Origin of the sequence: Nocardia sp. NPDC049737 (assembly GCF_040674755.1) — a bacterium.
Taxonomy (GTDB): domain Bacteria; phylum Actinomycetota; class Actinomycetes; order Mycobacteriales; family Mycobacteriaceae; genus Nocardia.
This window is the reverse complement of the sequence record NZ_JBFANH010000005.1, coordinates 115,344-169,999: the sequence shown is the minus strand read 5'-3', so window position 1 is coordinate 169,999 and position 54,656 is coordinate 115,344. Positions and strand designations below refer to the sequence as shown.

Annotated in this window: 61 protein-coding genes (2 of these 61 cut by a window edge); 32 read left to right on the top strand and 29 right to left on the bottom strand. The window is 65.8% G+C overall.

The window, feature by feature from the left end:
* Window positions 1-707: the 5' portion of an SDR family oxidoreductase gene (locus AB0J47_RS09340; protein ID WP_364342492.1), read on the bottom strand. It extends 85 nt beyond the left edge of the window; the window shows 707 of its 792 coding nt (coding positions 1-707); the start codon lies at window positions 705-707; its stop codon lies beyond the left edge, outside the window.
* Between the two features lie 147 nt (window positions 708-854).
* Between AB0J47_RS09340 and AB0J47_RS09335 the strand changes: the two genes are divergently transcribed.
* The gene (locus tag AB0J47_RS09335; RefSeq protein WP_364342488.1) at window positions 855-2,054 is read left to right on the top strand and encodes an acyl-CoA dehydrogenase family protein; all 1,200 of its coding nucleotides are present in this window, start codon (window positions 855-857) and stop codon (window positions 2,052-2,054) included.
* Between the two features lie 90 nt (window positions 2,055-2,144).
* On the opposite strand, the gene AB0J47_RS09330 is transcribed toward AB0J47_RS09335, so the two are convergent.
* Complete coding sequence (locus tag AB0J47_RS09330; RefSeq protein ID WP_364342485.1) at window positions 2,145-2,516, bottom strand: DoxX family protein; 372 nt, start codon at window positions 2,514-2,516, stop codon at window positions 2,145-2,147.
* A 108-nt stretch (window positions 2,517-2,624) separates the two neighbouring features.
* Here AB0J47_RS09330 and AB0J47_RS09325 point away from each other — a divergent pair, with 108 nt between their 5' ends.
* Together AB0J47_RS09325 and AB0J47_RS09320 are read left to right on the top strand one after the other, a co-directional pair.
* Window positions 2,625-3,296, top strand: a complete 672-nt coding sequence (locus AB0J47_RS09325; RefSeq protein ID WP_364342482.1) for a TetR/AcrR family transcriptional regulator — start codon at window positions 2,625-2,627, stop codon at window positions 3,294-3,296.
* Between the two features lie 27 nt (window positions 3,297-3,323).
* Entirely contained in the window at window positions 3,324-3,731 is a 408-nt protein-coding gene (locus AB0J47_RS09320) for a hypothetical protein (RefSeq protein WP_364342479.1), read from the top strand.
* A 25-nt stretch (window positions 3,732-3,756) separates the two neighbouring features.
* Here the strand turns inward: AB0J47_RS09320 and AB0J47_RS09315 are convergent, their stop codons facing one another.
* From AB0J47_RS09315 to AB0J47_RS09300, 4 genes are read right to left on the bottom strand one after another with little or no spacing between them, the layout of a single operon-like run.
* On the bottom strand, window positions 3,757-5,415 hold the full coding sequence (locus AB0J47_RS09315; protein WP_364342475.1) for an OB-fold domain-containing protein: 1,659 nt from the start codon (window positions 5,413-5,415) through the stop codon (window positions 3,757-3,759).
* A 20-nt stretch (window positions 5,416-5,435) separates the two neighbouring features.
* The gene (locus AB0J47_RS09310) at window positions 5,436-6,581 is read right to left on the bottom strand and encodes an acetyl-CoA C-acyltransferase (RefSeq protein WP_364342472.1); all 1,146 of its coding nucleotides are present in this window, start codon (window positions 6,579-6,581) and stop codon (window positions 5,436-5,438) included.
* An 11-nt stretch (window positions 6,582-6,592) separates the two neighbouring features.
* Complete coding sequence (locus tag AB0J47_RS09305; protein ID WP_364342468.1) at window positions 6,593-7,777, bottom strand: CaiB/BaiF CoA-transferase family protein; 1,185 nt, start codon at window positions 7,775-7,777, stop codon at window positions 6,593-6,595.
* A complete protein-coding gene (locus tag AB0J47_RS09300; RefSeq protein ID WP_364342465.1) occupies window positions 7,777-8,541 on the bottom strand; it encodes a crotonase/enoyl-CoA hydratase family protein in 765 nt (254 codons plus the stop codon). The genes AB0J47_RS09305 and AB0J47_RS09300 overlap by 1 nt, the downstream gene beginning before the upstream one ends.
* A gap of 165 nt (window positions 8,542-8,706) precedes the next feature.
* Between AB0J47_RS09300 and AB0J47_RS09295 the strand changes: the two genes are divergently transcribed.
* Genes AB0J47_RS09295 through AB0J47_RS09280 form a run of 4 tightly spaced genes read left to right on the top strand, consistent with a single transcriptional unit; the run spans window position 8,707 to window position 12,861 of the window.
* Window positions 8,707-9,855, top strand: coding sequence for an acyl-CoA dehydrogenase family protein (locus AB0J47_RS09295; RefSeq protein WP_364342462.1), 1,149 nt, complete (start codon window positions 8,707-8,709; stop codon window positions 9,853-9,855).
* 10 nt (window positions 9,856-9,865) lie between these two features.
* Complete coding sequence (locus tag AB0J47_RS09290) at window positions 9,866-10,633, top strand: SDR family NAD(P)-dependent oxidoreductase (RefSeq protein WP_364342459.1); 768 nt, start codon at window positions 9,866-9,868, stop codon at window positions 10,631-10,633.
* A gap of 33 nt (window positions 10,634-10,666) precedes the next feature.
* Window positions 10,667-11,884 (top strand): acyl-CoA dehydrogenase family protein, encoded by a 1,218-nt coding sequence (locus AB0J47_RS09285; RefSeq protein ID WP_364342456.1) that lies wholly within the window; start codon window positions 10,667-10,669, stop codon window positions 11,882-11,884.
* Complete coding sequence (locus AB0J47_RS09280) at window positions 11,881-12,861, top strand: NADPH:quinone oxidoreductase family protein (RefSeq protein ID WP_364342453.1); 981 nt, start codon at window positions 11,881-11,883, stop codon at window positions 12,859-12,861. Before AB0J47_RS09285 ends, AB0J47_RS09280 begins: the two co-directional genes overlap by 4 nt.
* A gap of 117 nt (window positions 12,862-12,978) precedes the next feature.
* Here the strand turns inward: AB0J47_RS09280 and AB0J47_RS09275 are convergent, their stop codons facing one another.
* From AB0J47_RS09275 to AB0J47_RS09265, 3 genes are read right to left on the bottom strand one after another with little or no spacing between them, the layout of a single operon-like run.
* Window positions 12,979-13,173, bottom strand: a complete 195-nt coding sequence (locus AB0J47_RS09275) for a ferredoxin (RefSeq protein ID WP_063038717.1) — start codon at window positions 13,171-13,173, stop codon at window positions 12,979-12,981.
* Window positions 13,174-13,206: 33 nt separating this feature from the next.
* The gene (locus tag AB0J47_RS09270; RefSeq protein ID WP_364342448.1) at window positions 13,207-14,394 is read right to left on the bottom strand and encodes an FAD-dependent oxidoreductase; all 1,188 of its coding nucleotides are present in this window, start codon (window positions 14,392-14,394) and stop codon (window positions 13,207-13,209) included.
* 34 nt (window positions 14,395-14,428) lie between these two features.
* Window positions 14,429-14,641, bottom strand: a complete 213-nt coding sequence (locus AB0J47_RS09265) for a hypothetical protein (RefSeq protein WP_364342445.1) — start codon at window positions 14,639-14,641, stop codon at window positions 14,429-14,431.
* Window positions 14,642-14,808: 167 nt separating this feature from the next.
* On the opposite strand from AB0J47_RS09265, the gene AB0J47_RS09260 reads away from it, so the two are divergent.
* A complete protein-coding gene (locus AB0J47_RS09260) occupies window positions 14,809-15,978 on the top strand; it encodes a histidine kinase (protein ID WP_364342442.1) in 1,170 nt (389 codons plus the stop codon).
* On the top strand, window positions 15,966-16,610 hold the full coding sequence (locus tag AB0J47_RS09255) for a response regulator transcription factor (RefSeq protein WP_364342439.1): 645 nt from the start codon (window positions 15,966-15,968) through the stop codon (window positions 16,608-16,610). The genes AB0J47_RS09260 and AB0J47_RS09255 overlap by 13 nt, the downstream gene beginning before the upstream one ends.
* A gap of 94 nt (window positions 16,611-16,704) precedes the next feature.
* On the opposite strand, the gene AB0J47_RS09250 is transcribed toward AB0J47_RS09255, so the two are convergent.
* The 5 genes from AB0J47_RS09250 to AB0J47_RS09230 all read right to left on the bottom strand — a co-directional run bounded on the left by AB0J47_RS09250 (window position 16,705) and on the right by AB0J47_RS09230 (window position 19,448).
* Complete coding sequence (locus tag AB0J47_RS09250) at window positions 16,705-16,893, bottom strand: ferredoxin (protein ID WP_357465927.1); 189 nt, start codon at window positions 16,891-16,893, stop codon at window positions 16,705-16,707.
* A complete protein-coding gene (locus AB0J47_RS09245) occupies window positions 16,890-17,021 on the bottom strand; it encodes a hypothetical protein (RefSeq protein WP_364342434.1) in 132 nt (43 codons plus the stop codon). The genes AB0J47_RS09250 and AB0J47_RS09245 overlap by 4 nt, the downstream gene beginning before the upstream one ends.
* 127 nt (window positions 17,022-17,148) lie before the next feature.
* The gene (locus AB0J47_RS09240) at window positions 17,149-17,961 is read right to left on the bottom strand and encodes a mycofactocin-coupled SDR family oxidoreductase (protein WP_364342431.1); all 813 of its coding nucleotides are present in this window, start codon (window positions 17,959-17,961) and stop codon (window positions 17,149-17,151) included.
* A 58-nt stretch (window positions 17,962-18,019) separates the two neighbouring features.
* On the bottom strand, window positions 18,020-18,229 hold the full coding sequence (locus AB0J47_RS09235) for a hypothetical protein (RefSeq protein WP_364342428.1): 210 nt from the start codon (window positions 18,227-18,229) through the stop codon (window positions 18,020-18,022).
* 70 nt (window positions 18,230-18,299) lie between these two features.
* On the bottom strand, window positions 18,300-19,448 hold the full coding sequence (locus AB0J47_RS09230; RefSeq protein ID WP_364342425.1) for an amidohydrolase family protein: 1,149 nt from the start codon (window positions 19,446-19,448) through the stop codon (window positions 18,300-18,302).
* Between the two features lie 353 nt (window positions 19,449-19,801).
* On the opposite strand from AB0J47_RS09230, the gene AB0J47_RS09225 reads away from it, so the two are divergent.
* Window positions 19,802-20,665, top strand: coding sequence for a mycofactocin-coupled SDR family oxidoreductase (locus AB0J47_RS09225; protein ID WP_364342422.1), 864 nt, complete (start codon window positions 19,802-19,804; stop codon window positions 20,663-20,665).
* 40 nt (window positions 20,666-20,705) lie between these two features.
* On the opposite strand, the gene AB0J47_RS09220 is transcribed toward AB0J47_RS09225, so the two are convergent.
* A complete protein-coding gene (locus tag AB0J47_RS09220) occupies window positions 20,706-21,866 on the bottom strand; it encodes an acyl-CoA dehydrogenase family protein (protein WP_364342419.1) in 1,161 nt (386 codons plus the stop codon).
* A 135-nt stretch (window positions 21,867-22,001) separates the two neighbouring features.
* Here AB0J47_RS09220 and AB0J47_RS09215 point away from each other — a divergent pair, with 135 nt between their 5' ends.
* From AB0J47_RS09215 to AB0J47_RS09165, 11 genes are all read left to right on the top strand, one after another.
* A complete protein-coding gene (locus tag AB0J47_RS09215) occupies window positions 22,002-23,999 on the top strand; it encodes a dehydrogenase E1 component subunit alpha/beta (protein WP_364342416.1) in 1,998 nt (665 codons plus the stop codon).
* A gap of 78 nt (window positions 24,000-24,077) precedes the next feature.
* The gene (locus AB0J47_RS09210; RefSeq protein ID WP_364342413.1) at window positions 24,078-24,737 is read left to right on the top strand and encodes a TetR/AcrR family transcriptional regulator; all 660 of its coding nucleotides are present in this window, start codon (window positions 24,078-24,080) and stop codon (window positions 24,735-24,737) included.
* A 160-nt stretch (window positions 24,738-24,897) separates the two neighbouring features.
* Window positions 24,898-25,650, top strand: coding sequence for an SDR family NAD(P)-dependent oxidoreductase (locus tag AB0J47_RS09205; RefSeq protein ID WP_364342410.1), 753 nt, complete (start codon window positions 24,898-24,900; stop codon window positions 25,648-25,650).
* 101 nt (window positions 25,651-25,751) lie between these two features.
* Window positions 25,752-27,275 (top strand): long-chain fatty acid--CoA ligase, encoded by a 1,524-nt coding sequence (locus AB0J47_RS09200; protein ID WP_364342407.1) that lies wholly within the window; start codon window positions 25,752-25,754, stop codon window positions 27,273-27,275.
* 248 nt (window positions 27,276-27,523) lie between these two features.
* Window positions 27,524-27,640 (top strand): AraC family transcriptional regulator, encoded by a 117-nt coding sequence (locus tag AB0J47_RS09195; protein ID WP_364343078.1) that lies wholly within the window; start codon window positions 27,524-27,526, stop codon window positions 27,638-27,640.
* A gap of 227 nt (window positions 27,641-27,867) precedes the next feature.
* Entirely contained in the window at window positions 27,868-28,698 is an 831-nt protein-coding gene (locus tag AB0J47_RS09190; protein ID WP_364342404.1) for an SDR family oxidoreductase, read from the top strand.
* Window positions 28,699-28,864: 166 nt separating this feature from the next.
* A complete protein-coding gene (locus AB0J47_RS09185; RefSeq protein ID WP_364342401.1) occupies window positions 28,865-30,061 on the top strand; it encodes an FAD-dependent oxidoreductase in 1,197 nt (398 codons plus the stop codon).
* Between the two features lie 47 nt (window positions 30,062-30,108).
* A complete protein-coding gene (locus AB0J47_RS09180) occupies window positions 30,109-30,303 on the top strand; it encodes a ferredoxin (protein WP_364342398.1) in 195 nt (64 codons plus the stop codon).
* Between the two features lie 25 nt (window positions 30,304-30,328).
* On the top strand, window positions 30,329-31,546 hold the full coding sequence (locus AB0J47_RS09175) for a cytochrome P450 (RefSeq protein ID WP_364342395.1): 1,218 nt from the start codon (window positions 30,329-30,331) through the stop codon (window positions 31,544-31,546).
* A complete protein-coding gene (locus AB0J47_RS09170) occupies window positions 31,500-31,976 on the top strand; it encodes an amidohydrolase family protein (RefSeq protein WP_364342392.1) in 477 nt (158 codons plus the stop codon). The genes AB0J47_RS09175 and AB0J47_RS09170 overlap by 47 nt, the downstream gene beginning before the upstream one ends.
* Window positions 31,922-32,200, top strand: coding sequence for a hypothetical protein (locus tag AB0J47_RS09165; protein WP_364342389.1), 279 nt, complete (start codon window positions 31,922-31,924; stop codon window positions 32,198-32,200). Before AB0J47_RS09170 ends, AB0J47_RS09165 begins: the two co-directional genes overlap by 55 nt.
* A gap of 194 nt (window positions 32,201-32,394) precedes the next feature.
* Here AB0J47_RS09165 and AB0J47_RS09160 read toward each other — a convergent pair whose 3' ends face one another.
* Window positions 32,395-33,132, bottom strand: a complete 738-nt coding sequence (locus AB0J47_RS09160) for an SDR family NAD(P)-dependent oxidoreductase (RefSeq protein WP_364342386.1) — start codon at window positions 33,130-33,132, stop codon at window positions 32,395-32,397.
* A 38-nt stretch (window positions 33,133-33,170) separates the two neighbouring features.
* Complete coding sequence (locus AB0J47_RS09155; RefSeq protein ID WP_364342383.1) at window positions 33,171-33,551, bottom strand: carboxymuconolactone decarboxylase family protein; 381 nt, start codon at window positions 33,549-33,551, stop codon at window positions 33,171-33,173.
* 196 nt (window positions 33,552-33,747) lie between these two features.
* On the opposite strand from AB0J47_RS09155, the gene AB0J47_RS09150 reads away from it, so the two are divergent.
* From AB0J47_RS09150 to AB0J47_RS09130, 5 genes are all read left to right on the top strand, one after another.
* Window positions 33,748-35,379: an NAD(P)/FAD-dependent oxidoreductase gene (locus AB0J47_RS09150; protein WP_364342380.1), complete on the top strand. Its 1,632-nt coding sequence runs from the start codon at window positions 33,748-33,750 to the stop codon at window positions 35,377-35,379.
* A 42-nt stretch (window positions 35,380-35,421) separates the two neighbouring features.
* A complete protein-coding gene (locus AB0J47_RS09145; RefSeq protein ID WP_364342377.1) occupies window positions 35,422-35,820 on the top strand; it encodes a nuclear transport factor 2 family protein in 399 nt (132 codons plus the stop codon).
* 42 nt (window positions 35,821-35,862) lie between these two features.
* Window positions 35,863-36,261: a nuclear transport factor 2 family protein gene (locus tag AB0J47_RS09140; RefSeq protein WP_364342374.1), complete on the top strand. Its 399-nt coding sequence runs from the start codon at window positions 35,863-35,865 to the stop codon at window positions 36,259-36,261.
* 18 nt (window positions 36,262-36,279) lie between these two features.
* Window positions 36,280-37,317, top strand: coding sequence for a cyclase family protein (locus tag AB0J47_RS09135; protein ID WP_364342371.1), 1,038 nt, complete (start codon window positions 36,280-36,282; stop codon window positions 37,315-37,317).
* Between the two features lie 96 nt (window positions 37,318-37,413).
* Window positions 37,414-38,106 carry a TetR/AcrR family transcriptional regulator gene (locus tag AB0J47_RS09130; protein ID WP_364342368.1) on the top strand — a complete coding sequence of 231 codons (693 nt, stop codon included), beginning with the start codon at window positions 37,414-37,416 and terminating at the stop codon, window positions 38,104-38,106.
* A gap of 57 nt (window positions 38,107-38,163) precedes the next feature.
* Here the strand turns inward: AB0J47_RS09130 and AB0J47_RS09125 are convergent, their stop codons facing one another.
* Both AB0J47_RS09125 and AB0J47_RS09120 read right to left on the bottom strand, forming a co-directional pair.
* Window positions 38,164-39,093 carry an SDR family NAD(P)-dependent oxidoreductase gene (locus tag AB0J47_RS09125; RefSeq protein WP_364342365.1) on the bottom strand — a complete coding sequence of 310 codons (930 nt, stop codon included), beginning with the start codon at window positions 39,091-39,093 and terminating at the stop codon, window positions 38,164-38,166.
* Between the two features lie 84 nt (window positions 39,094-39,177).
* A complete protein-coding gene (locus AB0J47_RS09120) occupies window positions 39,178-39,975 on the bottom strand; it encodes an enoyl-CoA hydratase/isomerase family protein (protein ID WP_364342362.1) in 798 nt (265 codons plus the stop codon).
* A gap of 89 nt (window positions 39,976-40,064) precedes the next feature.
* Between AB0J47_RS09120 and AB0J47_RS09115 the strand changes: the two genes are divergently transcribed.
* The 4 genes from AB0J47_RS09115 to bfr all read left to right on the top strand — a co-directional run bounded on the left by AB0J47_RS09115 (window position 40,065) and on the right by bfr (window position 43,198).
* Window positions 40,065-40,817: an SDR family NAD(P)-dependent oxidoreductase gene (locus AB0J47_RS09115; protein ID WP_364342359.1), complete on the top strand. Its 753-nt coding sequence runs from the start codon at window positions 40,065-40,067 to the stop codon at window positions 40,815-40,817.
* A 175-nt stretch (window positions 40,818-40,992) separates the two neighbouring features.
* Complete coding sequence (locus AB0J47_RS09110) at window positions 40,993-41,970, top strand: nitronate monooxygenase family protein (protein WP_364342355.1); 978 nt, start codon at window positions 40,993-40,995, stop codon at window positions 41,968-41,970.
* Window positions 41,971-42,429: 459 nt separating this feature from the next.
* Window positions 42,430-42,654, top strand: a complete 225-nt coding sequence (locus AB0J47_RS09105; RefSeq protein WP_364342352.1) for a (2Fe-2S)-binding protein — start codon at window positions 42,430-42,432, stop codon at window positions 42,652-42,654.
* Window positions 42,655-42,715: 61 nt separating this feature from the next.
* A complete protein-coding gene (gene bfr, locus AB0J47_RS09100) occupies window positions 42,716-43,198 on the top strand; it encodes a bacterioferritin (protein WP_364342349.1) in 483 nt (160 codons plus the stop codon).
* A 63-nt stretch (window positions 43,199-43,261) separates the two neighbouring features.
* Here the strand turns inward: bfr and AB0J47_RS09095 are convergent, their stop codons facing one another.
* Complete coding sequence (locus AB0J47_RS09095) at window positions 43,262-43,756, bottom strand: hypothetical protein (protein WP_364342346.1); 495 nt, start codon at window positions 43,754-43,756, stop codon at window positions 43,262-43,264.
* A gap of 517 nt (window positions 43,757-44,273) precedes the next feature.
* Between AB0J47_RS09095 and AB0J47_RS09090 the strand changes: the two genes are divergently transcribed.
* The gene (locus AB0J47_RS09090; RefSeq protein WP_364342343.1) at window positions 44,274-44,729 is read left to right on the top strand and encodes an NUDIX hydrolase; all 456 of its coding nucleotides are present in this window, start codon (window positions 44,274-44,276) and stop codon (window positions 44,727-44,729) included.
* A gap of 430 nt (window positions 44,730-45,159) precedes the next feature.
* Window positions 45,160-46,062 (top strand): oxygenase MpaB family protein, encoded by a 903-nt coding sequence (locus AB0J47_RS09085; protein ID WP_364342340.1) that lies wholly within the window; start codon window positions 45,160-45,162, stop codon window positions 46,060-46,062.
* 40 nt (window positions 46,063-46,102) lie between these two features.
* On the opposite strand, the gene AB0J47_RS09080 is transcribed toward AB0J47_RS09085, so the two are convergent.
* The 9 genes from AB0J47_RS09080 to AB0J47_RS09040 all read right to left on the bottom strand — a co-directional run.
* Window positions 46,103-46,831 (bottom strand): DUF6390 family protein, encoded by a 729-nt coding sequence (locus AB0J47_RS09080; RefSeq protein WP_364343074.1) that lies wholly within the window; start codon window positions 46,829-46,831, stop codon window positions 46,103-46,105.
* Window positions 46,831-47,862 (bottom strand): HoxN/HupN/NixA family nickel/cobalt transporter, encoded by a 1,032-nt coding sequence (locus AB0J47_RS09075; RefSeq protein ID WP_364343071.1) that lies wholly within the window; start codon window positions 47,860-47,862, stop codon window positions 46,831-46,833. The genes AB0J47_RS09080 and AB0J47_RS09075 overlap by 1 nt, the downstream gene beginning before the upstream one ends.
* A gap of 121 nt (window positions 47,863-47,983) precedes the next feature.
* Window positions 47,984-49,072: a hydrogenase expression/formation protein HypE gene (gene hypE / locus AB0J47_RS09070; RefSeq protein ID WP_364342337.1), complete on the bottom strand. Its 1,089-nt coding sequence runs from the start codon at window positions 49,070-49,072 to the stop codon at window positions 47,984-47,986.
* Window positions 49,065-50,177 carry a hydrogenase formation protein HypD gene (gene hypD / locus AB0J47_RS09065; RefSeq protein WP_364342334.1) on the bottom strand — a complete coding sequence of 371 codons (1,113 nt, stop codon included), beginning with the start codon at window positions 50,175-50,177 and terminating at the stop codon, window positions 49,065-49,067. The genes hypE and hypD overlap by 8 nt, the downstream gene beginning before the upstream one ends.
* Window positions 50,174-50,539 carry a HypC/HybG/HupF family hydrogenase formation chaperone gene (locus tag AB0J47_RS09060; RefSeq protein WP_364342332.1) on the bottom strand — a complete coding sequence of 122 codons (366 nt, stop codon included), beginning with the start codon at window positions 50,537-50,539 and terminating at the stop codon, window positions 50,174-50,176. Before AB0J47_RS09060 ends, hypD begins: the two co-directional genes overlap by 4 nt.
* 16 nt (window positions 50,540-50,555) lie before the next feature.
* The gene (gene hypF / locus AB0J47_RS09055) at window positions 50,556-52,829 is read right to left on the bottom strand and encodes a carbamoyltransferase HypF (RefSeq protein WP_364342329.1); all 2,274 of its coding nucleotides are present in this window, start codon (window positions 52,827-52,829) and stop codon (window positions 50,556-50,558) included.
* Window positions 52,826-53,071: a HypC/HybG/HupF family hydrogenase formation chaperone gene (locus AB0J47_RS09050; RefSeq protein ID WP_364342326.1), complete on the bottom strand. Its 246-nt coding sequence runs from the start codon at window positions 53,069-53,071 to the stop codon at window positions 52,826-52,828. Before AB0J47_RS09050 ends, hypF begins: the two co-directional genes overlap by 4 nt.
* Before the next feature lie 2 nt (window positions 53,072-53,073).
* Window positions 53,074-53,547, bottom strand: a complete 474-nt coding sequence (locus AB0J47_RS09045) for a hydrogenase maturation protease (RefSeq protein WP_364342323.1) — start codon at window positions 53,545-53,547, stop codon at window positions 53,074-53,076.
* A 134-nt stretch (window positions 53,548-53,681) separates the two neighbouring features.
* Window positions 53,682-54,656, bottom strand: the 3' portion of a protein-coding gene (locus AB0J47_RS09040) for a hypothetical protein (protein ID WP_364343068.1). Its footprint extends 315 nt past the window's final position; only the last 975 of its 1,290 coding nucleotides appear in the window; the start codon falls outside the window, past its right edge; its stop codon occupies window positions 53,682-53,684.

The window sequence follows — 54,656 nt, the reverse complement described above, 5'->3', positions numbered from 1 at the left end:
ATAACGGGCCCGAGGTCGGCGTACGGATCACCGAGTTCACCGCGCAGTGGGATGGTCTCGCGCAGGCGTTCGGCGAGCGCGGCCGAACCCGCGGGGCCGAGATGCTCCCGAAGCCGTTCGGTGCCCGGCGTCTCGACCGCAGGTGCGAGTGCGTTCATCGTGACATCGAACTTTCCCCATGCCGCCGCCGCGGACCGGGTCCATGCCTGCACACCGGCCTTGGCCGCCGCATAGTGCGGCGCGAGCGGATTTCCGCGAATCGCTTCGCCCGAACCGAGATTGATGATTCGACCGCCCGTGTCGCGCATGCGCTCGAACGCCGCCTGATTGGTGAGGATTGTGGTCCGAAGGTTGGCGTCCAGTACGAAATCGAACTCGTCCTCGGTCAGCGTCTCCGGCGTGCTGGCCTGCCAGAGGCCCGCCGCGCTCAGCAGGATATCGAGTCCGCCGAGGATCGCGGTGGCCGATTCGAAGGCGGCGGCGACGGAAGCGCGGTCGCGCGCATCGCAGGACAACCAGTCGCAGCGCCCCTTCAACTCATCCGGCGGGGGTGTCTGATGGAAGAGGCCGACGACATCGGCGCCGGCATCGAGGAACGCGGCAACGGCCGCGGCGCCGATTCCGGTGGCCGCACCGGTCACCACGGCGCGGCGGCCGGTGAGCGGGCGGTCCGCCGCTACCTGCTCCTCCTCGGAGGTCGTGCGCATCGCAGATCCTTTCGTTAAAAAGGAGTATACTCTTTTTAGTGTGTGATCAAGGTGTATCGCGGAGAATGCCGCGAATCCCTGGTCGAACCGTGGGTTAGAGTGGCCCCATCGTGGGGCGTGTGGCGCGACGATGAGGAGTAGATAGCGATGCAGCTGGAGTCCACGCCGGAACTCGAAGCGTTCCGCAAGAAGGTGCGGGCATTCGTCGCCGAGCACGCGCCCGGAATCAAGACCCACACCGGTGTGCGCGCGCCCGAGCCCGAACTCATGCCCGCGATCCGCGAGTGGACCGCCAAGCTGTTCGACGCGGGCTTCCTCGGTATCAACTGGCCCGCCGAATACGGCGGTCGGCCCGACGCGCATCCGCTCGAACCGTTCATTGTCGTCGAAGAGATCACCCGCGCCCGCACCTGGCAGCCCATCGGCGCGGCCGCGCTCGCCTCGGCCGCGGTGATCGAATTCGGCACCGATGAGCAGCGGGCGCGCTTTCTGCCCCGCATCCGCACCTGCGAAGACGTGTGGTGCCAGTTGTTCAGTGAGCCGGGTGCGGGCAGTGATCTGGCGGCATTGCAGACGCGCGCGCGGCTCGAGGGTGAAGGCGACGACGCCGTGTTCGTCATCGACGGTCAGAAGGTCTGGACCACCAACGGCCAGCACGCGGATATGGGATATCTGCTCGCGCGCACCGACCGTGATGCGCCGAAACATAAGGGCATCACCGCATTTGCGCTCGATATGCGCAGTCCGGGCGTCGACATCCGGCCGCTGCGCGAGATCACCGGAACCACCGACTTCAACGAGGTATTCCTCGACGGCGTCCGGATTCCGGTCGCGAATGTGATCGGCCGGGTGGACGACGGCTGGCGGGTGGCGATGAGCAGCCTCGGCCACGAGCGCTCCGGCGTGGCCGCGCGTGGGGTGGAGTTGTTCGCCGTGCTGGACGATCTGCTGCGACTGGCCGGGGCGACATCGGTCGGCGGCAGGCCCGCACTCGAGGATTCGGCCACGCGGCAGGCGATCGGTGAGCTCGCCACGCGGGTCTACGTCAACGCGGCAATGGTCGGCCTCGCTCAGTCCCGGATGCTGCACCACACCGAACGGCCCGCCGACGCTCCGATCGGCAAGATCTTCTTCAGCGAACTCAATTACGACCTGGTCGAATTCGGGATGCGGCTGCAGGGCACCGAGGCGCTACTGACCGAGGCCGACCCGGATGCGGTGGCGGCGGGCTGGTGGCAGGACGCGCACCTGTATTCGCGTGCCTACACCATCGCCGGTGGCGCGAACGAGATCCTGCGAACCCAGGTTGCGGAGCGGGGACTGGGGTTACCCCGAGAATCCCGGTGATGACGGTCGTCGTTCCGCGCGAGATGGTGCCGCGATAGGTAGTACACGGCCGCTCGCCATCCGGCGCGGGCGGCCGCGCCGGATGCGGCATCAGAATGAGTAAGGACCGAACCGGCCCCACGCGATCACGGCGGCGAGCACGAATAGCACCACGCTGGGCGTGATTTCGGCCCATTCGCTCCGCCGCGCGTGCGTCAGGGCGGCGCCGATCATGATGATCGCGACGCCGACCGCGGCGATCGGGGTGAGTATCGGGACGATTCCGGTGAGCGCGGGCAGCACGAGGCCGAGCCCGCCCACCACCTCGACCGCGCCGATCGCCTTGACCTGCTGATCGGTGAAGCTCTCGACCCAGGACATCTTGTCGGCGAGTTTCTCGCGCGGCTGGGCCAGTTTCGTCGCGCCGGCGGCCACCAAGACCACGGCCAGCAGGCCCTGCAGGATCCAGAGGAAGACGTTCATCGAGAACTCCTAGTCAATCGCTCGACCGGAGGCGGTGAGCGGGCAAACGCGAACAGAATCAAAAACGGACTTTACCCCGCTTTCATTCCCGGCGGTACCTTGGAACTCGTGGAACCGACCGCACTACGCCTGGGTCTGCCGCGCAATGAACGCGGTGATGCCGCACGCAATCGACGACGTCTGCTGGATGTCGCACGGCAGTTGGTCGACGAACTCGGCGTCGAAAAAGTGACTATGGACGGACTGGCCGAACGTGCCGGACTCGGCAAGGGCACGGTATTCCGCCGATTCCGGACCAGAGCGGGCATCTTCCACGCGCTGATGGACGAGGACGAAAAAGTCTTCCAGCAATCGGTGCTGTCGGGCCCACCGCCGCTGGGCCCCGGCGCCGACCCGATCCAGCGCTTGATCGCCTTCGGCCGCGCCCGCCTGGATTTCCTGTTCGACCACATCGCGATCGCCCGCGCATCCCTGGACGCCAACCAGCCGATCCCCGTCGGCGCGGCCACCATCTCCCAATTTCACATCCGCATGCTGCTGAACCAGGCGCGCGTCGACATTCCCGACACCGATGTCCTCGCCATCCAGCTGACCGCGGCCCTGGAAGCCCCCGTCCTGCTCTATCTGCACACCGCGACCGCGGCGGATGCCGCCGCCGCGCGACATCAATTGGCTGACGGGTGGCAGCGGCTGGTCGAACGACTCACCACGTCGAACCCGTTGGACACCTGTCTCGGCGTTCCGGTAGGACGCCACGGCGGGCCTGCCGATCCTGGATAGGATTCAGGATACTCTAATATCGCCAGGGTGCCTCGGGTTCACCTGGTCGGTCGCCCTGTGCTCAGGTCGCGACAAGAACGTGACTCGAAGCTGAACCGGGACATCGGAAGCCGCACCGACCTGATCCTGTCCGGCGGCGTCAATATCTACCCCCGAGAAATCGAGGACGCACTCACTCTGCACCCCGCAGTAGACGACGTGGCCGTGATCGGCATCTCCGACGCCGAATTCGGCCAACGCGTCCACGCTGTCGTCCAACCCGCCGCCCCAGCCACCCCAGGCCCGGAGTTCGCCGCAACCCTGATCGCCTACTGCCGCGAAAACCTCGCCCACTACAAATGCCCCACATCGATCTCCTTCGAGGCGGTGCCTCGTCTCCCCAGCGGCAAAATCCTGCGCCGCGAACTGATGAAGGCCTACGAGGACCGGGCGTAGCTTCGACGCTGCGGTGATCGGGTGCCTACGCCCGTTTCAAAAGCATTGCCCCGGAAGGGACACCGCCTCCCGCGGTGACCACCGCGACTCGTGCGTCGTCGACCTGACGGCCGTGGGCATCACCGCGCAGTTGCAGCATCGCCTCGCGGATGAAACCGTAGCCGTGCAGCCGACCGGCTGAGAGTTGTCCGCCGTGGGGGTTGAGGGGGAGGGGGCCGTCGAGGGCGATGGTCTTGCCGCCTGCGATGAAATCGGTTGCCTCGCCGGGGCCGCAGAAGCCGAGGCCCTCGATCCAGGACAGCGCGTTGAAGGTGAAGCCGTCGTAGAGGAGGGCGACGTCTACGTCGACGGGGGTCAGGTCGGTGCGGGTCCAGAGGTGGGCCGACGGGCCGCGGGACTGTGGGGTGTGGGTCAGGGTGTCCTGGTCCCAGCTGAGCCGCTCCAGGATCGCGGTGCCGACGGCCTCGACCAGCACCGGTGGGTGCGGGCGGTCGTCGGCGGTTTCGATCGCCGAGACCACGACCGCGATCGCGCCGTCGCACGGCACATCGCAGTCGTAGAGCCCGAAGGGCGTGGTCACCATGCGGGCATTGAAGTAGTCGTCGATGGTGAGCGGGTCGCGGTAGAGGGCCTCCGGGTTGCGGACCGCGCCCGCGCGTGCGGTGACCGCGATGGCGCCGAGCGCGTCGCGTCCGACACCGTATCGGTGCATGTAGTGCGAGGCGTTGCAGCCGATCCACTGCGCCGCCGACATGGCCCCGAATGGGGCCCGGAACTCCATCATCCCGCTCGCGCGTCCGCCGTCGGGATGCCATTCACCCGACCGCAGCAGCGCACTGTGCGAGGACTCCCAAACCGTGCGGAAGCACAGCACATGCCGACACAGCCCGGCCGCGACCGCGAGCATGGCGGCGGTGATGGAGCCGATCTGCCCTGGCACCTCGCGCGCGCCGTTGACCCAGGTCGGAGTCAATTGCAACGCCTCGGTCAGGGCAGTGATTCCGCCTTCGCTCATCCCGCCGGGGACCGCTCCCGGATAGGTGGACAGTCCATCGATCTCGCTCAGGTCGAGCCCGGCGTCCGCCACTGCGGCCAGGCAAGCGTCGACGGTCAGCGAGATCGGGTCGACCATGAGCCGTCGACCCACTTGTGATTGCCCGACTCCGGTGAGTGCGACCTTGTCCTCGTACTTACGTGTGGAAGCCATGGGCCGCAGCGCATTTCGGACTTCGCGCGGCTCGGGCAGCGGCCCGAGCCCTTCGGCCGCTTCGGTTTCCGGGTCCGGCTCGAACAGCGGAAGGTACAGATCATCGACCGGTTCGAAACGCACGCGCACGCGCATGCCGATATGCACTTCGGTCGGCTCGCATCCGACGATATTGGTGGTCAGCCGCGCCCGATCGTCCTCGGCGAGCGCGACCACCGCAACCACATAGGGCGGCGGGAACTTCGGCAACCACGTCTGATGGTTCACGCTGAACCCGACGACCACGGCTTTCCCGGAAGTCGGCGCGAGCGACACCGCGCGGCCGCGGCAGGACAGGCACACCGGCATCGGCGGATGGAAGAACCGCCCGCAGTCGGCGCAGTGCGAAATCCTGAGCACGCCGTCGGCACCGGATCGCCAGAACTCGGCGCTCGCGAGTGTCGGTTGCGGAAGCGGGCGATCCGGGGCGGACGTCATGATGTCGGATTCCTCGAATTTCAGTGCAGCAGTTCGATAATGGTCGCGTTGGCGGTGCCGCCGCCCTCGCACATGGTCTGCAATCCGTACCGCAGGTTCTCGCGCCGCAGCTGAGCCAGTAGCCGCGTCATCAGAATGGCACCCGAACCGCCGAGCGGGTGGCCGACGCCGATCGCGCCGCCGAGCGGATTGAGCTTTTCGGCATCGGCGCCGGTTTCGGCGAGCCAGGCCAGTGGCACCGGCGCGAACGCCTCGTTGACCTCGAACGCACCGATATCGTCGATGGACAGTCCGGCCTTGCGCAGCACCTTCTCGGTCGCCGGGATCGGTCCGGTCAGCATCAGGATCGGGTCGGCGCCGCTGACCGCGCCGGAGTGGTAACGCGCGATCGGGGTGAGCCCCAATTCGCGGGCCTTTTCGGAGGTCGTGATGAGCAGCGCGGCCGCACCGTCGGCGATCTGGGATGAATTGCCCGCGTGGATCACGCCGTCGGGCTTGAACGATGGCTTCAGCCCGGCCAGCTTCTCCGCCGTGGTGCCCCGGCGCAGTCCTTCGTCCACGGTGAATTTGGTGCCGTCGACCTCGATCGGCACGATGTGGTCGTCGAACACACCCTCGTCGATCGCCGCGGCCGCCTTGGCATGCGATTGCGCAGCGAACTCGTCGAGCTGGGTTCGGGTGAAGCCCCACCGTTCGACCATCAACTCGGCGCCGATGCCCTGGTTGAAGTCGAAGTTGTCATAGCGGGCCAGCACCGCGGGACCGTAAGGCTGTCCGGTGGTCCGGTGCGAGCCGAGCGGAACCCGGGTCATCGTCTCCACACCACCGGCGACCACGAGGTCGTACTGCCCGGCCATGACGGCGTGCGCCGCGGAGTCGATGGCCTGCTGGCTGGAACCACAGGCCCGGTTGATCGTCACACCGGGCACGTGTTCCGGCCACCCGGCCGCGAGTACCGCGAACCGCCCGATATTGCTCGACTGGTCACCGATCTGGGTAACACAGCCCCAGACCACATCGTCCACGATGGCAGGATCGATTCCGGTGCGCTCCACCAGCGCATTGAGTACCTTCGCGGACAGATCGGCCGCGTGCACCGGCCCGAGGGTGCCGTTGCGTTTACCGATCGGGGTGCGGACCGCATCGACGATGACGGCGTCTCTCATGGTGGACCTCCTCAGTCCTGTGGGTCGGCACGGTGGCGACCCGGTGTGGTGTTGGTTGCCTGCCTGGCGGCACCGCTGTGGACGAGCTCGTCGCCGCTGCCGATGCCCCAATCCTGGAATACCGCGCGGGTGTCGGCGCCGATGGTCGGTGCGGTAGCGCCTGGTCGCGCCGGGGTGGCCGAAAACCGCGGCGCCGCAGCGGGTTGGACCACACCGTCTCGAGTGATCACACTCCCGCGCGCGGCCAGATGCGGATGTGCTGCTGCCTCGGTGAGACCGAGTACGGGCGCGACGCAGGCGTCGGTCCCTTCGAACAACTGGGCCCATTCGTCGCGGGTGCGTTCGGCGAATCGTTCGGCCAACATACTTCGCAGCTTCGGCCAGGTCGACCGGTCGTGCTGTTGTGCTGGATCGACATCGAGGTCGAGCAGTTCGATCAGCTGCCGGTAGAACTTCGCCTCCAGCGCACCGACCGCCATGTGCCGACCGTCTTTGGTCTCGTAGACGGAATAGAACGGCCAACCACCGTCGAGTTGGTTGACCCCGCGCTCGTCGGTCCACGCGCCGCGCGCGAGTTTGGCGAAGGTGCTCGCGAGCAGATGCGCGGTGCCATCCACGATCGCCGCATCGACGACTTGGCCGCAGCCGGTCCGCTCGACGGCATACAGCGCGGCGAGCACCCCGATCACCAGATAGCAACCGCCGCCTCCGAAATCGCCGACCAGATTGAGTGGGATCTGCGGTGGTCCGCCCGCTGATCCGATCGCACTAAGCGCGCCCGTGAGGGCGATATACCCGATATCGTGCCCGGCCGCGGCGGCCAGCGGGCCGTCCTGGCCCCATCCGGTCATCCGGCCGTACACCAGCCGGGGATTGCGAGCCAGGCATTCGTGCGGCCCGATACCGAGACGCTCGGTGACGCCGGGACGAAATCCTTCGATCAGGACGTCGGCACGTTCGATCAGGTCGAGCAGCGCGGCCGGACCCGACGGATGCTTGAGATCGAGTACCACAGAACGCTTCCCGCGATCGGTCACATTGGTCGGGCCGCTCGCGTCCGGCTCATCGGCGCGTTCCGGTCGATCCACCCGGACGACCTCGGCACCGAGATCGGCGAGGAACATGCCAGCGAAGGGGCCGGGACCGATGCCGCCGAGCTCGACCACCCGGCACCCCGCCAGCGGTCCGCCGGTCATCAGCGACCTTTCCAGATCGGTGCCCTCTTTTCGGCGAAGGCGGTGGCGCCTTCTACGGCATCGGCAGAGGAGAACACCGGCTGCGCGATCGCGACCTGTGCGGCCCAGCCCTCCTCCAGCGTCCAGTCGGCGCTGGAACGGGCGATCTGCTTGGTCGCCGCGACGGCCAAAGGTCCATTCGCCGTGATCGTTTCGGCGAGCGCCAGCGCACCCTCCAGCGCGGCGCCCTCCTCGGTGAGCCGATTGACCAGGCCGATCTCGGCCGCTCGCTCGGCGCCGATCGGATCACCGGTCAGCAGCAACTCCAATGCGATCGCGAACGGCACTCGCCGGGGCAGCAGCAAGGCGGCGCCGCCACGGGCGACCAGCGACCGCTTCACCTCGGGCACGCCCACCCGCGCGGTGCGGGCCGCGACCACGAGATCGCAGGCCAGTAGCAGTTCGAAGCCACCGGCCACGGCCCAACCCTCGACCGCCGCGATCAGCGGTTTGCGCGGCGGCGTCATCGTGATCCCGCACAGGCCGCGGCCTTCGATCGCGGGACTCTCACCGCGCAGCCACGCCTTCAAATCCATTCCGGACGAGAAAGTTCCTCCGGCGCCGGTGAGCACGCCTGCCCATAACTCGTCCGACTGGTCGAGCTCATCGACCGCGGCGGCCACCCCGGCCGCGACCCCGGCATTGAGCGCGTTCTTCGCCGTCGGGCGATTGATCGTTATGACCTGGACCGCGCCCCGGCGCTCCACAAGCACTTCGTCCGACACATCTTCTCCTTCGCGCACTGGCCGTCGATCGGCGCCGCTCTCGGGCCCGTCGGTTCAGAACAGTATACTTAATTTGGCTAATTTTCCGAATGAATGCGTATACTGAATTCGTCGCGGCGGCCCTGGGTGGCCATGGCGACGCGCTCGCTACGAGGAGGTAACCGGATGCGCCGGACGCTGTTCACCCAGGACCACGAGGACTTCCGCCTCCTGGTCCGCGATTACCTCGCCCGCGAGGTGGTCCCGGAGTACGAGCAGTGGCGCGAGGCGGGCCTGGTCCCCCGCGAACTGTTCACCTCGCTGGGCAAGCTCGGCATCATCGGCACCGCCGTTCCCGAGGAATTCGGCGGCGGCGGTCAGGACGACTACCGCTACAACGTGGTGCTCCAGGAAGAGTGCGCGCGGGCGGGCGTGACGCTCGGCGGCCTGCGCACCCACCTCGACATCGTCGTCCCGTACTTCCTCGGCCTGGCCGACGACGCCCAACGGTCCCGCTGGTTTCCGGGCCTGGCCTCGGGCGAGCTCTACACCGCGATCGCGATGAGCGAACCCGGGACCGGTTCGGATCTGGCGGGCGTCGCGACCAAGGCGGTCCGCGATGGCGACCACTACGTTCTCAACGGAGCCAAGACCTTCATTACCGGTGGGTACCATGCCGACCTGGTTATCGTCGTCGCACGGACCAGCACCGATCCGGACAATCGCCGCGCGGGCCTTTCCCTGCTGGTGGTGGAGAAGGGGATGGCGGGCTTCACCGTCGGGCGCAAACTCGACAAACTCGGTCTCACCGTGCAGGACACCGTCGAGCTGTCTTTCGCCGATGTGCGCGTCCCCGTTGCCAATCTGCTCGGCGCGGAAGGCGAGGCGTTCTCCTACCTCGGCCGCAATCTGGCGCAGGAGCGGCTGGCCATCTCGGTCGGTGCGGTCGCGCAGGCCCGGGCCGCGCTCGAAATGACCATCACCTACGTGCGGGACCGGACCGTATTCGGTAAACCGGTAGCGCACTTCCAGAACACCAAATTCGAACTCGCGGCCATCGCCGCCGAAGTCGAGGCCGCCCAGACCATGCTCGACGCGGCCGTCACGGCATTGGTCGCCGGCGAATTGAGTCCCGTCGACGCGGCCAAGACCAAGCTGTTCTGCACCGAGATGCAAGGCCGGGTGGTCGACCGCTGCCTGCAACTGCACGGCGGCTACGGCTACATCCTCGAATCCCCGATCGCCCGGCTCTACGCCGACGCCCGGGTGAGCCGCATCTATGGCGGCACCAGCGAGGTCATGAAGACCATCATCAGTAAATCCCTTGGCTTATAAGGAGTTTGGTATGCACATCGACGGTTCCTCGGCACTGGTCACCGGTGGCGCCTCCGGGCTCGGCCTGGCCACCGCGCGTCGGATCATCGGCCGCGGCGGCCGCGTCGTCCTCGCCGACATCTCCGAGGAGCAGGGCGCCAAGGCCGTCGCCGAACTCGGCGACGCGGCACAGTTCGTTCGCGCGGATGTGACCGACGAGGCCGAGATCTCCGCCGCCCTCGATGCCGCCGAAAACAGCGGTCCGCTGCGTTTCGTCGTGCACTGCGCCGGGCGCGGCGGCGACCGGGTCCGGATCATCGACCGCGACCGCACCCCGGGCGACCTCGCGACCTTCGCCGAGGTCGTGCGGATCAACCTGATCGGCAGCTACAACGTGCTGCGCTTGGCCGCCGCCCGCATGGCGGCGAACGAGATCGTCGACGGCGACCGCGGTTCCATCGTCCTCACCGCATCGGTCGCCGCATTCGACGGCCAGATCGGACAGACCTCCTACACCGCATCCAAGGCGGGCGTGCACGGCATCACCTTGGTCGCTGCCCGCGATCTGGCCAGCTGGCAGATCCGGGTGAACACCATCGCGCCTGGCATCATGGACACCCCCATGCTCGCCCGGCTGCGCGAGGACATCCGCGAAAGCCTGGCTGCCACCGTGCCGCATCCCAAGCGCCTCGGTGATGGCGACGACTACGCCCGCCTGGCCATCGAGATGCTGGAGAACCCCTACCTCAACGGCCAGACCATCCGGCTCGACGGCGCCATCCGCATGGCGCCGCGCTGAGCGCCGCACCGATCGCAACCATGGAGGAGCCAGGTGACTCTCACGTTCAGCGAGGAGCAGGTCGAGACCGATGAGCAGTTCCGGGCACGCCTGCGGGCGTTCCTGACCGACCATCATCCCGGTCGTCGACCCAAGGATCCGGCCGAGCGACTGGCCTGGCAGAAGGCCTGGTTGGCAACGCTTTTCGACGCCGGATACGCCGGTCCGAGCTGGCCGCGGGAATACGGTGGGATGGGGCTGAGCTTCGGGCGTCAGGTGATCTACCAGGAGGAGTACGCGCGGGCACGGGTGCCTGGCCCGCTGGGCACCGGTCTGGGCATCGCCGCGCCGACGATCATCAAATACGGCACGGCCGAGCAGAAGCAGCGCTTCCTGGCTCCCATGCTGCGCGGCGATATGGTTTGGGCGCAGGGGTATTCCGAGCCGGGTGCCGGATCGGATCTGCCCGCGCTGCGCACCTCGGCGCGGCTCGAGGGCGGCGGTCCCGACGATCCCGACGCGGAGTATGTGGTCAACGGGCAGAAGGTGTGGAACAGCGCCGCCGATATCGCCGACATCATCTTCACCCTCGTCCGCACCGGTCCGCCGGGATCGCGGCAGGAGGGGATCAGCTATCTGCTGATCGATGCGCACGCACCCGGCGTGAGCGTGCGGCCGCTGCGTGATCTGACCGGCGACGCGCACTTCTGCGAGATCTTCTTCAGCGATGTGCGGGTGCCGGTCGTCAATCGGATCGGCACGGAAAACGGCGGTTGGCCACTGGTGCGCACCAGCCTGGGCCATGAGCGCGCGGCCGGGGCGATGAACCAGGCCGCGATGTACCGGCGCGTACTCGATGAGCTGATCGAGCTGGCGCATGAGCGGGGGGTGACCTCGGATCCATTGGTGCGTGATCGATTGGCGGACTTCGAGATTCGGGTGTCGATCATGCGGTTGACTGGCATGCGCACGATCGCCGACATCATGGCAAAGGGCGAGCCGGGGCCCGCATCGTCGACATCGCGGCTGTTCATCGTGACCTTCGAACAGGACCTGCACGAATTCGCCGTCGATATGCTCGGCGCCTACGGTGTGCTCGGTCGGCGCGATCCGCACGCCGTGCAGCGGGGTCGCTGGGTGTGGGGCTTTCTGCGCACCCGGGCCTCCACGATCGGTGCGGGAACCGCGGAGATCCAACGCAATACCATCGCCGAACAGGTGCTCGGCCTGCCACGCGATCCGGCGATGCCGTCGGTTGGGCGGACTCGATGAGGGCGGCGCGCTGCACCGAATACGGTGCGCCCGCTGGACTGTCGGTCGTCGAGCTCGACGATCCCCAGCCCGGTCCCGGCGAAGTGCTGATCCGGGTACATGCCGCTGCGGTCAACTACCCGGATGTGCTGGTCATCGCGAACCGATATCAGGTATCGGCACCGCTGCCTTTCACACCCGGCAGTGAATTCGCGGGTGTCATAACGGCTTTGGGGCCCGGAGTGGCGGGTCCGCCGGTGGGTTCGCCGGTGGCCGGAGCCGCGCTTACCGGTGCGTTCGCCGAACAGATCGTGGTGCCCGCCGCGGGTTTGCGCCCGATTCCGGACGGTCTCGATATGGTGCACGCCGCCGCGTTTCACGTCACCTACGCGACCGCCTACCACTCGCTGGTCACCATCGGCGAGGGGAAAGCGGGGGAGTGGGCGGTGGTGCTCGGCGCGGCGGGCGGGGTCGGCTCGGCCGCGGTCGATGTCGGCACCCGGTTGGGACTACACGTCATCGCGGCCGCGTCGAGCGAGGACCGGCTCGTGGTCACGCGCAAGCTCGGCGCCGAGGCCGGAATCGATTATGTCCGTGAGGATCTGAAGAAGCGGTTGCGCGAAGTCACCGGCGGCGAAGGCGTCCACCTGGTGATCGATCCGGTGGGCGGCGACTACTCGGAGGCCGCCCTGCGCGGACTGCGGCGCGGCGGCCGATTCGTCACGGTCGGGTATGCCGACGGGAAGATTCCCAGCATTCCGCTGAATCTCGTACTGCTCAAAGAAGCGACCGTACGAGGCTTCGAGATCCGGATGTTGCGCCAGTACGCCAAAGATGCCGTAGCAGCCGGTGATCGTGCGCTGGCCGCGATGGTTCGTGACGGGATGCGTCCGCTCGTCTCCCAGGTCCATCCGCTCGCCGAAATCGCCACCGCATTGACCGACGTTGCCGAACGCCGCACCACCGGAAAGATCGTCCTCGATATGACTGCCACCTGAGCGGCACCACCACCATGGTGGCGGTGCCGCCACCGTCGAAGCGGTCACGCTGTGCGGGCGGCTGGATTCCACGATATCGGCGATGGCATTCATTGCCGGGTTTGCTTTCGCGGACGGTTATTCCTGGATGGTGATGACCAGCGCCGGGCAGACCGCGGCGGCCTCCCGGACATCGGCGGCCTGATCCTCGGGTGGGTTCGCGTCGAGCAGGATGACGATGCCGTCCTCGTCGCGCTGGTCGAAGACATCGGGGGCGACGGCCACGCACTGTCCGCAGGCGACGCACTTGTCTTCGTCGATGGTGACTTTCATGGGGGACTCCTTGTTTGTTAGCGCCGACGTTTGTCAGGCCCGGCTGGTCGCGGCCGACCGGGCCTCGACGATTTCCTGCCTGCGCAGGCGGGTCTGTTTGGGCATGTTCCAGCCGACGACGCCGGTGACTCGACCCTCGAGGGTGTAACGGGCGACGAATCTGCGCTCGTCGGTGGAACCGTTCACGATCTCGACGTCCGCTCCGGTCGGGAGGGTGCCGTGGACCTGGATCTTGGTGTCGAACTGATCGGTCCAGAAGTAGGGGATCGGGGTGTAGGACTGTTCGGCGCCGAGCAGATTGGCGGCGACCGCTGCGGCCTGTTCGGTGGCGTTGGTGCGGTTCTCCATCCGGACCAGGCCGCCCACGTGGTCGTCATACCAGCGGGCGACATCCCCCGCGGCGTAAATACCTTGGGCCGCACGGCAATAGGAGTCGCACACCACGCCGTTGTCCAGCGTCAGTCCGCTGTCGGTCAGCCATTCGGTCGCCGGGACCGCGCCGACCGCGACCACGACGACATCGGCGGGCAGTTCCTCCCCGGTATCCAGCCGCACCCCACCGACCCGGCCGCCGTCGTGGATGAATCCGCTGACTCCGGTGCCGAGCCGCATCCGCACCCCGCGTTCGGTGTGCAGATCGCCGAGCAGGGGTGCGATCACCGGACCGAGTTGTCCGGCCATCGGCGCCAACAGGGGGCCGACCACGGTGACGTCCAGGCCCATAGTCCGTGCGGTGGCGGCGATTTCGGAGCCGAGTACGCCTTCACCGACCACCACGAGCCGAGTGGCGCGCAGCAGATCCGCGCGCAGGGCGACTGCGTCCGCGAGATTACGCAGCACGTGCACACCGGCCAGGCCGTCCGCGCCGGGCAGTGTGCGGGCGTGCACCCCGGTGGCGATCACGACGGCGTCGGCCTGTACGGCCAGCCCGGATTCGGCGTGCACGATGTGGTTCACCGGGTCGAGGGCGACCGCGGTCTCGCCGAGGACCAGATCCATCGGCATCGCGGCCAGATGTGTGGTGGGGCGCAGTTGGGCCTTCTCGGGTTCCCAGGCGCCCGCCAGAATCTGCTTGGACAGCGGCGGCCGGTCGTAGGGAAGTTCGGGCTCGGCGCCGAGGATGGTGACGCTGCCCTGATATCCATTGCGCAGCAAGGCTTCCGCGGTGGACAGTCCGGCCGCGGAGGCACCGACTACCAGTACGCTCTCGGGTACATACATGGCTGAATCTCTTTCGTAGGTCTGGTGGTCGGGGTCAGACGAGCTGCAGGCGCCTGCGCAGCAGGGCGGCGCCCGCCCCCACCGAGACCAGCCCCATGGCGACGCAAGTGGCGATCTGCTGGATACCGTCGAGGCCGAGGCTGTCGGCCACCGGTTCGAAGCCGACTGCCAGCGCGATGGCGAGGTTGAACAGGAACAGCAGCCAGAGGGTGGGCTTCGCGGAGAGCCGCGTTTGGACGGACTTCATGTCGATTCCTTCGAGATCGGAGCCGGTTAACGTCTGGCGTAAACGATTCCGTCTCCGGCTCGTCGCAACGAGGGAGTGCGGTCCCGAAGTCGAGGTGTACCTGGCTACACCCCTCGGCGGTACCGCGCTACACCGTCGGCGGGCATCGCTTCGCATAGCCTGGTCACATGCGGAAAACGGTGCGACAGGCGGCGCGGGCAACCGCCCAGCTGGCCAATGCCGCGGCGCTGGCCTTCGGCTCGTACCTGTTCATTGCCATGCTGTTGCTGACGCTGGCCGGTGCGCTGTCGCTGGTCGGCATCGGGATGGTGCCGGTGACGGTCCAGTTGGTGCGCCAGTTCGCGGGTAGCAAGCGGCGCCAAGTGGCGACATGGACCGGTCGCGCCGTCCCCGAGGCGTATTCGTCGATCAGCGGCCCGCTGCGGCAGAGTCTGCGCGCGGTCGTGCGCGACCCGACGACGCTCGCCGACCTGCGCTGGATGCTGGCCTACTACTTCTACGGCGCCCTGGCCTATCTGGCGATACCGCTGTGGCTGATCGGCTTGCCCGTCGACGGGGTGTGGTGCGGTGTGCTCGGCCGAAAAGCGCTGGTACTACCGCTGATCGGTCGATTAGCCGATCTGGATGCCAATTGGTCTCGCTCACTGCTGCGACCCCCGCCCAAGGCGTGGCTCGCGGCACGGGTCGACGAGCTGACGCAGACCCGTACCAGTGCGATCGCCGCACACGGCGCCGAATTGCGCCGCATCGAACGCGATCTGCACGACGGCACGCAGGCGCGGTTGGTATCGCTGTCCATGCGGATCGGTCTGGCGAAGCGCGCCATGGACCGCGATCCCGCGAACGCGCGCAAACTGCTCGACGAGGCACAGCAACTCACCGAGGAGGCGCTGACCGAACTGCGCCACATCGTGCGGGTGATCCACCCGCCGATCCTCACCGACCGCGGCCTCGCCGGTGCGATCCTGGCACTCGCGACCGACAGTGGTCTCGATGTCACCGTGGACGTAGACGAGGTGTCGCAGGGTCCGCGCGCCCCGGCGGCGGTAGAGGCGGCGGCCTACTTCGTCGTCGCCGAGGCATTGACCAATGCGGCCAAGCACAGCGGGTCCGAGCGGGCCGATGTGCGAATCACGCGGATACCCAATGGATTGCGCGTGGTAGTGCGTGACGAGGGTAGTGGCGGAGTCGAGGATATGTTGCGGGGCAACGGTTCCGAGGGGTCCGGTGTGCTCGGCATGCAACGTCGGGTCGCCGCACTCGATGGGACCTTTACTGTGACCAGCCCCGTCGGGGGTCCGACCGAAATCGAGGTGGATCTGCCGTGCGCGTGGTGATGGCCGAGGACAATGCCCTGCTACGGGAAGGACTCGTCCTATTGCTGACCTCGGCCGGACACGAGGTCGTGGCCGTGGTGGGCAGCGGACCGGAGATTGTGCCCGCATTGCTCACTCACCGTCCGGATATCGCGGTGCTCGATGTCCGGCTGCCGCCGGCCTTCCGGGACGAGGGTCTGCGGGCGGCGCTGGCCGCACGCAAGGAGTTGCCTGGATTGCCGGTGCTCGTGCTCTCGCAGTACGTCGAGGAGTCCTATGCCGCCGAATTGCTCGGCGGCGGAGCCAGTGGGGTCGGCTATCTGCTCAAGGACCGGGTGGGTCGGGTCGACGAATTCCTGGAGGCGCTGGAGCGGGTCGCGGGCGGCGGCACCGCGCTCGACCCCGAGGTGGTGAGTCAACTGCTCACCCGCCGCCGGAATTCACCCCTGGACTCGCTGACGCCACGGGAGCGCGAAGTACTCGAATTGATGGCGGCCGGGCACGACAACGCCACGATCGCGGAAACACTCGTTGTCACCGAACGCGCGGTCAGCAAGCACATCGGCAATGTCTTCCAGAAACTCGGGCTGCCGACGACAGATAGCGGACATCGCCGGGTGCTTGCGGTACTCGCCTACCTCAATAACGCCTAGCGGCGGGGGTGGTCGAGCACGAGCGCCCCGTCCAGAGACCTGCGGGCAGGTTCTCGACGAGGCGTTGAGTTCGGGCTGTTGGGGATGAACGGTGTTACTCGATGGTGATCGCGCGCTCCGGACAGGCCATTTCACCCTCGCGCGCCGCATTCTCCAGATCCGCGGGCACTTCGCCTTCGAACGGCAGGGCGTAGCCGTCGTCATCGAGTTCGAACAACTCCGGGGCCGCGGCCGCGCACCGGGCGTGTCCGGAACACAGCGAACTGTCGATCGTGATCTTCATCGAACAACTCCGTTCTCGAGAGTAGAGATTTCGCCGAGATTCATCGGCCCGGCGTAGGCGATGGTCAGCAGTTCCGTCACCAACATCGCCGTCGGCGCGTGCGCCCGCCGTGATGACGGGCTCGGCATAGGCGCGCACCACCTGACGCGCCGTCGCCCCGGGAATCCGATCGTCGGGAGCGTAGTCATGACCGCGCCGCGCTGCCGCTCGGCTGCGTCACGACCACGAACGTGGCTGTGTCGGTTGTTCGCTCGCTCATGGCTTGGTGGTCGAACCCGCGTCGACGGTGAATTGCAGTCCCGTCACGTAGCGCGCTTCGTCGGAAGCGAGGAACAGCACAGCATTCGAGATATCCCGTGGCTCGACGTGGGTGTGCAGCGTATTCATCGCGGCCAGCGCGAACAGTGGCTCGCGTTCCTTCAGTTCCTCCATCGGCACGCCTACCGTGATGCCAGTGTCGCTGACGCCGGTGGGATGCACGGTGTTCACCCGAATCCGGTGTTTGGCAAGCTCATTGGACAGCGCCTTCATCAGGCCGACCACCCCGTGCTTGCTCGCCACATAGTGGGCGTAGGGCACATGGCCCCGGATACCCGCGGCCGAGCTGGTAATGATGATCGAGCCGCCCGCATCGGCGGCGATCATGCCGGGTACCGCGGCACGCACGGTATTCCAAACGCCCTTGAGGTTGACGTCCATGGTGACGTCCCACTCCTCCTCGGACAATTCCCAGGCGCGACCGGCACTCATCACCCCGGCATTGGCGACAATCGTGTCGAGGTGACCGAATTCGGCCGTCGCCGCGTCCACCGCGGCCCGCATATCGCTGAGCGAGCGCACGTCGGCCTGGACTACGACGCACCGCCCGCCGACGGCCTCGACCAGCTTCGCGGTCTCCTCGAGCTGTTCCTTCGTCGCCAGCGGATAGGGCAGCGCCTTGCTGATCTCCTGGCAGACATCGGTGATCACGACGGCGGCCCCCTCTTCCGCCAGCCGCACCGCATGCGAGCGGCCCTGGCCGCGCCCAGCTCCGGTGATGAGTGCGACCTTGCCCTCTACACGCCCCATACCAACCTCAGTTCCATTGTTGTGCAATGCTTTCCGTGCCGCTGACCGACGTGAGGGGTCAGCGGCCGAGCAGATCGGCGGCTGCCTCGCGCAGCGCGCGGAGCCGGGTTTCGAGCAACTCACGCTCGGCGGCGTCGGCCGCACCGAGTTCGGGCAGCCGCGCCTCGACCTCGCCGATCTCCTCCTGCAGGCGGCCGTAGGCCTCCTCGCGGGTCAGCAGATCCAGTTCCGTCCAGTCGGAGCGCTCGGACTCGGGCTTGCGGCTCATGCGGTACCTCCTGCGGCATGATCGGGGCCCTGTGTGGCTACGCGGCGCCGCCGCCTCCGGGGCTGATCGCTCATGCCGGAAGGTTGTAGAGCCGACGGGTGTTCAGTTCGACCATCTGGTGTACCTCGTCGTCCGGTACATCGGCCAGTACCTCGGCCGCGTAGGCACGGCTCTTGGGCCAGTACGAGTCGGAGTGCGGGTAATCGCATTCCCAGGTGATGCGCTCGACCCCGATGTGGTGGCGCACCTCGATGCCGAACCGGTCATCGATGAAGCAGCCGTGGAAGTGCTTCTTGAACAGGTCCGAGGGCCGAATGTCCTGATTGATGTTCTGGTAGAAGCGATGCCGCTCCCAGGTGCCGTCCATCCGCTCCAACATGTACGGCATCCAGCCGATGCCGCCCTCGGATAAGCCGACCTTCAACTTGGGGTGCCGATGGAACACCGGCGAGAACAACAGGTCCGCGGTGGCGAACATGGAGTTGCAGCCGAACAGCGAGATGGTCACCGCGAACGGAGCCTCCTCTGAGGTCTTCGGCGGTTTGCCCGAGGTGCCGAAGTGCAGGCACAGCGGCATATCGGTCTCCTCGAGCGCGGAGAACATCGGGTCCCAATGATCGCTGTAGAACGACGGCAACCCCAGCGGCGCCGGATTCTCCGGGAAGGAGATCGCCTTCGAGCCCTTGGCGGCGACCCGGTGGATCTCCGCGACACAGGCCTGCACATCCCACAGCGGCAGAATGCTCAGCGGGATCAGGCGGTCGGCCGGACCGGCCGCGCACCACTCGTCGAGCACGAAGTCGTTCCACGCCCGCACAGACAGCAACGCGAGTTCCTTGTCCTGGCTCTCCAGGAATACCGTGCCCGCGAAGCGCGGGAAGGAGGGAAAGCACAGCGCGCCCCAGACGCCGTCGAGGTCCATATCGCGCAGTCTGGCCTTCGGGTCATAGCAGCCCGGGATCATCTCGTCGTAGCGGGTCGGTTCGGTGCCGAACTCCTCGGGATTCTTACCCGCGACGGCATTCAGTCCGATGTAGGGGTACACGCGGCCCTCGTAGGTCCACACCTCCGCGGGTGCGGCGTAGCCCTCCCGATCCTGCTCCACGATTCGCGGACCGGCCTCCCGGTACTTCGCGGGCAACCGGTCCACCCACAGCCGTGGGGGCTCGATCAGGTGGTCATCGGTCGACAGCAGCTTCATCCATGGCTGCAATGGCATCTTGTGCTCCCTCGTCCAGATCGCGGCGCGCCGGAGCAGTCCCGCAAATGGGGCTTGCTCCGCCCTCGACATACGCAGCGCAGAGCCGAAGCCAGCTGTGTGCTGGCACACAAACTCTATATCACTCCGCTTATTGTGTACACCTGATTACTTCTCACTCAGCGGAAACTGTGCCTTCGTCAACTAATCAAGCAATATTCAGTCTACCCATTTACAGTCGAACTCACTATGCTCATGGCACCAGCTCGCCGGGATCGTGCGGCCGCGCCGTGTCCACGGCAGCGCCGGAGTGGATCCGCGCCCGCATTCGAGCGTCCCGCCGCGCCGCGAGAGTCGATGGAAGGAAACCCGCAATGGGTCGAGTACAGGACAAAGTCGTCTTCATAACCGGAGCCGCCCGCGGTCAGGGGCGCGCACACGCGCTGCGGCTCGCGGAGGAGGGCGCCGACATCATCGCCGTCGATCTGTGCGAGAACATCCCCACCAATGGTTATGCGCTGGCGAGTCAGGACGACCTCGACGAAACCGCCCGCCTGGTCGACAAGCTCGGGCGGCGCATCGTCGCCCGTAAGGCCGATGTGCGCGACCCGGCCGCATTGAAGGCCGCCGTGGCCGAAGGGGTTGCCGAGTTCGGCAGGCTCGATGGCGTTGTCGCACAAGCCGGTATCGCCCCGTTGGGTCCGCAGGACAGTGCACTGGCCTTCATCGATGCCATCACCGTCGATTTCAACGGCGTCGTCCACGCCGTCGAGGCCGCCCTGCCGCATTTGAAGGCGGGGGCCTCGATCGTGGCGACCGGATCGCTGGCCGCGCTGATTCCGGCGAGCGTCGACAACCCCGCCAACGGTCCCGGCGGTCTCGGTTACTCCTTTGCCAAGCGCACCGTCGCCGCCTTCATCCACGATCTCGCGACCGTACTCGCATCCCGGCAGATCAGGGCCAATGCGGTGCACCCGACGAACGTCAATACCGACATGCTCAACAACGAGCTCATGTACCGCTCGTTCCGGCCCGATCTGGAGAATCCGACGCGCGAGGATGCCTTGGTCTCCTTTCCCGCGACCACCGGCATGGGCAACCCCTATGTCGAACCCGAGGACATCGCCGACGCCGTGCTCTTTCTGATTTCCGAGGAATCCCGGTGGGTGACCGGCATGCAGATGCGTGTCGACGCCGGTGGTTACGTCAAGAAGCGCCCCCAGCTGCCGACTTTCTGACCAGGTGGGTGGGCAGTGGTCGGCTGCCCACCCACCCCATTCAGGCTCGGGCCGAGCGCGCCACATACCGCGCGATCACATTGCGCTGAATCTCGTTGGTGCCCTCGCCGATTTCGAGAATCTTGGCATCGGCGTAGAAGCGCGAGATCTTCGACTCGCGCATATAGCCATAGCCGCCGTGGATCTGGACGCTGGCGCTGGCCGCTCGATTGGCCACCTCGGAGGCGTACAACTTGGCCATGGCCGCCGCTTGGCCGAACGGCCTGCCCTCGTCGGCGAGCCATGCGGCGCGATAGACGAGGGCGCGTGCCGCTTCGACCTCGGTGGCCATATCGGCGAGCTTGTGCTGTACCGCCTGGAACGCCGAGAGCGGCTTGCCGAACTGTTCGCGTTGGGACGCATGGGTGGCAGCGAGATCGAGCGCCTCTTGGGCCAGGGACAGCGCCAGTGCCGCGACGCTGATGCGGCCGCCGTCGAGCACATCGAGGAACTGCCGTAATCCGTTGCCCTCGTCGCCGATCAGGTTCTCGCCCGGGATCCAGCAATCGTCGAAGATCAGCTCCCGCGAATCCATCGCATGCCAGCCGAGCTTCTTCATCGGATGGCCGACGGTATAGCCCGGTGTGCCGGTCGGCACGAAAAACGTTCCGTACCTTCTGGTTCCGTCATTATCGGTGCCGGTCACCGCGAGAATCGTGACGCCGAGACTGATCTCGGTGCCCGCATTGGTGATGAACATTTTGGTGCCGTTGATGAGCCATCCGTCACCGTCACGCCGAGCGGTGGTCCGGATACCGGCCGCATCCGAGCCCGCGGTCGGTTCCGTCAGTCCGAAGGCGCCGATATGGGTGCCCTGCGCGAGCGGCGTCAGCCATTTCGCCTTCTGTTCCTGGGTGCCGAAGGTGGCCAGGGGCAGCGAGGCGATGGTGGAGTGGGCGTTCCAGCAGGCGGCCAGCGACTGATCCGCCGCGCCGATCATTTCCATGGCGGCCACATAGGAGACGAACCCGACATCGGTGCCGCCGTACTCGGGGGCGACGAGCAATCCGGTCAGGTCCAACTCGCCCATTTTCAAGAAGACCTGGGACGGGAATCGTTCCTGCTCCGACCAGGACTCGGCATGCGGCTCGATCTCCCGTTCGGCGAAGTCACGGCACAGCTTCTGTAGCTCGATCGCCTCGGCTGGCAGGTCTAGATCCATAGCGAGTCCGTCCTGTCGTCTGGTCGCCAACAGCGACTCTTGTTTTTTCGAACACTCGGTATAATATTTACCATCGGTGCCGCACGTCAACAGTCGCACCGAGTGCGAGGCCGTCGACCGATCGGTGAGAAATCCATGACAATGACTGAATCCAATTCGCGGACAACGGACTTGGGGAATGCGGCGACGCTGACCGAGATGTACCGGAGAATGCTGACGATTCGGCGGTTCGAAGAGCACGCCGCCCGGCTCTACCGCGACAGCCGGATACCGGGATTCCTGCATCTGTCCATCGGTCAGGAGGCATCCGCGGTCGGCGCCTGCTGGCCACTGGACGACCGGGATGTGGTGACCTCGACCCATCGTGGCCACGGCCACTGCATCGCCAAGGGCCTCGATGTCGACGGCATGTTCGCCGAGCTCATGGGCAAGGAGAGCGGAACCTGCAAGGGGCGCGGCGGTTCCATGCACATCGCGGATCCACGCAAGGGGATCTTCGGCGCGAACGGCATTGTAGGTGCGGGCCTGCCGATCGCGGTCGGCGCCGGCACCGCCGCCCAGCTGCGCCGGGGCGGCGGCGTGGTCGTCGCCTTCTTCGGCGACGGCGCCATCGCCCAGGGGGTGTTTCATGAATCGGTCAATTTGGCCGCGGTGTGGGACCTGCCTGTCATCTTCTTCTGCGAGAACAACGGCTACTCCGAATTCTCCGCGGCGGCCGACCAGCACCGGGCGACCCTGCGCGAGCGCGCGGCGGGCTACGGCGTCGAATACCACGGGGTGGACGGCAATGATGTCGTGCAGGTCGCGGCGCTACAGCGCGAGCTCGTTACTCAGCTGCGCGCCGGTGTGGGCCCGATGATCGTCGAGGCCACCACCTACCGCTGGCACGGGCACTACGAGGGCGATCCCGAAAGCTACCGGGACGCCGAAGAACTCGCCGAATGGAAGAAGCGCGATCCGCTGGTACTGCTCGGCGACACCATGCGCGGGCGCGGGCTGGCCGAGCAACTGACCGTCGTCGAGCGTGAGGTCGACGCAGTGATCGAGCACGCGATCGAGCAGGCCACCGCCGCACCGTACCCCGCCGCCGAGACGGCCGGCGATTTCGTCACCACACCACGTGCCGACATACCGGAACCGGCGACACCGACCGACGGATCGCTGAAAATCATGCATGCGATCACCAATGCGTTGAATCGTGAGCTCGCGGACGATCCGACCGTCTTCCTGGCGGGCATCGATGTCGGAAAGGGCGGCAATGTCTACGGATTGACGCGCGGTCTGGCCGAGAAATACCCGGGCCGCGTCCGTGACACCCCGATTTCCGAAAGCGCGATCATGGGGACCGCGGTGGGTGCGGCGATGGCGGGCTACCGCCCGGTCGTCGAACTGATGTACTTCGACTTCATCGGCGTCTGCCTGGATCAATTGATGAACCAGGCGGCCAAATTGCGCTTCATGACCGGCGGCGCGGTGACCATGCCACTGGTGGTGCGCACCCAGTTCGGTGCGGGCAAATCCTCCGGCAGCCAGCATTCTCAGAGTCTGGAGGGTCTGCTCGCGCACATCCCCGGGCTGACGGTGGTGATGCCGTCGACTCCGGCCGATACCTACGGCTTGTTGCGCGCCGCGATCCAGGATCCCAATCCGGTGATCTTCATCGAGAACCGCCTGCTGTACGGCAAGAAGGGGCCCGAGCCGTCGGCGGATCACATTGTGCCCCTCGGCAAGGCGATCGTGCGACGACCCGGCGTCGACGCGACCGTGGTCTCGTATTCGAAGATGATGTACGACTGCCTCGCCGTGGCCGATCGCCTGTCCGCCGAGGGCATCGAGGTCGAGGTCATCGATCTGCGGACCATCAGTCCGCTGGACTTCGATACCGTCCTGACCTCGCTGCGCAAGACGAATCGTCTGGTGGTCGTCCATCAGGCCGTCGGTGAATTCGGCGTCGGCGCCGAACTGGCCGCCCGCGCCGTCCGCGAGGGATTCTGGTACCTGGACGCGCCGGTGATCCGAGTGACGGCCGGTCCGACACCCGCGCCATACAGCCCGACGCTGGAGCAGATCTGGCTGCCCGACGAGGCGCGCATCGAGGCCGCGATTCGCGAATCCTTGGACGCCCACCCGTGACCGACGCCGAGACGGTAGTTTCTACCGACCGTTCACTCTGCGTATACTCGGTTCGCACGCGACCGAGGGAGGGATGAAATGGCTCGACCACCAGGACACGGACCTGCCTACGAGGTCAAGCGACAGGAAATCATCGATACGGCCGCGGCGCTATTCGCGAAAAAGGGTTATGCCGCGACCGGGATCATCGAGATCGGTGACACGGTCGGCCTTGCCAAGGGTGCGCTGTACTACTACATCGGCTCCAAGGAAAATCTGCTCGTCGAAATCCAGGGCAGGGTGCTCGACCCGTTGTTGGTCGTCGCCGCGCGCATCCAGGAGTTGGATGCTGCGCCGCTGGTCAAACTTCGGTTGTTGTCCGAGGAATTGCTGAATGTCATATTCGGGCGCCTGGACCATATCTGGGTGTACGAACACGACTATCGCCAACTGACCGGCGAGAATCTGTCCCGCATGCTCGAGAAGCGCAAGGAAGTCGAGAATGTCGTGCGGTCGCTACTGGTCGACGCGATGGACGACGGATCGCTGAGCAAGGCCGATCCGACCCTGGCCATGTTGCAGTTTCTCAATATGCACAACCGCACCTATCAGTGGCTCGATCCGGATAAGCGGTGGGATGCGAAATTCCTGTCGAAGTCCTACTGCCACACCCTCTTCAATGGCTTCGCTGACGGCGAATGTGATCTCGAGGCGCTGGAGGCGCAGGTCGAGGCGCAGACGGTGGCGAGTAGCGCCTAGCATCTGGTCGATCCGAACGCCGCGTTCGACAACCGTGTGTTGTCCGACGCGGCGTTCGGCGTTTCCGGCGGTCGGCCCGCGAGACCTTGACAGAATTGCGGTTTTGGTTTTGTATACCGAGTGTTCTAATTAATTGACAGTCCCGACATGGGAGGCCGGCATGGGTTCGAGGCTCGAAGGCAAGACCGCGGTGGTGACCGGCGCAGGTGGCGCGCTCGGCTCGGCGGTCGCGCTGCGCTGCGCCGAGGAGGGGGTTCGCGATCTCGTCCTCGCCGATCTCGATGTCGATGGCATGGCTTCGCTAGCGGATGCATTGCGCGCCAAGGGAATTACCGTGGCAGCGGAGCGGCTGGACGTCGCCGACGGTGACGAATTCGACGCACTCATCCGGTCCGCGGTCGAGCGCAGCGGCACCGTCGATGTGCTGGTGAACACCGCGGGCATCGTGTCGCCGAACGCCCGCATCCACCACCTGTCCACCGAGGACTGGCAGCGCACCATGTCTGTCAACCTGACCGGCACTTTCCATGGCATCCGTGCCGTAGCCCGCGCGCTGCGCAAGAAGTCGAATGTCTCCATCGTCAATATCGCCTCCGTCAGTGGGCTGACCGCTTGGGCTTATGCCGCGCCATATTGCGCCTCGAAGGCTGGGGTGATCCACCTGACCCGCGTCGCCGCACTCGAATACGCCAAGGAGGGGATTCGGGTCAACGCCGTATGTCCCGGCACCTTTCCGACGGCTGTGCACGACGGCCTGCCCGCCGAAGCGATGAATGCGATCGAGGCGAAGCATCCGCTCGGATTCGGTGCGCCCGCCGACATCACCGGCGCGGTCGTCTATCTCGCCAGCGATGAATCGCGTTGGGTCACCGGGCATTCCCTGGTCGTCGACGGCGGCTACTCATTGCCGTGATGTGGCGCAACCGTCGCGAATGGTTGTCTGCGGCACCACCGTTGATTAGTCTGATCGGTACAGAAAACTTTCAGCTTCCTCTTCACAGCGAAGGCCCGTGAATGTTCAACTTCGCCGCCGTATTCGACCGGAACGCGCAACAATACGCAGCCGAAATCGCACTGTCCGAAGGCGATCGGGCGTTGACCTACGCCGAACTGCGCACCCGCGTGCATGCGCTGGGCCTCACGCTGCGTGAGCTGGGAGTCGCACCGGGCGACATCGTCGCCGTGCTGCTGTACAACCGGATCGAATTCGTGGAAACCATGCTCGCGGCCAATCACATCGGCGCCGCGATCATGCCGCTCAACTATCGGTTGTCTCCGGCGGAATGGCAGTACATTCTCGAGCATTCGAATGCCGGTGCCATCGTCACGGAGTCCGAGTTCACCACGGGCATCGACGCATTGGTCCCGTCCTTGTCGCGGCTGCGACACCGCGTGACGCTCGATGCGGCACCTGATCCGTCGTGGCTGGAATACGACGCGCTGGTCGGGCCGAATATCGGCCGGACGACGGACGTGGTCGATGTGGAACCCGATGCGCTGCAACGACTTATGTACACCTCGGGAACGACCTCGCGCCCGAAGGGTGTGATGATCTCCCACCAGAACCTGACCTGGAAGAATCTCGCGCACATCCTCGAGTTCTCGCTGACCGCCGCGGACAACACCCTGGTCTGCGGCCCGCTCTACCACGTCGGCGGAATGGATCTGCCGGGCCTGGCCACCTTCCACGCTGGTGGGCGATTGAGCCTGATTCGCCGTTTCGACGCCGCCGCGGTAGTGGACGCGATCGAACAGCTTCGCCCGACCAATGTCTGGCTGGCGCCGTCGATGATGAACGCACTGCTGCAACTGCCCGATATCGCCGAGCGAGACACCTCATCGATCCGCTTCATCACCGGTGGTGGCGAGAAGATGCCCATCCCGCTGCTCGACCGGATCGCCGATGCGTTCGCGGATGTCTGGTTCGCCGACGCCTACGGTCTCACCGAAACCGTCTCCGGCGATACCGTCAACGATGTCGAGCACATGCGATCGAAGGTCGGCTCGGTCGGGCGGCCGGTGGCCGATGTCGAGGTCGCCATTGTCGACGAGCGCGATACCCCTGTTCCGGCCGGACAACTCGGCGAGATCGTCATCCGCGGGCCCAAGGTGACGTCCGGCTATTGGCGTGACGAGGCGGCCACCCGCTCGGCCCTGCGCAACGGATGGTTTCACACCGGCGATATCGGCCGCCTCGACGAAGACGGCTACCTCTACATCGAGGACCGCAAGAAGGACATGATCGTCTCGGGCGGGGAGAATATCGCCACCCCGGAGGTCGAACGGGTGCTGTACGAGTATCCGGATGTGGTCGAGGCGGCGGTCGTCGGCATGCCCCATCCGCGCTGGGGCGAGGTGCCGAAGGCATTCGTGGTGCTGCGCGCCGGCAGCCACTTCGACGCCGAGGCGCTGAAGGATTTCTGTCGCACCCGCTTGGCGAAATATAAAGTGCCCGCGGAGATCGAATGCATCGACTCTTTGCCGAGAACTCCTTCCGGGAAGGTGCTCAAGCGCGTATTGCGCGACGGGACCGCCTGAGTTCACGCGGCTCTCGCACACCCTCGGACGCTGTCGCACAGCGACTCTCCGCACGACACGCCGGGCTGAAAACCAGAAGCTTTGCGCGAGCTCGGATTTGACCGAGGTTGAGGTAGCGACGGGCTCATCCCGACATTGGTCTCATCAGGATGGGGCCGTTGCGCCCGCCGATATGACCTGGCGGGATTTCCTGGTGCAGGCCAGGCTGATTCGGGCCATGGTCGCACTTGCGCAGCCGGGAGTGAAACATCCTGGAGGTCGCCATGTCGGTCGGCTTCGGCAGCGCCAGCGCCTTCAGTCGCGCCCACCGTAGCTTCGCGGGCTGCACCCCGGTTGAGTACCGCCACGGGGTGGCGGCCCGATGAGTCGGCCATGGTGTAGCCAGGTACACCATCCATTCGGGACCGCGCTCCCTAGCCCCGGCACGTCATCGCCGGCATCGTCGAGGTAACGTCCACCTCGGAGTGGAGAACGTCATTCTCCGGGTTTCTCGCCAATGGCGCCGGTTTTCGCTCAAGCTGATTACCTGTGCGGCGCGCTCCGCAGCTCGAGGACTGCCGGGCCGGGCCCGCGGCCGCAACAGGAGGATCGGATGACGACAGTAGGTATCGCGACCGGCGCGGGCCGAGGCATGGGCAATTCGTGTGCGCAGCGCATGGTCGACACGGTGGATGTATTGCTGCTCGTCGACCGGGACGAGGCGACGGTGACCGCGGCGGCCGAGGAACTGGACCAGGCCGGGCGCGCGAGCACTGAACCATTCGTTCTCGACATCACCGACGTCGACGGGTTGGCCCGACTCGCAGCGCGCACAAGCGAACTCGGCACACTGCGTGCGGTCGCGCACGCGGCGGGCATCTCGCCGAGTATGGGGGATTGGCGCCGGATCTTCGAGGTCGACCTGATCGGCACGGCTCGACTGGCCGAGGCGCTGAGGCCGCTCGCCTCGACGGGCACGGCGCTGGTGTGCTTCGCGTCCATGTCGCCGCTGCTCGATCCCAGCGTGCCCGATCCCACCGCTTTGGCGATCCTGGATGATCCGCTCGACGATAAGTTCCTGGAGCGCATGCGTGAGACGCTCGGCGTATCCATCGAGAATTCGGGCATCGCGTACAGCTGGGCGAAGCGCGGCGTGCACCGGTTCGTCCAGCGGGAGGCGCTGCGCCTCGGTCCGGCCGGTGCGCGCATCTGTTCGGTATCGCCTGGCATCATCGCGACGCCGCAGGGCAAACAGGAAGCCGAAGAACATCCGATCATGGGCAAACTCGTCGAGGGCTCCCCGCTGCGGCGGATGGGCAAAGCGGGTGAAGTGGCCGCCGTAGTCGCATTCGCGCTGTCCGATCAGGCGAGTTTCCTCAATGGCATCGACCTGCTCGTCGATGGCGGTGCTTATGCCGCGGTGCAGGTCGCGGCCGGGAAATAGGTTTACTCTTTGTCGGGCTCGGCCGCTCATGGCCGAGCTTGATCTCTGCTGCGGGGCCGACGACTTTCCTTGATTGTACCGACCGATAGGTCTAACATTCGATTGTTGCCCGGCACGAGGCAATCGAACGGGAGTCGCAGATGAGGTTTGTTCACGAGGCAGTCGCGTGACCGCGCCGGATCGAGTGCTGGTGGTCGGTGCGTCGGCGGCCGGACTGTCGACGGTGGAATCGCTGCGGCGCAAGGGGTTTCAAGGTCCGATAACGGTGCTCGGCGATGAGTCGCATGCGCCCTACGATCGGCCGCCGCTGTCCAAGCAGGTGCTCTCCGGTGCGTGGGCACCGGATCGGGCCGCGCTGCGCAAGCAGGAGATGCTGGCGGCGTTGGATGCCGAATTCGTACTCGGCGCCGAGGCGACGGGATTGGATCCGAAGACCCGAACCGTGCGCACTGCTGCCGGGCACGAATTGCGGGCGGAGGCGGTGGTCCTCGCCACAGGTGTGCGGGCGCGGACATTGCCCGGTCAGGACGACCTGACCGGCGTGCACGTATTGCGCACCCTCGACGACGCATTGGCGCTACGGGCGGATCTCCTGATCAGCTCGCGGTTGGTCGTCGTCGGCGAGGGTGTCCTCGGTGCCGAAATCGCCGCCACCGCACGCACACTCGGGCTGGACGTGACGATGACCGGTCCGCAGCCAGCCCCCATGGCTTTGCAGGTCGGCCCGATGGTGTCGAAACTGTTGGCGGACTTGCACACCGATCGCGGTGTGCGACTGCGACTCGGCACCGGCGTCGTCGGCTTGGACGGCGCGGACGGTCGGGTTACCGGCGTGCGGCTCGACACCGGCGAGTTGCTGGCCGCCGATGTGGTGCTGGTCGCGATCGGCGCGGCCCCGGCGACCGACTGGCTGAAAGACAGTGGACTGCAGCTCGATAACGGTGTGGTCTGCGATTCTCGCTGCCGCGCCGCCGAGGGAATTTACGCCGTCGGCGATCTGGCGCGGTGGCATCACGAGCAATTCGGCGAGTTGATCCGCCTGGAGAACCGGACCAATGCCACCGAGCAGGCCGCGGCCGTCGCAGGTGTGATCATGGGGGAGGACCAGCCATACGTGCCGGTGCCCTACTTCTGGACCGATCAATTCGACGTGAAGATCCAGGTGCACGGCAGGCTTCCCATCGGCGCCGAGGTCGACCTCGTCGACGGTGACCAGGCGGGCGGAAGGTTCGTCGCGCGGTACCGCGACTCGGGTGTGGTCACCGGTGTCCTCGGCTGGAATATGCCCAAACAGACTCGCCTGCGCCGACAGGAAATCGTCGATGCGCTCGCCAGTCCGGCCGCTGCCAGCGCTCGGCCCTGATTGCCTTCAGCCCCAGCTCAATTCACCGAAAGACCAGGAGAGACCCCATGAAGGTTGTCATCGACGAAGACAAGTGCGTCGCGGCCGGACAATGCGTTGCCGCCGCTGCCGAGGTCTTCGACCAGCGCGACGAGGACGGCATCGTGGTGCTGCTGAACGAACATCCATCGGCCCAACAGGCCGAGGACGTCCGTCAGGCGGCGGCTATCTGTCCCGCGATGGCGATCTCGATCGAGGAATGAAATGTCGACCCAAGGAGAGCCGATCATGACCGAGACCGTGGATATCCCCGAATACCCGACGCCGCGAGATGCCAAGTGCCCCTTCCTGCCTCCGCCGGAATTGCGTGAACTGCACACCGCGGGTCTGCCGCTCTCGCGGGTGCGTACCTGGGACGGCCGGACCCCGTGGCTGATCGCCTCGCACGCCGCGCAGCGACAGGTCATGGCCGACCCGCGGGTCAGCGCCAACGACCATCTGCCCGGATTCCCATATATGACCCCGGCCATCGCCGAGACGATCCACGACCGGCCGAAGACGCTGTTCGACACCGACGGCGCCGAGCACGCGCGGTTGCGCCGGATGCTGACGAACTCGTTCACGCGCGGGCGGATGGAGAAGGTTCGCCCGGCGATCCAGCGGGTCACCGACGAACTCATCGACAAGATGTTGGCGGGGCCCAATCCGGCCGATCTGGTGGAGGCGCTCTCGCTGCCGCTGCCGTCGCTGATGATCTGCGAGCTCCTCGGCGTCCCGTACGAGGATCACGACTTCTTCGAGGAACACGCCAAGATCACCAATGGTCGGGAGTTGACCCCGGAAGAGAACAACGCCTCGAATGCGGCGCTCGGCGCCTACCTGGGCAAGCTGATCGTGGCCAAGATGGAAAACCCCGAAGAGGACGTGGTCTCGGACCTCGCGGCGCGGGTCAAGGCGGGCGAGCTGGATATGCCAGGCGCCACCATCATGAGCATGATCATGCTCATCGCGGGTCACGAGACCAGCGCGAATATGATCACGCTCGCGACCGCGCTACTGCTGCAGAATCCGGACCAGCTGGCGCTGCTGCGCGAAACCGAGGATCGGAAGGTCATCGCGGGCGCGGTCGAGGAACTGCTGCGCTACCTGACCATCCCGCATCTGTTGCAGCGGCGCATCGCCACCGAGGACATCGAGGTCGAAGGTCACACGATCCGAGCGGGGGAGGGCATCATCAGCTCCTTGCCCGCGGCCAACTTCGACCCGGTGGCCTTCCCTGAGCCCGAGAAGCTCGATCTCCAGCGCGAGGCGCGCCATCATCATGCGTTCGGCTGGGGTCCGCACCAGTGCATCGGCCAGCAGCTCGCACGCATCGAACTCGAGGTCGTATTCGGCACCCTCTACCGCCGCATCCCGACGCTGCGGCTGGGAGTCGACTTCGACCAGCTGCGGTTCAAGGGTGATTCGCTTGCCTACGGCATCTACGAACTGCCCGTCGCCTGGTAGCGAACAGTATCCTCATTTTAAAGACTGGACCGACCGGTACAAGTATCTCCGATACAAGGACCGGATGCGCCCGACCGCCGCCATCCCTGTCACCGATGTTCCGGACGCGGTCGCCGAGATCGAACGCTGTGCCCGCGCCGGACTCGGGGCCATCCTGCTGCCGGAGCGTCCGCCGGTGCCGTACTGGTCGCGGCATTACGACCCGATCTGGGCGGCCGCGCAGGCCAACGGAATGCCGGTGTTCTTCCACGTCGCCACCGGCGGGGTTTCGGTCAAGGAGGAAACTTCGGAGACGGCGGTCACCGTCAAGGGGCTGATGATGGCCGTCAATATGGGCAAGGGGCAGCTCACCGATGACATGGTGGCGGGCCGACTATGGGTGGCGGCAATACCGCCTCGGCGATCCCGCAGGGCATCATCGCCGACATAGTCGGCGGCGGCGTATGTGAACGCTTTCCGAATCTGCACTTCAACCTGGTCGAGTACAGCGCGGGCTGGCTCGTCTCGTACCTGGGCGTGATGGACCGGTCGTGGCGGACGGGTACCGGACAGGTCCCCGACGAGGATCGTGCGGCCATCCTGGGCGGCACCCTCGCCGATATCGTCGGCTTCGACAACTCCAAGAAGCTCGCGGAGGTTCCCGAGGGCGTTTGACCCGCGCTAGCGTGCCCGGAGCGCGGGCCGCTCCGGGCACGTCGCGTTGTCAGTGCACCCGCGTCGGCCGGATTCGCCTCCAGATCCTTGGGGACTACCACGGCGCCGTTGCCGGGGAGTGGGAATGTCGAGCACTCCCACCCAGAGTCGAATCCACCCAGCCGCGAACCCGGCTTCATCGGCGGATCGAGCTGTCAGAACAGGTAGCGTCCGCCGTTCACGCTGAGCGTCTGTCCCGTGACATAACCGGCTTCGTCGGAGGCCAGGTAGGCGACCGCGTGGCCGATGTCCTCCGGCTGCCCGGCCCGCTTCATCGGCATATGCGCCGCCGCCGCTTCCACATCGATGGTCTGGCGGGTCAGCGGGGTATCGATGAATCCGGGCGGAACGTGGTTGACCGTGATTCCCTGTTCGATGAACTCGACCGCCAACGCCTTCGTCAAGCCGATCACGCCACCCTTGGATGCCGCGTAGTGGGCCATGCCCGGGGCTCCGGTCTGCGCGGACGATGAGGAGATATTGATGATCCGGCCCCACCCGGCCGTGAGCATGTCGGGGATCAGTGCCTGCGTGACCAGGAAGGGACCCTTGAGATTGATCCCGATCATCCGATCCCAGGATTCCTCGGCCAAGCTCGTGAAGGGCTCGTATGTGGTGATTCCGGCATTGTTGACCAGCACGGTGACGGGTCCGAGCTCGGCGTGGGTGCGGGCTGCCGACTCGGCGATGGCGTCGGCATTCGCCGCGTCGCCCGCCACCGCGATGACTGTACCGCCCGCCTCGCGGATCGCGGCGGCGGTCTTCTCGGCGTTTTCGAGGTTCAGATCCCAGATCGCGACCGCGGCGCCTTTGGCCGCGAGTACGGTCGCGATGGACTTGCCGATCCCGCTACCGCCGCCGGTGACGACGGCGATCTTGCCTGCAAGTGACATTTTCGTTCCTTTGCGTCGAAATCGGTTGCCGGGCTGGGCTATTCACCCAGCGCGGCCCTGGCGGCGGTACGTGCCGCGGTCGCGCGCGGGAATCCGGCATAGCCGCTGGAGTGGTAGATGACCTCGGCGATCTCGTCCTTGGTAAGTCCGTTGGTCAAGCCGATTCGGACGTGGTGGCCGAACTCGTTCTCGGCTCCGAGTGCGATCAGGATGCCGAGGGTGACCAGGCTGCGATCGCGTGGCGTGAGCCCCTCCCGGCCCCACAGCTGGGCCCAGACGCTGACCAGACCGATCTCGACGAGGTCCTCGCCGATCTGGCCGTCACGCAGGTCGATATCGCCCTCGGGAAAGACGCCGGGGAGGGCCGCGCGCATCACCGCGAGACCTTCGGTGCGCAAGTCGGTGTCCTTGGTTGTCATCAGCGACTCCCATCGCATTCCGTGGTGCTACTGGTAGTCGGCAATCTTAGAACAATCGGTCGGTACAATCAATGCTGGAGGGGCTGTTGATTCCGACCGGATTCGGCTCTAGTCTCGTGACCAACGTCATAGACCGACCGGTCGAAACATCTTTGGCGTCGTACAGCAGGCGACCCATTCGAGAATTGGAGAACGTATGAGTGGATCGGCGAACGCCGCTGGTGCGACAGCTGACGCGGTCGACGTCCTGGTGATCGGCGCGGGCGTGACGGGCATCTATCAGCTGTACCGGGCCCGCGAGGAGGGCTTCACAGTCGAACTGCTCGAGGCGGGCGACGGCGTCGGCGGGACCTGGTACTGGAACCGCTATCCCGAAGCGCGTTTCGACTCCGAAAGCTACACCTACGGCTACCTGTTCTCCAAGGAACTGTGGGAAGAGTGGGAGTGGTCGGAGCGGTTCACCGGCCAGCCGGAGAACGAACGCTACTTCAACTTCGTGGTCGACCGATTCGATCTGCGCCGGCACATCCGGTTCGGCGTCCGGGTGACCGCCGCGGAATTCGACGAGTCGGCCGGGATCTGGACGGTGCGCACCGATGACGGCACCGAGCATCGCGCGCGCTTCCTCGTCGCCGCGACCGGTGTGCTCTCGGTGCCGTTCATCCCGGAGGTGCCCGGACGCGAGAGCTTCGGCGGCCAACAGCATCACACCGGCCGCTGGCCGACGACCCCGGTCGATTTCACCGGCAAGCGCGTCGCCATCATAGGCACCGGATCCAGCGGCGTGCAGATCGTTCCGGCCATCGCCGACCAGGTCGCAGCGTTGACGGTGTACCAGCGGACTCCGGACTGGTGCACGCCACTGAACAACGCGCCGCTCACCCCGCAGGAACGGGCCGAGATCAAGGCCGACTTCGAACGCATCCGCGAGACCCTGAACACCTCGCCGAGCGGATTCCTGCATGACTTGCCCAGCCGCTTTTCTGCCGACGATACGGCCGAACAGCGACAGGCCTTCTTCGAAAAGATGTGGAACAGCCCGGGTTTCACGAAGTTGACCGAAAACTACATCGACTTCACGACCAACCCCGAAGTGAACAAGGAATTCTGCGAATTCATCGCGGACAAGATTCGCGGCATCGTCACCGATCCCGAGACGGCCGAGAAACTCATCCCGAAGGACCACATCTACGCCGGTCGGCGTCCCCCCTTCGTGACCGGCTACTTCGAGGCATACAACAAGCCGAACGTTTCGCTCGTCGCGCTCAAAGAGACCCCGATCATCCGTATCACCGAGGCCGGAATCGAGACGGCCGAAGGCCTTCGCGAGTTCGACATCATCATCTGGGCGACCGGCTACGACTTCGGTACCGGTGCACTCAATCGGCTCGGCGTCCGCGGCCGCGATGGCCTTGCGCTCGAGGACTATTGGGCGCAAGGGCCCAATACCTACCTGGGCATCGCGACGGCGGGTTTCCCGAACTTCTTCTTCCCCGGCGGACCGCACGGCGCACTCGGCAACAATCCGCGCTACGCCGGTGACCAAGTGGACTGCGTCATCGGTGCGCTGGTGCACGCGCGCGACAACGGTTACGAAGTCATCGAGGCGGACCCCGCCGCGGAGGCGGAGTGGACCGAAACGGTCAACGGCAGCGGGTCGCTGTTCTTGGAGAGCAGCTATTTCTTCGGGTCGAACATTCCCGGCAAGGCGGTCAAGCAGCTGCTGAATCCGACCGGGCGGCCCAACCTGCAGCGGCTGATCGCCGAACTCGCCGCGAACGAGTACTCGGCATTCATCTTGTCCAAGGTTGAGGAAGCGGCTGCGTAATAGCGCTCGAGCAGGCAATTTGCGTTCAACGATGGAGAGAAAATGAGCGAATCCAACGAAGCCCGGATCGCGGCCGGTGTCCGTGCGGCGATCGGCGCCCACACCCAGGCACAGGACGCGGGGCAGGCCGATGAAATCGTGGCTCTGTACGCACCTGACGGGGTGCTCGAGATTCCGGGCATGGACCCGATCAGCGGTCACGACGCATTGCGGGCGGCATTCGAAGGCTGGGCGCCGACGGCACCACAGCGTCACCTCGTGGCCAACACCTTGATCACCGCGGTGAGCGCGCAGGAGGCGACGGCCGTCAGCGATGTGGCCTTCTTCCAGCGCGGCGAGACGGGGTGGGCGGTGCAGGTCGTCGGTCGATACGAGGACACGCTGCGGCACAGTGACGGAGCCTGGGTGTTCCAGCACCGCAAGACGACGTACCTGACCTAGCGACGCCGAATCCGCCGGAACCAGAACATCTTTGGAGAATCAATGAGTGAGTCCACCCAGGCGCAGGTCGCGCACGGGGTCCACACCGCCATCGCCGCGTACGCGCATGCGCTCGACGACGGACGTACCGACGATATCGTCGCGCTGTTCAGCCCCGATGGCGTCAGCGAGATCATGGGCGTCGGCACCTTCGAGGGCCATGAAGCCATCCGTCAGGTCTATGCCGGATTGCTGCCGACCCAACCGCAGCGGCACCTGGTGGCCAACACCGTCATCACCTCCTGGTCCGAGGATGAGGCGACCGCCAACAGCGACCTGGTCTTCCTGCAGCGCGGCGAATCGGGTTGGGCCGTGCTGATCGCGGGCCGCTACGAGGACACCCTGCGTCGCGATGACAGCGCATGGCGGTTCCAGCACCGCAAGACCACCTACGTGATGTAAGAGAGATAGGAGCAACCCGTGACCAAACGGTGGAAGCAGCGCCCGCCCGGCTCGAACTGGGGCGATTTCGGCGACGACGATGAGTTGGGGCGGGTCAACCTGCTCACCCCGGAGAAGGTTCTGCAAGGGGTGCGCGAGGTCGAACACGGCATCACCTTCAGCCTGAGCCTGCCGCTGGACTATCCGGGCGGTACCGCGCTGAACCAGCGCCGGTATCCGCCGATCCTGCGGCCCACCGAGGATCTGGCGCACAACCAGGACACCTTCTACAACGTCGTCGCGCGCGACAAGATCGCCCCCAGCTTCATCGATCTGTGGAGCGACGACGTCGTGACGCTCTGGCTGCAGTACTCCACGCAGTGGGACTCGCTGGCGCATCAGGGCGCGTTGTTCGACGCGGATGGCGACGGTGTCGCGGAACCGGTGTATTACAACGGTTTTCGCCCCGGCACCGATATCGTCGGTCCACAGGAGGACGCCAAGGGTGACGGCAGCGGGAGCGTCTCCTTCGCCAAGCATCTCGGCTGCGAGCACATGGCCGCGCACGGCATGCAGGGTCGCGGTGTCCTGATCGATGTGTCGCACCTCGGAAGCGACTGGCAGCCGGTCGATTTGAAAATGCTCAAAGACATCATGGCGAAGGACGATGTCGTGGTGGAACCGGGTGACATGCTCCTGCTGCACACCGGGTTCGCCACTCAGGTTCTCGCCTGGGAGAAGAATCCGGGGCCGGAGATCCAGGCCATGTATCCCTACCTCGACGCGACGGATGAGTCGCTGCTGGAGTGGATCGCCGAATCGCAGATCTCGGCGCTCGTCTCGGACAACTACGCGGTCGAGGGCTGGGCACCGGATAGCGAGACCCCGCACACACTGCTGCCGATCCATAACCTGTGCCTGTTCAAACTCGGCATCCCGCTGGGTGAGCTCTGGTACACCGAGGAATTGGCGACGTGGCTGCGGGAACACCAGCGCAGCCGCTTCCTGCTGACCGCGCCGCCACTGCGCCTGCCCGGGACGATGGGCAGCCCGCTGACCCCCGTCGCGACCGTCTGACGCGGGCCGCCGGCATCCAGGGTTCGGTTCGGTGCAGGTGAGGTGTAAAGCCTGACCTGCACCGAACTGTTTTGTTCGATGGAAGGGAGCGTCGCGATGCCTACAACGCGTACCGAACGTGCGAAAACCGCCCGCTACCACCGCAAGCGGGAGCAAGTAGTGGATGTCGCCGTCGAGCTCTTCTCGAAGAACGGCTATGCGAGCACCGGGGTCGCCGATATCGGCGCTGCCGCCGGACTGGCCCGCGGTGCGCTGTACTACTACATCGGTGCCAAGGAAGAGTTGCTGGCCGAGATCCACGACCGCGTAATGGATCCGCTGCTCACCGAAGCGTCGGCGATCGTCCGGCTCGATATCGGCTTCCAGACGCGCCTGCGATTGCTGTCGGAATCGCTACTTCGGCAGATCGTGCATCGACAAGATCATGTGTGGGTCTTTCTGCATGAGCACCATCAACTGCAGGGTGAATACCGCACTCGCTTCCGGGCCAAGCGCCAGCGTTTCGAATCGCAGATTCGCGATGTGCTCGCCGACGGGCATCGACAAGGCAAGTTGCGGGTGCGGGATCTGGAGCTCACTACGCTCGCGTACCTGAACCTGCACAACTACACATACCAGTGGGTGGGTCGGCGCGCGGATCTGAAAGTAGACGAGCTCGCTCGCTTCTATTGCGAGATCTTCTTGAACGGAATCCTGGTCGAGCGGGTCGACGAGTCGGCGACCGAAGCCGAACTGGCGCACGGGCGTTCCGTGCTCGGTGTGCTGCTCGCGAAGGGGCTCGATCACTAGCAATCCCGTCGCTCGCCGTACCTCTCCCATCGGGTGCGGCAAGCGACGGGCTGCTGCCTAGCTCTGTGTCATCTGAGCGAACTGATGCTTCAGGAATGTGGCGGACCAATTCATCAGATCTGTCGGCACGTAATAGCCGGTCTCATCATTGATTGCCGCCCAGTGTGCGGAGACTTCCTCGATCGTGGCCGGGCCCTGGGCCAGATAGCCTTCGGTGGAGGCCAGGAACAGCCGCGCGAATCGGCCCGCTCCCGCGGTGTAGATCTCACCGGTGACCGGGCAGCTTTCGTGCGCCAGGAAGGCGGCCATCGGAGCCACCGACTCCGACGGCATGGCCGCTGCGGCAGCCGCGGCATTCTCGTCGGTATCGGGGTCGCCACCGGCCATGCGGGTATAGGCCGCGGGCGCAAGCAGATTCACCTTGATCCCGTGCGGTTCGCCCGCGAGTTTCGCACTGCGCGCCAACCCGATGAGGCCCGCCTTCGCTGTCGCGTACGGCAGGTTGACGTCCATGCCGAAGACGCCGCTCGACGTGGTCAGTACGACCCGGCCATAGCTCTGGTTCAGGAAATGCGGCCAGGCGGCCTTCATGGTGTTGAACGAGCCGAGCAGATGTACGGCGAGGTGTCGCTCGACATTGTCCAGTTCGACATCGGGCAGGCCCGCGTACCTGACGATGCCCGCATTGTTGATCAGAATGTCGATGCGGCCGAACCGGTCCACCGCGGCGTCGATGATCGCCTGGGCCCCGGCCGGTGTCGAGACGTCGTTGCCGTCGGCCACGGCCGAACCACCTGCGGCGATGATGCCGTCGACGACCGCCTGGGCCGGTGTGGTGTCGGCGCCGTCGCCCTCGATCGATCCACCGAGGTCGTTTACGACGACACTTGCTCCGCGTTCGGCCAGGAGCCGAGCGTGGGCTCGCCCGATGCCGCGACCCGCGCCGGTAACCACCGCGACGCGGCCCTCGAAACTCAACTCACTCATTCGCGACTCCTGTCGTACTCCATTGTCGATCCGTGGCCACGGTCATCGTATTTTAGACCAATCGGTCAGTACATACAATGAAAGTCAGCGACCCAGGAAGGTTGCTTTTCGCGGGCCGTCCTCGACGAAGCTGCGCAGACCGCGCTGTCCGTCCTCGCTGGCGAAGCATCGGGTGATCAGGTCGGCTTCCAACGCCAGCCCGTCCTCGATCGACATGTCGAACCCGTCCTCGATCGCCTGCTTCGCGTACCGGAGTGCGAGCGGGCCGCGGGCGTAGGAGAGGCCTCGCTCTACGGCGGCGTCGAACACATCGGCGTCGTCGAGTAGTTGATCGATGAGGCCGATGTGCAAGGCTGCCTCCGCGCGCACGAGGCGTCCGGTGAGGATCAGATCCTTCGCTTCGGCGAGTCCGACAATCCGCGAAAGACGTTGCGTCCCACCGGAGCCGGGCATTATCCCGAGCGTGATCTCGGGCAAGCCGAGGATGGCGCCGCGACCGCCGATGCGGAAGTCGGCGGCCAGTGCCAACTCGCAGCCGCCGCCGAGTGCGTAGCCGTTGATCGCCGCGATCGTGATCTGCGGGGCCGTGGCCAGGGCGTGAAATGCCTTTTGCAGTACCCGGTTTCGCTGTCCGAACGCCTCGGGGGACAGGCCGAGCATCTCCTTCACGTCGGCGCCGGTCGCGAAGTGTTCGCCGCCGGTGATGACGACCGCTCGATAGGTCGTGCTGCTGTGCAGTTCCGCCGCAACGGTTTCGAGTAGATCCCACATCTCCTGGTCGAGCGCGTTCACCGGATGGCGCTCGATGCGCAGGATGGCCAGCCGCTCGTCGGCGGGATGCGGCTCGAGCCCGACCTTGGCGGGCGTTGGATTGCTGCTCACTATTCGATGCCTCCGGTTTATGTGCTACGTTCACGGTTGAGTGTACCGACCGGTCGAAGAATTTATCGGTGGATGGACGGTGAGATGCAATGGGTATGGGGCATGCCGACGTATCGGGTCGACGCGTAGTCATTACCGGCGCCGGACGCGGCTTGGGGCGGGTGCTCGCGACCGCCTTCGATGCCGCGGGGGCGCAGCTGGGATTGGTCGCGCGATCGGAAAACGCGCTGCGCGCGGTGGCCGACTCCCTGCGGGGTGAGCCTTTGGTGTGCGCGGGTGATGTGCGTGACGACGAGTTCAACGACACCGTCGCCGAACGCATGGTCGAGCGCTTCGGCGGCGTCGACGCGTGGATCTGCAATGCCGGTGTGTCACCGGAGGTTTCGACGGTGACGCAGACCAAGCCCGCCGTCTGGCGAGACATCATCGACGTGAACCTGACCGGAACCTTCCTCGGCGCGCGTGCGGCAGCGGCGGTGATGGGGGAGGGCGGTCGGATCATCGTCACGGGTTCGGTCATCGGTCAGCGGCCGCGTGCCGGACTTTCCGCATACGCGGCCTCCAAGAGTGGCGCCCACGCGCTTGTCCAGGCTTTGGCGCAGGAACTCGGACCACGTGCGATCACCGTCAATGCGGTGGCGCTCGGCTGGTTCGACACCGGGATGGGAGCGCACTGGCACCGCGATGCCGAGCGGGAGAACGATATCGTCGGCCACACCGCCCTCGGGCGTTGGGGAACTCCCGCCGACCTGCCCGGCATCTATCTGTTCCTGGCCGCCGAATCCTCGGCCTACATCACGGGCACCACGATCACGGTCGACGGCGGATATTCACTGCTGTGAGCCTTGCCCCGCGCTACACGGCCGCACAGGCTGCGGCCGCTGCGTCCGAACCTGTGCATACCCGGGGATTCGGCACGACATGCGTGGTTCTCGTGCGCAATAAAGTATCCTGATTTCCGTCGCGGCCACCCCGAGCAGTGCATTCCCAACTACCGGCCGTGTTCGAGGAGATTCCATGAGCGTGCCGCCCGTCCTGCGCGACCGACTGCGTCTGCCCGTTATCGCGTCCCCGATGTTCATCGTGTCGAATCCGGAATTGGTCATCGCCCAGTCGACCTCGGGCATTGTCGGGTCTTTCCCCTCCCTCAATGCGCGCCCGGAATCCGAACTGCGGCACTGGCTCACCCGGATCACCGAGGCGCTGGCCGAATTCGACGCCGAACATCCGCAGACGCCGAGCGCGCCGTACGCCGTGAACCTGATCGTGCACAAGACCAACGACCGGCTCGACCACGATCTCGCGGTGGTCGAGGAATTCCGCGTCCCCATCGTGATCACCTCGCTCGGTGCGCGGCCGGAGGTCAACGAACGCATCCACGCCTACGGCGGCATCGTGCTGCACGACGTGATCAACAATGTCTTCGCCCGCAAGGCCGTCGACAAGGGCGCCGATGGACTCATCGCCGTGGCGGCGGGTGCGGGCGGCCACGCGGGAACCCAGTCGCCGTTCGCCTTGATCCATGAGATCCGGAGCTGGTTCGACGGACCGCTGGTGCTGTCCGGATCGATCGCCCACGGTAACTCGGTATTGGCCGCACAGGCCGCGGGCGCGGACTTCGCCTATATCGGGTCGATGTTCATCGCCACCGACGAGGCGAACGCGGCACCCGACTACAAACAGATGATCGTCGATTCGACCGCCTCGGACATCGTCTACAGCAATCTCTTCACCGGTGTGCACGGCAACTACCTGCGCGGCAGCATCATCGCCGCCGGACTCGACCCCGATGCGCTGCCCGGATCCGACTCCGCGGCAATGAATTTCGCCGGTGGCAGCGCGAAGGATGCGAAGGCCTGGCGTGATGTCTGGGGCGCCGGCCAGGGGATCGGCAGTGTCGACTCGGTACGCCCGGCCGCCGCCGTCATCGAACGCCTCGTCGATGAGTACGAGATGGCTCGGACCCGGCTGTCGGCTGTGCCGGTCCATACGTGACGGGTGCGTAGGGAAACCCACGCGGCGGTCGGCCCGGTCGCTGGAGTCGTTGCGTAACAGTCATGTCGCTGGGTATGGCGGATTACGAGGGCTATTGGCGAAGAAGGTGAGACCCTGATGATGATGGATATGTTCTGGATGGCCGTGAACTTCCTGCGTTCCATGATGGGCATGTAATCCACGGACGTCCAAGGCCGGTTCCTGCCGCAATGTGGCAAGGACCGGCCGTTTCATTTCCGCTCAGAGGGTCGGCACCTCGTGTGATCTGAGGAGTTTGGTGAGATCGGTGCTCACCAGGTGCGGCCGGTATGCCGTTGCCTTCGGTCACCCCGCTGCCGCCGCCAACGTGCACTCGATGGATGGCCTCGAATAGTGGCGAGAGGCTATTGACAGGGATCGGCATGGAGGTGCTATACATTAGGGGAGGCTTACCTCGTTAGATGAGGCTAACCTCGTGAAGTGTCCCGCTCGCACAATGAGGCATCCGTGTACGTCTGTATCTGCAACGCCGTCTCCGAATCGGACGTGCACAGCTGTGTCGCCGCAGGCGCCAGCTCGACCGCGCAGGTCAAAAAGGCGTGCGGCTGGAAGCCCGGCTGCGGCAGCTGTACCCGCCGTCTTTCCGAGCTGGTCGGCCGGGCCTGCGAGGCCCCTGCCCACGCCGTCGAGGCGCCCGCAGCGTAGCCCGACACGATAGGCCGTCCTTACCGTTTCGCCGATTGTGAGCTGTGACACGATCACATTCATGGAAGGCGATAAGGAAATCATCTCGGTGCTCAATGAGCAGCTGACAGCCGAACTAACGGCCATCAATCAGTACTTCCTGCACGCCAAGATGCAGGAGAACTGGGGTTTCACCAAACTTGCCAAGCACACACGCCACGAGTCCATCGATGAGATGAAGCATGCGGAGGTGCTCACCGATCGCATCCTGTTCCTGGAGGGACTGCCCAACTATCAGAAGCTCAACCCGCTGCGCATCGGCCAGACCGTCCCCGAACAGTTGCGGGCCGATCTGAAGATCGAGATGGAGGCGGTGGATCGGCTGCGCGGCGGTATCGAGCTGATGCGCTCGCGCGGTGATGTCACCTCCGCGCGCATCTTCGAGTCCATTCTCGAGGACGAGGAATCGCACGTCGACTACCTGGAGACCGAACTCGACCTGCTCGAGAAGCTGGGTGAGCAACTGTACCTGCAGCGTTATACCGACATCCCCGAAGACTACTGACATCGTCACCGGTTCCGGTCGGTCGATCATGCGCCCGGAACCGGTGCTTTTCAGATGCCGCCGTCAGCGGATCGGTTGCGTGACGGCCTCATGTTCGTCGTTGACCAGATGGAATGCGATCGCGAGATCATCGATTACCGCCTGCCACGCGGCCTGACTGCCCTCGCCGCGGGGATCGCGGGCCAGCGCGAGCAAAGTCGTCGCGGCATCCACGGCCTGAACCGCGGCAGCCAGTAGCGCGGGCACGGGGGTGGGGGCATTTCGGGAGGCGAGTGTGGCGATGTTGTGACGCAGCCACCGCGCGTCGAACTGTGCCTGCGCCGATACATCGCCTACGGCGTCTTGCTCCGCGGTCGCGGCCATCGACCAGGGGCCCGTGCACTGCCCGAGTGGTGCCTGGATCACCAAGTCCCGCAGCTCACTACTGAGCAATCCGTGTAGCCGACCCGCTAGTTCGGCGCGTTCGACGGGCAGCTCGGCCGACCAGCCGGAAGCGGTGTGCTCCACATCGGCCTGCAATACCGCCAGCACTGCTCGCAATTGCGCAGCTGTTGCCACCTACGCCCCTCTCCGTCGTTCATCCGAGCTACCGTTGCGCGACAACAATTCGTGGACCCAAACGACTTGCGAACCTCCCGGCACTATCCGCTGCGCGGCCGTTCGTATCGAAACGTTCGTCACCCGACGGTAAGTGCAGACATGACGATACATAAGCAGACAATCTCGAGCTACCGACAAGCGGCAGCCAGTCTTCGCCGCCCCACAGGCTGTCCGCGCCAGTTGCTCGGCGTTCGAGGCGAAGCGGGGCACCTCGTCATCGGCTGAAGCTCCGAACTGCGGTAGTGCGAATCCCCCGAATGACCGTCAGGTTAGGCATCGAAACCAATGCATTCAATACTTGAAACCCGCTAGTTAAAAACCGGGGCGGCGGCGGTTCGCTTCCTCGGCGGACAACCGGGCGAAATCAATTGCGCGAACGCACCTCTGGTGCCTGCTGTCGTGCGGCAGGCCTGCACGTTAATATTGGGATGATTGCTTTCACCCGAATGCGGCGCGTCCGCATGACCGAAGGCTGGTGAGTCCGCCGATGTCGGTGTCGATGTTCGATGAGGCGCTTCCGCGCGGCGAACGTGATGGTGTCGGCCTGCGAGTCGGCGCGATCATCGACCGGGGTGGGGAAGTGCTGCTATTGGAGGCCCACAGCACAGGGCCGCTCCCGCTCACCCGCAAGCTTCCGGGCGCCACCGTGGAACCGGGCGAATCGGTCTCCGCCGCACTGATTCGCGGAGTCCGCGAAGAGACCGGCCTGACCGTCACCGGCATCGGCCACCACGTCGGTGATTTCGACTACCTGTCTCCGGCCGGAAAGCCGGTGCGGCGCTTGCATTTCGCCGTAGAAGTGGCGGACACCAGCCCGATTGTCCTGTCCGCCCACGCCGATTACGTATGGGCATCCCTGGACGGAGAGCTGCTCGTGACGCCATCCATCCGCGGCATCCTCGAAGCCTATAAGGACCTTCTGCTCCACTGAGCGGCCTTCGATAGTCGATATCGGTTGTGCTCGTGTGGTTCTCATGCTGTGGGGGATCGGACGATCTCGTCGTGACCACATTCGGAGCATGTCGATAACCCGCGCTCCTATGTCGGCCAGGGGATTCTCCAGGCAGGAGCGAATCGACTGCCTTCCATGTGATGGTGGCTGCCCGATGCGCGATCGAGGTTAGGCGATGTCGAGTTCCTGATGTTACCCACTATTCATAGCTGATCTCATCGGTGCATGATGGTGTGCCCAGCGTAAGTATCTTCTGACTTGTAATTTTCACTATTGATCGATTCTCGCCGCCTCGACAAGTTACGCTCTATTCATCAGAGCGTGGCCGTGATCGTTCCGCGTAGTCGGCATGGCTGGGGCTCGCCCATCTCGCTCGACGTCTACGGAACCCGACAACGGAAGGAATCCGATGACCGCCACCGCTCAACCGCTGCCGACGCCGGTGCCGCTGACCAGCGAGGAAACCCGAATCCACATTCCGGCCATCCATCGCTCGCAAACCAGGCGGCCGTTGAAACTCGCTGACGCACTGGACTTCTGGAATTTCGCCGGTGCCGCGGCGAATGTGGTGATGCAGATGGCCCGACCCGGTGTCGGCTATGGCGTCTCGGAGAGCCGAGTCGAGTCCGGCGCGCTAATGGTGCATCCGTGGAAGCGGGCCAGGACCACCACGCAGTACCTGGCGGTGGCGATCCTGGGCACCCAGGACGAGATCGATGCCTACCGCGAGGCGATCAACGTCGCCCACCGTCAGGTGCGCTCGAGTCCCGACAGCCCGGTGAAATACAACGCCTTCAACCGTGACCTCCAAAAGTGGGTCGCCGCTTGCCTTTTCATCGGCTTCGAAGACACCTATCAGCTGTTGCACGGCAAGATGAACGATGAGCAGGCCGAGCAGTTCTATCAGACCGCTTCTACCCTGGCCACCGGTGTGCAGGTCACCAAGGATATGTGGCCGGCCACCCGCAAAGACTTCGATCTCTACTGGAACGAGGCGAGCAGCCACGCCGTCCTCGACGACAAGGTCCGCGCCTACCTCGATGATCTGCTCAACCTGCGCATGATCCACTGGTATCTGCGGCTGCCATTCCGAAACCTGTTGAAGTTCTTGACGATCGGCTTCCTGGCTCCGTACTTCAAACAACAACTCCAGGTCGAATGGACCGACTCCGATCAACGCCGCTTCGAACACCTCTTCCTGTTCGTCGGCTTCGTCAACCGCTTCATCCCCCGCTTCCTGCGCTTCGCCCCCACTCACGCGCTGATGCGAGACCTGCGTTGGCGCATCCGCAAAAACAAGAGCCTGATCTGAGAGCTCGCATACGCGCCCGTTCGCGGCCACGCTACGAACATCAGTGGGGGACAGCCGCCAAACGCTGATTCGTCACGCGCAGTTGCCGTTGCGTGCTGTTGGTGAGGTCGTCGACTTGCTCGGCCGTCAACTGCCCGCACGGCTGTCCCCAGTGCAGCGCGATATCGTCCCCCGGCGCCGCATCCGGGAGCGCGGCGTAGCCGTCGGTCCACACCGGGACGGTTCGCCGTATCGTCTCCGACAGTGACAAGTGTGCGCCGTCCCAGCGCAACCGGTGGGTCCCGACGGTGAGGTCATTGCGGTGGCGATCCAGTACCGTCGCGGCGGTGATTCGGCAGTTGTCGAGGATTTCCAAAGGCTGGTCGCCGGGGGCGGCCAGCATCCTGGTCCACGGGTAGACACCGAAGACGTGGAAGCTGTGGTTCGCGGCGGCCTCCGCAGCGAGGTCGGACCCCAGATGGGACCAGTACACACCCGCGATCGGGGCGATGAGTCGCAGCAACTCAGCGAGGAATTCGGGGCCGTCGAGCTCGGCGCCGATGCCTCCCCCCAGCCAATAGGACGCGACCAGTCGCTCATCGAGTGGGTCGGTGATGCCGGTCATGCGCGACATGACCCGCAGGTAGGGCCATGCGCCGGAGAAGCCCCGCGCCAGGACCCGCACACGCTCGCCATCGCGTTCACGCAGGGCCGCGGTGTGCTCGGGCCCGCAGTAGCCGAGGTGGTTGGGCGCGTACGCGTAGCGCGCGAACATCTCCACACCGTCCATCACGTCGATTCCTCCGATAGCGTTACGCTCCAGCGGCTTTCGATGTCGCCGTAATGCCAGATCGCGAGGGCGCCGGCCCAGGTGAGCGCGAAGAGGCCGACGATGATGAAGCCCATCGTGGCGAGGTCGAGGCCGCCGATCCAGGCGAGCACCCCGCTGGTGACATCGAGTTTCTCGGTGAGGATGGAGATGAGCTCCTGGACACCGATCAGCAGCGCCACCGCGACCGAGAGACCGGTGACCACGATGTTGTAGTAGATCTTGCGGATCGGTCCGGCGAAGGCCCAGCCGTAGGCGTAGTTCATGAACGAGCCGTCCAGCGTGTCGAACAGCGACATGCCCGCCGAGAACAGAACGGGCAGAACGAGAATCGCGTACCAGGGCAGTCCGGTGGCGGCCGCGCCTGCGGCGATCACCAGCAAACCCACTTCGGTGACGGTGTCGAATCCGAGCCCGAACAACAGTCCCACCGGATACATCTGCCACGGCTTGCGCACCGCGCGCATGACCGGCGCCAGGATCCGGTTGAGCAGGCCGCGCGAGTCCAGTGCGCGCTCTAGTTGCTCTTCGCTGTAGCCGCCGCGTCGCATAGCGCGTAAGACCTGCCAGATCCCGATCAGCGCGATCAGGTTCAGCAGTCCGATGAGGATCAGGAATGTGCCCGAGACCGATGTGCCGAACACCCCGGTCCACCGCTGCAATCGCGAGTTCTCGTCTTCCAGGTTCCGCGCTAGCGCGGTAACCCCGAGGGCCAGCAGACCGACGAGCACGAAGACGACGGTGGAGTGGCCCAAGGCGAACCAGAAGCCGACCGCGAGCGGTTTCTGCTTGTCCGCCACCAGCTTTCGGGTGGTGTTGTCGATCGCCGCGATATGGTCGGCATCGAAGGCGTGTCTCATGCCCAACGTGTAGGCGGTGACGCCGAGCCCGACGCCGAATACCGCGCCATCCACCAGGTACGAGCCGGGCACGATCAGCAACAGCAGCGTGCCCCATCCCACGAGGTGCAGTGTGACGATCGTTGCTGCCATGCCGAGGATGCTGCGACGCTGTCCGCCGTCGAATCCGGTCCAGGCAGCTCGCAGCCTCGTGGTGACTGTTGCCATCCCACGGTCCCATCTCTCCAACTCGTCGGCGGAGTCACCGCCGTGTTCAACAGATTCGCGGTAGCTGTTCTCCGGCAGGCAGATCGACGACGCGGGTACCACCGAGGGCAGTGCGGGCCACCACCATCCCCGGGTGTTCGGCAACGCAATGACCCACGACAGCCGCGTGGGCGCCGAGCGGATGCGCGCGCATGGCGTCGAGGATGCGTTCGGCGTACTCGGGGGGTACGAATGCGACGAGTTTGCCTTCGTTGGCGACATACAGCGGATCGAGACCGAGCAACCCGCAGGCATCGCGGACCCCGACGGGCACCGGGATCGCCCGTTCGTCGAGCTCGACACCGACACTCGCGGCGCGGGCGATCTCGTTCAGGGAGGCCGCCATTCCGCCGCGCGTGGGATCGCGCAGCACATGCACATCCGCGCCGGTGGCGAGCATGGTCGCGACCAATCCGTGCAGTGGCGCGGTATCGCTGCACAGGGTCGTGCCGAACTCGAGGCCTTCCCGGCAGCTCAGTACCGCGATACCGTGCAGTCCGATCTCACCGCTGACCAGCACGATATCGCCGGGCCTTGCCCGCTGGGGCCGGATGTCGACACTTTTTGGGACCAGTCCGATGCCCGCGGTGTTGATGAAGATGCCATCGCCGTGCCCGGCGTCGACGACCTTGGTGTCACCGGTGACCAACCGGACTTCGGCCGCGAGCGCGGCGGTACCGACGGCCTCGGCGATGCGGGCGATCTCGGCCAGCGCGGTGCCCTCTTCGAGGATGAACGCGGTCGAGAGCGCAACCGGCCGGGCACCGGACATCGCCAGATCGTTCACGGTGCCGTTCACCGCGAGATCACCGATCGAGCCGCCGGGGAACACCAGCGGCTTGACCACGAACGAATCGGTGGAGAACGCCAGCCGCACATTGCCGAGGCGGAGCACCGCCGAGTCGCCGAGCTCGGTATCGGCGGCCGCGCCGAATGCGGGCAGAAACAGGTGCTCGATCAGCTCACCCGACATCGCGCCGCCGCCGCCGTGTCCCATCACGATATTGGGCGCATCGCGCAGCGGCATCGGGCAGACCCAACCATCGATGTCGAGCGGGGGCGATGCGGCTGCCCCGCTGCCGTTGGTCTCACGCATGGGCGGCCTCCGCGGGAAGATCGAGACGCCGGTACAGGTAGTACGCGGCACAGGCGCCTTCGGAGGAAACCATTGTGGCACCCAACGGGTTTCGCGGGGTGCATTCCTTGCCGAAGGCCGCACACTCGTGCGGTTTGATCAAGCCTTGGAGGACTTCACCGGACCGACAGATCGAAGACTCGGCGGTGTGCAGATCTCCGACGGAGAAACGCTGTTCGGCGTCGTAGTCGCGGTAACGCGGCGACAGCCGCCAGCCGCTGCGGGGGATTACGCCGATGCCGCGCCACGCCCGGTCGGTGACCTCGAAGACGTCCTCGAGCATTGCCTTGGCCGCTGGATTCCCGGTTGCGGCTACCGCGCGGGGATAGGCGTTCTCGACCTCGTGGCGTCCCTGTTCGAGCTGGAGCACGGTGCGCCGGATGCCTTCGAGGATGTCCAGCGGTTCGAATCCGGTGACCACCATCGGAACCTTGTATTTCGCTGCCAGTGGCGGATATTCGCCGGTGCCCATCACCGTGCACACGTGCCCGGCGGCGAGGAATCCCTGGACCCGGCAGCTGGGCGACTCCATGATCGCCGCGATGGCGGGCGGGACGAGCACATGCGAGACCAGCAGCGAGAAATTCTCGATGCCGAGCCGTCGGGCCTGGTACACCGTCATCGCGTTGGCGGGCGCGGTGGTCTCGAATCCGATGCCGAAGAACACCACCTGCCGATCCGGGTTGTTTTTGGCCAGTTCCAGCGCATCCAGTGGCGAATAGACCACCCGCACGTCGCCGCCTTCGCTCTTGACCCGGAATAGATCCTTGTGGCTGCCGGGTACCCGCAGCATGTCGCCGAAGGAGCAGAAGATCACACCCGGCTGTGCGGCGATCTCGAGTGCCTTGTCGATCACTTCCAGCGGGGTGACGCATACCGGGCAACCGGGCCCATGAATCATCTCGATCTGATCCGGCAACAGCTGGTCGATGCCGTGGCGGATGATCGAATGTGTCTGTCCGCCACACACTTCCATGATCGACCACCGCTTGCTTGTGGTCGCGCGGATACGGTCGAGCAGGTTCCTCGCAAGCTCGGGATTGCTGAATTCGTCCAGGTATTTCATGACTTCGCCTCCTGGTCGTCGACGGTCGCGCCCGCCGCGGATGTGTCGGAATTGCCGTCCCCGGGCTGCGGGGCTTCGGGGTTGTCGACGCCGGCCTGCTTCGCCGCGATCGCGAAACCGTCGCCGAACTCCTCTTTCAGTACGCCGAGATGTTCGAACTCGGCCAGCGTCCGCAATGCGGATTCTTCATCCAGGCGTTGGATCGCGAACCCGACGTGCACCACGACGTAATCGCCGACCGCCACGTCCGGGATGTATTGCAGGCACACGTCTTTGTGCACGCCGCCGAAGTCGACCTCCGACATCAGCGTGCCGTCGCGTTCGTTGACGCTGAGCACCTTTCCGGGAACCGCAAGACACATCGCTTGTCTCCTTCACTCACACCGCACCGGCTACCAGGAGCTGTCCGAACGCGATCCCGCCGTCGTTCGGTGGCAGTCTGTGATGACTGATGACACGGAATCCGTCGCGCCGCAGCAGACGGGTACAGCTCGACAACAACAGCGCGTTCTGGAACACACCGCCCGACAGCGCGATCACCGACTCGGGCGCGGCGAATCGCCGTGCCGCGTCGTGCACTAGGTCGGCGACGGCGGCGTGGAATCGGGCGCCGATGACCGCGGGCGGTATGCCGCCCGCCGCATCGGCGACGACCTCGGCGAGTACCGGGGCAGGATCGATCCTGGCGGGATCGCCGTCACGCCAAGCGAACCGGTATCGGCCCACCGCACCATCGGCTCCGCGGGCCAGACCTTCGAGTTCGATCGCGGCCTGCGCCTCATAGTCGACGACGTGCCGCACCCCGGTCAGGGAGGCGACCGCGTCGAACAGCCTGCCCATGCTCGAGGTCGGCGCGCAGCCGAGCCCGGTGTCGAATTGGTGCGCGAGCACGGCCCGTTCGGCGTCGAGGCAGGCGTCGACCGAGGCGATACCGGGGGACCACTCGATGCCCGCGGCGCGCAGATGCGACAGCGCCATCCGATAGGGCTTGCGGACGCTGAGGTCGCCGCCCGCCAAGGGCACATAGGACAGGTGCGCCATGCGCCGGTAGCCCTTGTATCCGGCGACGAGCACCTCACCGCCCCAGACCGCGCCGTCGGGTCCGTACCCGGTGCCGTCGAAGGCGATGCCGAGCACGGTCTGGTTCGCATCGACCCCGTGCTCGCCCATCACCGCGGCCAGATGCGCGTGATGGTGTTGCACGGTGTGCACCGGTCGGTCGGCCGCGTTCGCGCGGGCCCACGCGGTCGAACGGTAGCCGGGGTGGGCGTCGGCGGCGAGTTGGGTCGGGTGCACGCAGGTGAGTTCCTCCAGATGCGATCGCGCCGTATCGAATGCCTGCAGAGTGGCCAGATCGTCCATGTCGCCGATGTGCTGACTGAGCCAGGCGTACCGTCCGTCGGCGACGGCGCAGGTGTTCTTCAGGTCGGCGCCGACCGCCAGAGTCGGCGGAACCGGGATCGGCAGCGCCAGCGGCAGCGGCGCGTAGCCGCGGGAGCGGCGCACCGGCAGCTCGGCGCCGTCCACCACGCGCACCACCGAGTCGTCGCACGGGACGAGAATGCGCCGGTTGTGGCCGAGCCAGGCGTCGGCCAGCCCGGCCAGGCGGGTGCGGGCATCGGCGTCGTCGTAGCAGATCGGTTCGCCGCCGAGATTGCCGGAAGTCATCACCAGCACGTCGGGGCCGGGCGGGTCGCCAGGGAGGCCGAACAACAGCAGATGCAATGGGGTGTAGGCGAGCATGACTCCGAGGTCGGGGTTGCCGGGTGCGACCGTGTCGGCAACTGGCCGCTCGCCGCGCGGCAGCAGAACGATCGGCCGTTGCGGACCGCTCAGCAGGGCCGCGCCGGTGGGATCGATGGTCACGATCCGCGCCGCGGTGTCCAGGTCGGCGACCATGACCGCGAACGGCTTGTCGCCGCGCCGCTTGCGGCGACGCAATTCGGCCACGGCCGTGTCGTTGCCGGCGTCGCAGGCGAGGTGGTAGCCGCCGATGCCCTTGACCGCGAGAATACCTCCGGCACACAGCAATTCGCGCGCGGCGGTGAGCGGCCGCCCCAGCTCACCGGGCCCGGTGTAGGACAGAGTGGGCCCGCAGTCCGGACAGGCGATGGGCTGGGCGTGAAACCGGCGATCGGCGGGGTCGGCGTATTCGCGGGCGCAGCGCGCGCACATGGCGAAATCGGCCATGGACGTGCGCTCGCGGTCGTAGGGCAGCCCAGCGATGATGGTGAATCGCGGGCCGCAATTGGTGCAGTTGACGAAGGGGTGGCGGTAGCGGCGGTCGGCGGGGTCGCGCAGTTCGCGCGCGCAGTCCGTACAGATCGCTACATCGGGCGAGACCAAGGTGCGTCCGGCACCGCCGCGAAGGGTATCGCCGATCAGGAATCCGGTGCCGCCGCGGATTTCGACCGCGGTCTGCTCGACCGCGGCGACTGCGGCCAGCGGCGGCGGTGAGTCGTGCACCCGGCGAATGAACTCGCGCACCGATGCCTCGGCGCCTTCGATCTCGATGACGACGCCGTCGGTGTCGTTGGCAACACGGCCGGTCAGCGCGAGCTCGACGGCCGTGGTGTAAACGAACGGCCGGAATCCGACGCCTTGCACCACGCCGCGCACGAGTAGGCGGCGGCGAACGCGATCGGCACTCACGGCTGATCTCCACTGCCCAGCAGGCGCAGCCCGGCCATCGCCCGCTCCGCGCCATCGGCGTCGGTCTTCTCGATGACGAATCCCATGTGGATGATCACCCAATCACCCGGCGCGGCGGGCTGATCCTCGTCGAGCAGACCGATATTGACCTTGCGCTTCTCACCGGACACCTCGACCACGGCGATCTGCCCGTGGTAGCCGTCCGGAATCTCCACGACCCGCCCCGGAATGCCAAGGCACATGCTCACACCTCCTGTCCAGCGCGCAATTGCGCCGCGACGCGCGCCACCGCGGCTGCGGCAGGATCGACCGCCGCGGCGACGGCAGCGCTGAGACCGATCCCCTCGGCTACCGAGTCGACCTGACAGCCGACGACGACGGTCGGCGGCACGACACCGCCGAGCGCGCGCACCGCGGCGAAGACCGCTTCCGGATTCATCGCGTGCGCGTCCATGGCCGTCGTCGCATCCGACTCGGGTTCGGCGCGCATGATCTGCACGTGGCCGGGATCGCCGGTATTCGGCAGGGCGTCCACCAGCACCAGCGCATCCCACCCGTCGAGCAGGTCGTAGGCCAGGTGTAACCCGCGGATGCCGTAGTCGACGATCCGCTGGTCCTGCGCCGACGCCGTGGGTAGCCGACGGACCACCTCGGGGCCGAACCCATCGTCGCCGAGGAAGATATTGCCGATCCCGGCAACGAGCACGCGTGCGCTCATCTCACATGTGGCGAATCTTCAGATAACGCCGGAGGTCGGGGATCGACCGTATGCCGAGATAGGCGCCGACCACGACGATGACTGCCACCACCGCGGTGGAGACCACACCGACTGTTTGCATGACCGTATTCCTTTCACTCGTCGCCGTTGATAATCGGTTCGAGCTCATCGGGAGCGAAATACAGGTAGCGGCCGTACCATTCGTGCAGATCGGCCGCCGGATCGTCATCGATGACCACGCCGACGTGCGTTTCGCCGTCGACGTCAGCGTGCACCGAGGTGACGCGCGCCGCCCTGCCCGCGTAGAACAGGTCGTGTGCGTCGGCGCGTCGCGTCGGGCGCAGCCGAACCCGGCTGCCCTTGCGTACGAGCACCCCGGCGATCGGGATCGCGTCGGACTCCGGGCGCACCGCGCCGTCGGCTGCGGGATCCCACCAGCTCATGTCCTCCGGTACCTCGGGCACCAGGCGCGGCGCAGGCTCGCGCCACAGCCCGTGCAGGTCGTGCATGGCCTCGGGCGTCATGCGATCGCAGCGGTCGATGATTTCGGCGGCTTTCGGGTCGGTGGCGCGGGCCCGTTCCTTCTCGTCATCGGTGAGCGACATCACGCGCAGCGTGAGGATTTCGTCGATCTCGGTGGAGTCGAACAGCTGACCCGCGCTCTGCTCGGCGATCTCGGGATGGTCGTAGAGGATGATCGGCGACACCAGGACAACGCCGTTATGGCCGGGCGGGCCGGCCAATACCGGGAAGCAGCGGTGCTGGGTGCAGTGCTCGACGGCCGTCTCGGCGCCGGGTTCGGGATCGAGGAGCGAGATGAACTCACCACCGTCGAGTTCGGCGATCACGTGGGCGCCGAGCATGGAGCGGACGGTGGCGTCGTCCGAGTCGGCGGCCGCAGCGCCGCTGTTGCGCAGTCGTATTCCGACGCGTCGATAGTCGCCCTCGGGGACGACGGTCAATTCGAGTGTGCCCTCGATCTGTGCTCGGGTGCGTACCACCATGCCCGCCGTCGATCCCGGAATCGGTTCGACCGCCTGCCAGCCCGGTACTTCGATCGGCATCGTCGAATCCGCCAAAGGCCGGGGGCCGCAGGTGATTTCGCATTC

Coding starts and splice junctions, on each gene's coding strand:
- AB0J47_RS09335 (WP_364342488.1), top strand. CDS start 855: ATGCAGCTGGAGTCCACGCCGGAACTCGAAGCGTTCCGCAAGAAGGTG.
- AB0J47_RS09330 (WP_364342485.1), bottom strand. CDS start 2,516: ATGAACGTCTTCCTCTGGATCCTGCAGGGCCTGCTGGCCGTGGTCTTG.
- AB0J47_RS09315 (WP_364342475.1), bottom strand. CDS start 5,415: ATGACGTCCGCCCCGGATCGCCCGCTTCCGCAACCGACACTCGCGAGC.
- AB0J47_RS09310 (WP_364342472.1), bottom strand. CDS start 6,581: ATGAGAGACGCCGTCATCGTCGATGCGGTCCGCACCCCGATCGGTAAA.
- AB0J47_RS09305 (WP_364342468.1), bottom strand. CDS start 7,777: ATGACCGGCGGACCGCTGGCGGGGTGCCGGGTGGTCGAGCTCGGCGGC.
- AB0J47_RS09295 (WP_364342462.1), top strand. CDS start 8,707: ATGCGCCGGACGCTGTTCACCCAGGACCACGAGGACTTCCGCCTCCTG.
- AB0J47_RS09290 (WP_364342459.1), top strand. CDS start 9,866: ATGCACATCGACGGTTCCTCGGCACTGGTCACCGGTGGCGCCTCCGGG.
- AB0J47_RS09280 (WP_364342453.1), top strand. CDS start 11,881: ATGAGGGCGGCGCGCTGCACCGAATACGGTGCGCCCGCTGGACTGTCG.
- AB0J47_RS09275 (WP_063038717.1), bottom strand. CDS start 13,173: ATGAAAGTCACCATCGACGAAGACAAGTGCGTCGCCTGCGGACAGTGC.
- AB0J47_RS09270 (WP_364342448.1), bottom strand. CDS start 14,394: ATGTATGTACCCGAGAGCGTACTGGTAGTCGGTGCCTCCGCGGCCGGA.
- AB0J47_RS09265 (WP_364342445.1), bottom strand. CDS start 14,641: ATGAAGTCCGTCCAAACGCGGCTCTCCGCGAAGCCCACCCTCTGGCTG.
- AB0J47_RS09260 (WP_364342442.1), top strand. CDS start 14,809: ATGCGGAAAACGGTGCGACAGGCGGCGCGGGCAACCGCCCAGCTGGCC.
- AB0J47_RS09250 (WP_357465927.1), bottom strand. CDS start 16,893: ATGAAGATCACGATCGACAGTTCGCTGTGTTCCGGACACGCCCGGTGC.
- AB0J47_RS09245 (WP_364342434.1), bottom strand. CDS start 17,021: ATGCCGAGCCCGTCATCACGGCGGGCGCACGCGCCGACGGCGATGTTG.
- AB0J47_RS09240 (WP_364342431.1), bottom strand. CDS start 17,961: ATGGGGCGTGTAGAGGGCAAGGTCGCACTCATCACCGGAGCTGGGCGC.
- AB0J47_RS09235 (WP_364342428.1), bottom strand. CDS start 18,229: ATGAGCCGCAAGCCCGAGTCCGAGCGCTCCGACTGGACGGAACTGGAT.
- AB0J47_RS09230 (WP_364342425.1), bottom strand. CDS start 19,448: ATGCCATTGCAGCCATGGATGAAGCTGCTGTCGACCGATGACCACCTG.
- AB0J47_RS09225 (WP_364342422.1), top strand. CDS start 19,802: ATGGGTCGAGTACAGGACAAAGTCGTCTTCATAACCGGAGCCGCCCGC.
- AB0J47_RS09220 (WP_364342419.1), bottom strand. CDS start 21,866: ATGGATCTAGACCTGCCAGCCGAGGCGATCGAGCTACAGAAGCTGTGC.
- AB0J47_RS09215 (WP_364342416.1), top strand. CDS start 22,002: ATGACAATGACTGAATCCAATTCGCGGACAACGGACTTGGGGAATGCG.
- AB0J47_RS09210 (WP_364342413.1), top strand. CDS start 24,078: ATGGCTCGACCACCAGGACACGGACCTGCCTACGAGGTCAAGCGACAG.
- AB0J47_RS09205 (WP_364342410.1), top strand. CDS start 24,898: ATGGGTTCGAGGCTCGAAGGCAAGACCGCGGTGGTGACCGGCGCAGGT.
- AB0J47_RS09200 (WP_364342407.1), top strand. CDS start 25,752: ATGTTCAACTTCGCCGCCGTATTCGACCGGAACGCGCAACAATACGCA.
- AB0J47_RS09190 (WP_364342404.1), top strand. CDS start 27,868: ATGACGACAGTAGGTATCGCGACCGGCGCGGGCCGAGGCATGGGCAAT.
- AB0J47_RS09180 (WP_364342398.1), top strand. CDS start 30,109: ATGAAGGTTGTCATCGACGAAGACAAGTGCGTCGCGGCCGGACAATGC.
- AB0J47_RS09175 (WP_364342395.1), top strand. CDS start 30,329: ATGACCGAGACCGTGGATATCCCCGAATACCCGACGCCGCGAGATGCC.
- AB0J47_RS09165 (WP_364342389.1), top strand. CDS start 31,922: ATGGGTGGCGGCAATACCGCCTCGGCGATCCCGCAGGGCATCATCGCC.
- AB0J47_RS09160 (WP_364342386.1), bottom strand. CDS start 33,132: ATGTCACTTGCAGGCAAGATCGCCGTCGTCACCGGCGGCGGTAGCGGG.
- AB0J47_RS09155 (WP_364342383.1), bottom strand. CDS start 33,551: ATGACAACCAAGGACACCGACTTGCGCACCGAAGGTCTCGCGGTGATG.
- AB0J47_RS09150 (WP_364342380.1), top strand. CDS start 33,748: ATGAGTGGATCGGCGAACGCCGCTGGTGCGACAGCTGACGCGGTCGAC.
- AB0J47_RS09145 (WP_364342377.1), top strand. CDS start 35,422: ATGAGCGAATCCAACGAAGCCCGGATCGCGGCCGGTGTCCGTGCGGCG.
- AB0J47_RS09140 (WP_364342374.1), top strand. CDS start 35,863: ATGAGTGAGTCCACCCAGGCGCAGGTCGCGCACGGGGTCCACACCGCC.
- AB0J47_RS09130 (WP_364342368.1), top strand. CDS start 37,414: ATGCCTACAACGCGTACCGAACGTGCGAAAACCGCCCGCTACCACCGC.
- AB0J47_RS09125 (WP_364342365.1), bottom strand. CDS start 39,093: ATGAGTGAGTTGAGTTTCGAGGGCCGCGTCGCGGTGGTTACCGGCGCG.
- AB0J47_RS09115 (WP_364342359.1), top strand. CDS start 40,065: ATGGGTATGGGGCATGCCGACGTATCGGGTCGACGCGTAGTCATTACC.
- AB0J47_RS09110 (WP_364342355.1), top strand. CDS start 40,993: ATGAGCGTGCCGCCCGTCCTGCGCGACCGACTGCGTCTGCCCGTTATC.
- bfr (WP_364342349.1), top strand. CDS start 42,716: ATGGAAGGCGATAAGGAAATCATCTCGGTGCTCAATGAGCAGCTGACA.
- AB0J47_RS09085 (WP_364342340.1), top strand. CDS start 45,160: ATGACCGCCACCGCTCAACCGCTGCCGACGCCGGTGCCGCTGACCAGC.
- AB0J47_RS09080 (WP_364343074.1), bottom strand. CDS start 46,831: ATGGACGGTGTGGAGATGTTCGCGCGCTACGCGTACGCGCCCAACCAC.
- AB0J47_RS09075 (WP_364343071.1), bottom strand. CDS start 47,862: ATGGCAGCAACGATCGTCACACTGCACCTCGTGGGATGGGGCACGCTG.
- hypE (WP_364342337.1), bottom strand. CDS start 49,072: ATGCGTGAGACCAACGGCAGCGGGGCAGCCGCATCGCCCCCGCTCGAC.
- hypD (WP_364342334.1), bottom strand. CDS start 50,177: ATGAAATACCTGGACGAATTCAGCAATCCCGAGCTTGCGAGGAACCTG.
- AB0J47_RS09060 (WP_364342332.1), bottom strand. CDS start 50,539: ATGTGTCTTGCGGTTCCCGGAAAGGTGCTCAGCGTCAACGAACGCGAC.
- AB0J47_RS09050 (WP_364342326.1), bottom strand. CDS start 53,071: ATGTGCCTTGGCATTCCGGGGCGGGTCGTGGAGATTCCGGACGGCTAC.
- AB0J47_RS09045 (WP_364342323.1), bottom strand. CDS start 53,547: ATGAGCGCACGCGTGCTCGTTGCCGGGATCGGCAATATCTTCCTCGGC.